Annotated in this window: 49 protein-coding genes (2 of these 49 running past the window's edge); 18 read left to right on the forward strand and 31 right to left on the reverse strand. The window is 71.2% G+C overall.

Going from position 1 to position 57671, the window contains the following annotated elements; all coding sequences use genetic code 11:
* From ACFY3C_RS30495 to ACFY3C_RS30510, 4 genes are all read left to right on the forward strand, one after another.
* On the forward strand, positions 1–199 hold the final stretch of the coding sequence (locus tag ACFY3C_RS30495) for a TauD/TfdA family dioxygenase (protein WP_390773039.1). The gene continues 806 nt to the left of window position 1, outside the view; the window shows 199 of its 1005 coding nt (coding positions 807–1005); the start codon falls outside the window, past its left edge; the stop codon is at positions 197–199.
* Positions 196–1266 carry a 2,3-diaminopropionate biosynthesis protein SbnB gene (gene sbnB, locus ACFY3C_RS30500; RefSeq protein WP_390773040.1) on the forward strand — a complete coding sequence of 357 codons (1071 nt, stop codon included), beginning with the start codon at positions 196–198 and terminating at the stop codon, positions 1264–1266. Before ACFY3C_RS30495 ends, sbnB begins: the two co-directional genes overlap by 4 nt.
* 36 nt (positions 1267–1302) lie before the next feature.
* On the forward strand, positions 1303–2328 hold the full coding sequence (gene sbnA, locus ACFY3C_RS30505; protein ID WP_386575411.1) for a 2,3-diaminopropionate biosynthesis protein SbnA: 1026 nt from the start codon (positions 1303–1305) through the stop codon (positions 2326–2328).
* A 148-nt stretch (positions 2329–2476) separates the two neighbouring features.
* Positions 2477–4423, forward strand: a complete 1947-nt coding sequence (locus tag ACFY3C_RS30510; RefSeq protein ID WP_390773041.1) for a protein-arginine deiminase domain-containing protein — start codon at positions 2477–2479, stop codon at positions 4421–4423.
* Positions 4424–4520: 97 nt separating this feature from the next.
* Here ACFY3C_RS30510 and ACFY3C_RS30515 read toward each other — a convergent pair whose 3' ends face one another.
* Positions 4521–5486, reverse strand: coding sequence for a pirin family protein (locus ACFY3C_RS30515; RefSeq protein WP_390773130.1), 966 nt, complete (start codon positions 5484–5486; stop codon positions 4521–4523).
* 41 nt (positions 5487–5527) lie between these two features.
* Here ACFY3C_RS30515 and ACFY3C_RS30520 point away from each other — a divergent pair, with 41 nt between their 5' ends.
* On the forward strand, positions 5528–8917 hold the full coding sequence (locus tag ACFY3C_RS30520) for a hypothetical protein (protein ID WP_390773042.1): 3390 nt from the start codon (positions 5528–5530) through the stop codon (positions 8915–8917).
* A 25-nt stretch (positions 8918–8942) separates the two neighbouring features.
* On the opposite strand, the gene ACFY3C_RS30525 is transcribed toward ACFY3C_RS30520, so the two are convergent.
* The 4 genes from ACFY3C_RS30525 to ACFY3C_RS30540 form a co-directional block, all read right to left on the reverse strand.
* Positions 8943–10109 (reverse strand): substrate-binding domain-containing protein, encoded by a 1167-nt coding sequence (locus tag ACFY3C_RS30525; RefSeq protein WP_390773043.1) that lies wholly within the window; start codon positions 10107–10109, stop codon positions 8943–8945.
* A gap of 26 nt (positions 10110–10135) precedes the next feature.
* Positions 10136–11182: an ABC transporter permease gene (locus tag ACFY3C_RS30530; protein WP_390773044.1), complete on the reverse strand. Its 1047-nt coding sequence runs from the start codon at positions 11180–11182 to the stop codon at positions 10136–10138.
* Positions 11179–12693: a sugar ABC transporter ATP-binding protein gene (locus ACFY3C_RS30535; protein WP_390773045.1), complete on the reverse strand. Its 1515-nt coding sequence runs from the start codon at positions 12691–12693 to the stop codon at positions 11179–11181. Before ACFY3C_RS30535 ends, ACFY3C_RS30530 begins: the two co-directional genes overlap by 4 nt.
* Before the next feature lie 86 nt (positions 12694–12779).
* On the reverse strand, positions 12780–15704 hold the full coding sequence (locus ACFY3C_RS30540; protein ID WP_390773046.1) for a SpoIIE family protein phosphatase: 2925 nt from the start codon (positions 15702–15704) through the stop codon (positions 12780–12782).
* A gap of 170 nt (positions 15705–15874) precedes the next feature.
* Between ACFY3C_RS30540 and ligD the strand changes: the two genes are divergently transcribed.
* Both ligD and ACFY3C_RS30550 read left to right on the forward strand, forming a co-directional pair.
* Positions 15875–16813 carry a non-homologous end-joining DNA ligase gene (gene ligD, locus ACFY3C_RS30545; protein WP_390773047.1) on the forward strand — a complete coding sequence of 313 codons (939 nt, stop codon included), beginning with the start codon at positions 15875–15877 and terminating at the stop codon, positions 16811–16813.
* A gap of 620 nt (positions 16814–17433) precedes the next feature.
* Positions 17434–17958 carry a hypothetical protein gene (locus ACFY3C_RS30550; RefSeq protein ID WP_390773048.1) on the forward strand — a complete coding sequence of 175 codons (525 nt, stop codon included), beginning with the start codon at positions 17434–17436 and terminating at the stop codon, positions 17956–17958.
* Positions 17959–18160: 202 nt separating this feature from the next.
* Here the strand turns inward: ACFY3C_RS30550 and ACFY3C_RS30555 are convergent, their stop codons facing one another.
* Together ACFY3C_RS30555 and ACFY3C_RS30560 are read right to left on the reverse strand one after the other, a co-directional pair.
* Positions 18161–18493, reverse strand: coding sequence for a DUF6343 family protein (locus tag ACFY3C_RS30555; RefSeq protein WP_390773049.1), 333 nt, complete (start codon positions 18491–18493; stop codon positions 18161–18163).
* A gap of 276 nt (positions 18494–18769) precedes the next feature.
* A complete protein-coding gene (locus ACFY3C_RS30560) occupies positions 18770–19498 on the reverse strand; it encodes an endonuclease (protein WP_390773050.1) in 729 nt (242 codons plus the stop codon).
* Positions 19499–19653: 155 nt separating this feature from the next.
* Between ACFY3C_RS30560 and ACFY3C_RS30565 the strand changes: the two genes are divergently transcribed.
* The 3 genes from ACFY3C_RS30565 to ACFY3C_RS30575 all read left to right on the forward strand — a co-directional run bounded on the left by ACFY3C_RS30565 (position 19654) and on the right by ACFY3C_RS30575 (position 22137).
* Entirely contained in the window at positions 19654–19935 is a 282-nt protein-coding gene (locus ACFY3C_RS30565; RefSeq protein ID WP_386575398.1) for a hypothetical protein, read from the forward strand.
* Between the two features lie 164 nt (positions 19936–20099).
* Positions 20100–20999: a DUF6424 family protein gene (locus ACFY3C_RS30570; protein ID WP_390773051.1), complete on the forward strand. Its 900-nt coding sequence runs from the start codon at positions 20100–20102 to the stop codon at positions 20997–20999.
* A 13-nt stretch (positions 21000–21012) separates the two neighbouring features.
* Positions 21013–22137 (forward strand): DUF2235 domain-containing protein, encoded by a 1125-nt coding sequence (locus ACFY3C_RS30575; protein WP_390773052.1) that lies wholly within the window; start codon positions 21013–21015, stop codon positions 22135–22137.
* Positions 22138–22250: 113 nt separating this feature from the next.
* Here ACFY3C_RS30575 and ACFY3C_RS30580 read toward each other — a convergent pair whose 3' ends face one another.
* The gene (locus ACFY3C_RS30580; protein ID WP_390773053.1) at positions 22251–23036 is read right to left on the reverse strand and encodes a TetR/AcrR family transcriptional regulator; all 786 of its coding nucleotides are present in this window, start codon (positions 23034–23036) and stop codon (positions 22251–22253) included.
* Positions 23037–23276: 240 nt separating this feature from the next.
* Here ACFY3C_RS30580 and ACFY3C_RS30585 point away from each other — a divergent pair, with 240 nt between their 5' ends.
* The 3 genes from ACFY3C_RS30585 (at position 23277) to ACFY3C_RS30595 (ending at position 27750) form a co-directional block, all read left to right on the forward strand.
* On the forward strand, positions 23277–24989 hold the full coding sequence (locus tag ACFY3C_RS30585; RefSeq protein WP_390773054.1) for an MFS transporter: 1713 nt from the start codon (positions 23277–23279) through the stop codon (positions 24987–24989).
* 185 nt (positions 24990–25174) lie between these two features.
* A complete protein-coding gene (locus ACFY3C_RS30590) occupies positions 25175–26506 on the forward strand; it encodes a cytochrome P450 (RefSeq protein ID WP_390773055.1) in 1332 nt (443 codons plus the stop codon).
* A gap of 131 nt (positions 26507–26637) precedes the next feature.
* Positions 26638–27750 carry an aminotransferase class V-fold PLP-dependent enzyme gene (locus ACFY3C_RS30595; RefSeq protein WP_390773056.1) on the forward strand — a complete coding sequence of 371 codons (1113 nt, stop codon included), beginning with the start codon at positions 26638–26640 and terminating at the stop codon, positions 27748–27750.
* Positions 27751–27813: 63 nt separating this feature from the next.
* On the opposite strand, the gene ACFY3C_RS30600 is transcribed toward ACFY3C_RS30595, so the two are convergent.
* The 5 genes from ACFY3C_RS30600 to ACFY3C_RS30620 form a co-directional block, all read right to left on the reverse strand.
* Positions 27814–28341: a CoA transferase gene (locus ACFY3C_RS30600; RefSeq protein WP_390773057.1), complete on the reverse strand. Its 528-nt coding sequence runs from the start codon at positions 28339–28341 to the stop codon at positions 27814–27816.
* Positions 28227–28646, reverse strand: a complete 420-nt coding sequence (locus ACFY3C_RS30605) for a roadblock/LC7 domain-containing protein (protein ID WP_386575390.1) — start codon at positions 28644–28646, stop codon at positions 28227–28229. Before ACFY3C_RS30605 ends, ACFY3C_RS30600 begins: the two co-directional genes overlap by 115 nt.
* Entirely contained in the window at positions 28643–30616 is a 1974-nt protein-coding gene (locus ACFY3C_RS30610) for a nitrate- and nitrite sensing domain-containing protein (protein ID WP_390773058.1), read from the reverse strand. The genes ACFY3C_RS30605 and ACFY3C_RS30610 overlap by 4 nt, the downstream gene beginning before the upstream one ends.
* 298 nt (positions 30617–30914) lie before the next feature.
* Positions 30915–31634: an LmeA family phospholipid-binding protein gene (locus ACFY3C_RS30615; RefSeq protein ID WP_386575387.1), complete on the reverse strand. Its 720-nt coding sequence runs from the start codon at positions 31632–31634 to the stop codon at positions 30915–30917.
* Positions 31635–31680: 46 nt separating this feature from the next.
* Entirely contained in the window at positions 31681–33825 is a 2145-nt protein-coding gene (locus ACFY3C_RS30620) for an MMPL family transporter (protein ID WP_390773059.1), read from the reverse strand.
* A gap of 221 nt (positions 33826–34046) precedes the next feature.
* Here ACFY3C_RS30620 and ACFY3C_RS30625 point away from each other — a divergent pair, with 221 nt between their 5' ends.
* On the forward strand, positions 34047–34670 hold the full coding sequence (locus tag ACFY3C_RS30625) for a TetR/AcrR family transcriptional regulator (RefSeq protein ID WP_390773060.1): 624 nt from the start codon (positions 34047–34049) through the stop codon (positions 34668–34670).
* Positions 34671–34752: 82 nt separating this feature from the next.
* Here ACFY3C_RS30625 and ACFY3C_RS30630 read toward each other — a convergent pair whose 3' ends face one another.
* On the reverse strand, positions 34753–35511 hold the full coding sequence (locus tag ACFY3C_RS30630) for a hypothetical protein (RefSeq protein ID WP_390773061.1): 759 nt from the start codon (positions 35509–35511) through the stop codon (positions 34753–34755).
* Positions 35512–35858: 347 nt separating this feature from the next.
* On the opposite strand from ACFY3C_RS30630, the gene ACFY3C_RS30635 reads away from it, so the two are divergent.
* Complete coding sequence (locus ACFY3C_RS30635; RefSeq protein ID WP_386575382.1) at positions 35859–36683, forward strand: BTAD domain-containing putative transcriptional regulator; 825 nt, start codon at positions 35859–35861, stop codon at positions 36681–36683.
* Between the two features lie 86 nt (positions 36684–36769).
* Here ACFY3C_RS30635 and ACFY3C_RS30640 read toward each other — a convergent pair whose 3' ends face one another.
* The 14 genes from ACFY3C_RS30640 to ACFY3C_RS30705 form a co-directional block, all read right to left on the reverse strand.
* On the reverse strand, positions 36770–38515 hold the full coding sequence (locus ACFY3C_RS30640; protein WP_390773062.1) for an acetyl/propionyl/methylcrotonyl-CoA carboxylase subunit alpha: 1746 nt from the start codon (positions 38513–38515) through the stop codon (positions 36770–36772).
* Positions 38508–38741 carry an acyl-CoA carboxylase subunit epsilon gene (locus ACFY3C_RS30645; protein WP_390773063.1) on the reverse strand — a complete coding sequence of 78 codons (234 nt, stop codon included), beginning with the start codon at positions 38739–38741 and terminating at the stop codon, positions 38508–38510. Before ACFY3C_RS30645 ends, ACFY3C_RS30640 begins: the two co-directional genes overlap by 8 nt.
* Positions 38738–40306 (reverse strand): acyl-CoA carboxylase subunit beta, encoded by a 1569-nt coding sequence (locus ACFY3C_RS30650; protein WP_390773064.1) that lies wholly within the window; start codon positions 40304–40306, stop codon positions 38738–38740. The genes ACFY3C_RS30645 and ACFY3C_RS30650 overlap by 4 nt, the downstream gene beginning before the upstream one ends.
* Complete coding sequence (locus ACFY3C_RS30655; RefSeq protein ID WP_390773065.1) at positions 40293–40988, reverse strand: 4'-phosphopantetheinyl transferase family protein; 696 nt, start codon at positions 40986–40988, stop codon at positions 40293–40295. The genes ACFY3C_RS30650 and ACFY3C_RS30655 overlap by 14 nt, the downstream gene beginning before the upstream one ends.
* Before the next feature lie 9 nt (positions 40989–40997).
* On the reverse strand, positions 40998–41957 hold the full coding sequence (locus tag ACFY3C_RS30660) for an aromatase/cyclase (protein ID WP_390773066.1): 960 nt from the start codon (positions 41955–41957) through the stop codon (positions 40998–41000).
* Between the two features lie 46 nt (positions 41958–42003).
* Positions 42004–42789, reverse strand: a complete 786-nt coding sequence (locus ACFY3C_RS30665) for an SDR family NAD(P)-dependent oxidoreductase (protein ID WP_390773067.1) — start codon at positions 42787–42789, stop codon at positions 42004–42006.
* 94 nt (positions 42790–42883) lie between these two features.
* A complete protein-coding gene (locus ACFY3C_RS30670; RefSeq protein ID WP_386575374.1) occupies positions 42884–43156 on the reverse strand; it encodes an acyl carrier protein in 273 nt (90 codons plus the stop codon).
* 53 nt (positions 43157–43209) lie between these two features.
* Positions 43210–44433: a ketosynthase chain-length factor gene (locus ACFY3C_RS30675; RefSeq protein WP_390773068.1), complete on the reverse strand. Its 1224-nt coding sequence runs from the start codon at positions 44431–44433 to the stop codon at positions 43210–43212.
* Entirely contained in the window at positions 44430–45764 is a 1335-nt protein-coding gene (locus tag ACFY3C_RS30680) for a beta-ketoacyl-[acyl-carrier-protein] synthase family protein (protein ID WP_390773069.1), read from the reverse strand. Before ACFY3C_RS30680 ends, ACFY3C_RS30675 begins: the two co-directional genes overlap by 4 nt.
* A 280-nt stretch (positions 45765–46044) precedes the next feature.
* Entirely contained in the window at positions 46045–46509 is a 465-nt protein-coding gene (locus ACFY3C_RS30685) for a hypothetical protein (protein WP_390773070.1), read from the reverse strand.
* The gene (locus ACFY3C_RS30690) at positions 46506–47204 is read right to left on the reverse strand and encodes a TetR/AcrR family transcriptional regulator (RefSeq protein ID WP_390773071.1); all 699 of its coding nucleotides are present in this window, start codon (positions 47202–47204) and stop codon (positions 46506–46508) included. Before ACFY3C_RS30690 ends, ACFY3C_RS30685 begins: the two co-directional genes overlap by 4 nt.
* 62 nt (positions 47205–47266) lie before the next feature.
* A complete protein-coding gene (locus ACFY3C_RS30695; RefSeq protein ID WP_390773072.1) occupies positions 47267–48193 on the reverse strand; it encodes an MBL fold metallo-hydrolase in 927 nt (308 codons plus the stop codon).
* A 1-nt stretch (position 48194) separates the two neighbouring features.
* A complete protein-coding gene (locus ACFY3C_RS30700) occupies positions 48195–48494 on the reverse strand; it encodes an antibiotic biosynthesis monooxygenase family protein (RefSeq protein ID WP_390773073.1) in 300 nt (99 codons plus the stop codon).
* Positions 48495–48611: 117 nt separating this feature from the next.
* Positions 48612–50078, reverse strand: coding sequence for an MFS transporter (locus ACFY3C_RS30705; RefSeq protein WP_386575362.1), 1467 nt, complete (start codon positions 50076–50078; stop codon positions 48612–48614).
* A 179-nt stretch (positions 50079–50257) separates the two neighbouring features.
* On the opposite strand from ACFY3C_RS30705, the gene ACFY3C_RS30710 reads away from it, so the two are divergent.
* A complete protein-coding gene (locus ACFY3C_RS30710; RefSeq protein WP_386575361.1) occupies positions 50258–50761 on the forward strand; it encodes a MarR family winged helix-turn-helix transcriptional regulator in 504 nt (167 codons plus the stop codon).
* 22 nt (positions 50762–50783) lie between these two features.
* On the opposite strand, the gene ACFY3C_RS30715 is transcribed toward ACFY3C_RS30710, so the two are convergent.
* The gene (locus tag ACFY3C_RS30715; RefSeq protein ID WP_390773074.1) at positions 50784–51674 is read right to left on the reverse strand and encodes an MBL fold metallo-hydrolase; all 891 of its coding nucleotides are present in this window, start codon (positions 51672–51674) and stop codon (positions 50784–50786) included.
* The gene (locus tag ACFY3C_RS30720; RefSeq protein ID WP_390773075.1) at positions 51661–53214 is read right to left on the reverse strand and encodes a class I adenylate-forming enzyme family protein; all 1554 of its coding nucleotides are present in this window, start codon (positions 53212–53214) and stop codon (positions 51661–51663) included. Before ACFY3C_RS30720 ends, ACFY3C_RS30715 begins: the two co-directional genes overlap by 14 nt.
* 214 nt (positions 53215–53428) lie before the next feature.
* On the opposite strand from ACFY3C_RS30720, the gene ACFY3C_RS30725 reads away from it, so the two are divergent.
* Complete coding sequence (locus ACFY3C_RS30725; RefSeq protein WP_390773076.1) at positions 53429–53881, forward strand: nuclear transport factor 2 family protein; 453 nt, start codon at positions 53429–53431, stop codon at positions 53879–53881.
* Positions 53882–54202: 321 nt separating this feature from the next.
* Here the strand turns inward: ACFY3C_RS30725 and ACFY3C_RS30730 are convergent, their stop codons facing one another.
* A complete protein-coding gene (locus ACFY3C_RS30730) occupies positions 54203–56272 on the reverse strand; it encodes a SpoIIE family protein phosphatase (protein ID WP_390773077.1) in 2070 nt (689 codons plus the stop codon).
* A 250-nt stretch (positions 56273–56522) separates the two neighbouring features.
* On the opposite strand from ACFY3C_RS30730, the gene ACFY3C_RS30735 reads away from it, so the two are divergent.
* Positions 56523–57671: the beginning of a SpoIIE family protein phosphatase gene (locus ACFY3C_RS30735; protein ID WP_390773078.1), read on the forward strand. Its footprint extends 1224 nt past the window's final position; the window shows 1149 of its 2373 coding nt (coding positions 1–1149); its start codon is at positions 56523–56525; its stop codon lies beyond the right edge, outside the window.

Here is a 57671-nt window from a genome sequence, read left to right on the forward strand (position 1 = left end):
CGTCGAGCTGCTCAACACCACCTACGAACAGCACACCCGGCGCGAGCCCTGGCAGACCGGCGACCTGATGCTGGTCGACAACCTGCGCACCGCCCACAGCAGAGAGCCCTTCACCGGAGAGCGGCAGGTGCTGGTCGGCATGGCCGAGCCGCGCCGCCTGGCCGACTGCTGGCCGACCTCGGAGGCGAGCGAGCGATGACCCAACTGTCGTCCACCGCCACCCGGCGGACCCACCCCGACGGGGTCCCGGCGCCGACGTTCGCGGTGATCTCCGGTGCGCAGGCGCAACAGGCGCTCAGCGGGCGCGAGAAGCAGATCGTGGAGCTGGTCGAGGCCACCTACCGGCTGCACGGCGCCGGGGACTCGGTCAACCCGCCCTCCTACTTCCTGCGTTTCCCCGACCGGCCCAGCGCGCGGATCATCGCGCTGCCCGCCTCCGTCGGCGGTTCGGTGCATGTGGACGGGGTGAAGTGGATCTCCAGCTTTCCGGACAACGTGCGGGCCGGACTGCCCCGGGCCTCCGCGGTCCTGATCCTCAACGACCCCGGGACGGGCTACCCGTTCGCCTGTCTGGAGAGCTCCGTCATCAGCGCGACCCGGACCGCCGCGTCCGCCGCGCTGGCCGCCGACTGGCTCAGCCGGGACCGGCCCCGCCCCACCCGGATCGGCTTCTTCGGCACCGGGCTGATCGCCCGCTACATCCACACCTTCCTGGCCGGCACCGACTGGACCTTCGACACGATCGGCGTGCACGACCTGTCCGCCGAGAGCACCGCCGGGTTCTGCGGCTACCTGCGGCAGGCCGGAACCACCGCGGAGATCGTCGTCCACGACAGCGCCGAGGACCTCATCTGCTCCAGCGACCTCGTGGTCTTCGCGACCATCGCCGGCGAACCCCACGTCACCTCCCCGGCCTGGTTCGACCACAACCCGCTGGTGCTGCACATCTCCCTGCGCGACCTCTCCCCCGAGGTCCTGCTCGCCTCCGCGAACTTCGTGGACGACGTCGAGCACTGCCTGAAGGCCGACACGTCCCCCCACCTGGTCGAGCAACGCACCGGCAACCGCGACTTCCTGAACGGCACGCTCAACGACGTGATGCTCGGACGAGCCGCCCCGCCGCACGACCGCCCAGTGATCTTCTCGCCCTTCGGACTGGGCGTGCTCGATCTCGCCGTCGGCAAATACGTCTACGACGAAGCAGCCGGGGCGGGCAACCTCCGCCTCATCGAAGACTTCTTCCACGACCTGCGCCGGTTCGGCTGAGGCGTTGTCCTCAGCCCTGGCACCAGGAGGCCCAACGTGCCCGTAGTATCCGCTCCCCATGACTTCAACGAAGGCTGTCTCTTCGTCGACCTCGAGTCGATCTTCGGATGCTCCCTCTACCTGAAGTGCGAGGGCTTCAACTTCGCCGGCTCCATCAAGTTGAAGGCCGCGAACGAGATGGTGGAGAGCGCCGAGCGGGACGGAATCCTGACGCCGGATTCCATTATCGTCGAGTCGTCCTCCGGGAACCTGGGCGTGGCGCTCAGCATGATCGCCGCGAGCAAGGGCTACCAGTTCCTGTGTGTCACGGACTCCCGCTGCAACCTGTCGACCCGGCTCCTGATGGAGGCGCTCGGCAGCCAGGTGCACGTCGTGGCCGACCTGGACGCGAACGGCGGTTTCCTGGGCACCCGGATCGAGTACGTCCGCGCGCTGTGCGCGTCCGACAACCGGTACGTGTGGCTCAGCCAGTACACCAACGCGGGCAACTGGCGGGCCCACTACCGCACGACCGCACCGGAGATCGCCACCCACTTCCCGCGCCTGGACGTACTGTTCGTCGGGGCGGGCACCGCCGGGACCCTGATGGGCTGCGCCCGCTACTTCCGGCAGTGGCACCGGCCGGTACGGATCGTCGCCGTCGACAGCGTGGGCTCGGTGGCCTTCGGCGGCAAGCCGGGCCGCCGGATGATCCCCGGCCTGGGCATGAGCATGGTTCCCCCGCTGCTCGACGAGTCCTTCGTGGACGAGGTCATCAGGGTGGAGGAGGCGGACACCATCCGCACCTGTCACCGCATGGCCAGGCGCGGCTTCCTGTTCGGCGGCTCCACGGGGACGGTGGTCAGCGGCGCGACGGAGTGGCTGTCCCGGCAGGACGCACGCGGTCTCACCGCGGTGGCCATCGCTCCCGACCTCGGTGAGCGCTACCTCGACACCATCTACCAGACCAACTGGCTACAGGACCTCTACGGCGATCACATCCTCGACGACCAAGAGGCGATCGCCCTGCCCCGCAAGGACAAGTCCACCTCCGAGACACCGGACCGCCGATCAGGACCGTAGCGGCACACACCGGACAAACCCGCGGCCCGTCACGCATCGAATGCGTGACGGGCCGCCGCCGTCCGGCCAGGTACGCGACTCACGGTGAACGCACAGCTCGTATTCCTCCTCTTGCACAGCGAAACCCCCCAATGGAGAGGAACACGCTGTGCGTTCACGTGCACGCATACGCCTGCACCCTGCCGGACCCGTCATCCTCGCCCTCGCCGCGGCCGGAACCGTACTGGCCGCACCGAGCGCCACCGCCTCCGTGCCCCAGCCCCGCGCCGATCTGCGCGCGGACGTGAACCGTGACGGGCAGGTCGACATCACCGGCAGCACCGACGAGACGGGTGAGGACTCCTGGTCCGTCGGACGCGGAGCGGTCTATCTGCCCAACCTCGACGACGACACCAAGCGGTGCCCGGTCACCGGTCCCGGCGGCAGAAAGCTGTCCGACGCCGAGCTGGCCGCGTGCAACGACGCCGCCGACAAGTTGGTCAACGGCACCGCGGACGCCGCCGACCTCGCCCGGGTCCGCTCCGTGCCCGTGCCGGACCTTCCGGCGGACGCCGAGGGCAGCCTGAAGGTCACCGCTGGAGCCAAGCACACCCACGTCTTCCTGAAGCGTTCCGGCAACTGGGTCCTGGTCACGCCGCGGACCCGGCTGACCGCGGCCGAGCTGCGCTCCGGTGTGGAGTTCGGCGTCGAGGCCACCGACGTGATCCGGGACAGCGCGCAGTGGGACGGCCGTGCGGTGATCCGCCTGACGGTGACGTCCGCCGGCGGGTCCACCTCCGACTCGGTCACCCTGCGGGTCGCACCGCTACTGACACAGCATCACCTTCAGGACGCCCAACAGGTGATGGTCACCAAGGTCCGGGGCGGGGGCGAGTACGGGCGCCTGCAGCGCAAGTTCGTCAAGGACCTGGCGAAGGAGGTCACCAAGGCCGGCATCACCAAGCCGCTGGTCACCTTCGACAAGTACGGAGACCCGTGGGCGCAGGACTTCGTGGAGCCGGCCTACGTCAGCATGACCGGTCCGGACGGCCGGCGGCACGTGATACGGGTGCTGCTGCGCTCCGCCCAGCTGGACCGGGAGTCGGGCCGGGAGCTGTTCGAGAAGGTGCGCGGCCGGAACATCGGCGTCGTCCAGGTCACCGACCGGGCCCGCCCGGACGACTGGTCGCTCAACTCCATGGGCAACCTGGAGACCATCCCGCCCTACGCGCACGGCGGGCGTTCGTTCCCTGCCGGACGCATCATCATGGGCCACCGCAAGGACAGCGGGGCGCGCCCGTCGAAGGCGATGCGCACCCTGCTCACCTCGCAGGGCCTGCAGGACCCGCTGCTGCTGGACACCTCCTGGCTGAGCGTCGGTCACGTCGACGAGTTCGTGCAGTTCCTGCCGGCCGACACCCCGCGCGGCTGGCGGATCGGCGTCGCCGACCCGAAGGCCGGGCTGCGGCTGCTGCGTGACGCCCAGCGCGACGGCCACGGCAGGACGAAGATGTTCTCCGTCCCGGGCCTGAGCGGCGTACCGGCTCCGAAGGAGACCATCGACCAGGCGCTCGCCTCCCGGCACCTGGTGGCAGACAACGAGATGGCGGCCAAGCGCATCGCGGCCAACCTGGAGGTCCTGAAGCGGGAGACCGGCATCACCGACGGTGAGATCGTCCGGGTGCCCGCCCTGTACACGCGCGACTCGGCGGCGTCGGCCGGCCGCGGACGGGCCGTCCCCGTACCCCGCCTGACGCGCATGGGCGCCGGCTCGCCCCTCGCGGGCATGCTCAAGGAACACGGCCGGCAGAAGTGGTTCGCCCGGAAGGGATCCGCTGCCCGCGCGACGGTGACGACCAGCGCGTACGTCCCCGGAGCGGTCAACGGCGTGCTCCTCGGCCGCGACCGCTACCTGGCCCCGCGCCAGTGGGGACCCGTCATCGACGGCAAGGACATCTTCACGCAGGCGGTCAACGCCACGTACCGGCAGGCCGGTCTGAAGGTGTCGTACATCGACGACTACTACACGTACCACCTCGGCATGGGCGAGGTGCACTGCGGCACCAACACCCTGCGCGACGCGTCGGCCGCGTGGTGGCAGCTCCCGGCGCAGTGACCGGCAACGGGTAGCCCGCCCCGTCCAAGGGGCCGGACCAGCCGTCGCGTACGGCTGGTCCGGCCCTCTCTCGGCAATCTCCGCGCAAGGATGGAGGTCAGCTGCGCGGCGGGTTCCCGCGCGGCGTGATGACGGCGTTCGGCAGGGCGGGTGCGGGCAGCCGGCTCCCCGGGTACCCCTCGACGGCGCCGAAGCGGTCGGACGAGGCCTCCCAGTCCGCTCGGGCACGGACGATGTCCTCATGGCTGCGCCCGATGAAGTTCCACCAGATGACGATCTCCTCCTCGAACGGAGGACCGCCGAGCAGGATCGCCCGTGCCGGGACGTCCGACTCGTTGACCAGCGTCAGGGCGTCGACGCCGGGGGGCGCATAGCCGAGTTCGGCGGGGCGCAGCACGGTGCCGGCCAGCCGGACGTCCCCGCTGTCCACGAGAAGGCCGTGCTCGAAGCCGGTGTCCACGGCGAGGGTGATCGTCGCACCCGGTTCGAGGACGATCTCGGCGCCGAGCAGAGGGGTGAAGGTCCGCACCGGAGAGGTGTCTTCGGCGAGTGAGCCCAGGAAGACCCTGATCTCCGCCCCGTCGACGCGCACGGGTTCGGGCACGTGGTGCTGGAAGTCGCGTTCGGCGTTGCGGTGCTGTTCGGGCAGCGCCACCCACAGCTGGACGCCGTGGAGCACGGTGGTGCGCGGCGTGGAGACCTCCGAGTGGCAGATGCCGAACCCGCCCGTCATGAGGTTCATCTCGCCCGGCCGTACGAGGGCGTGGGTGCCGATGCTGTCGCGATGCTCGATCTCCCCACTGAACAGCCAGCTCACGGTCTGCAGGCCGGTGTGCGGATGAGGAGGGACGTCCATGCCGCGGGTCACGGTGACGTCGACGGGGCCGTAGTGATCGGCGAAGCACCAGGCTCCGATCAGCGTCCGGGCCCGCTGAGGCAGCGTCCGACGTACGAGCAGAGCCCTCGGTCCGCCCAGGGGCACGTCCCGCGCGGACAGCACATCAATAGTTGACATATCAACCATCATGCCACCCGTCCTCGGGACACTCCTGCCGCACCGCATATTCGATCGCATGCGCGGATCCGACCAGGCACAATCTGCGCATGCAGATCACCGCGGACCATCTCCTCTCCGCGCTCGAACCACTCTCGTTCCCGGCCCGCCTCTCCCACACCGCGCGAACCGCACACGGACTGGCGGACAGGAAGCAACTCGCCCCGCTGCTCTCCGACCTGGACGCGCGCGGCTCGTACGAGCGGCGGGTCGCGGCGCTGGCCGCCTTCGCCGGACAGGACGTCGGCTTCCTCGCCGCACGGCTGGCCGACCCCGACCCGGTCGTCGCCGGATACGCCCTGCGGGCCGCCCGCGTCCTGCCCGTGCCGGACGAGGCGGTGGAGGCGGCGTACGACGACGCACCGGCCGCCCTGCGGTACCGCCTGGCACGTCTGATCTCCTGCGGTGGCCGTACCGCGCTCGCCGAGCGGCTGGTCGTACGACTGCGCGCGGAGTGGGGTGACGCCGAGGCCGCGCGCCTGCTGCCGGCCTGCTCCACCCCGTTCGTGTCGGAGCAGCTGCCCGCGCTCGCGCACGCCGTGGACGGCTGGGCGCGGCTCGCGCGTCGGCACCCCGACCCCGTGCTGGACCACGCCGAGGCGGCCCTGGCCGACCGTGCCCGCGGACAGCAGCGCGAGGAGTGGTGGCGCCTGCACGCCACCACGATCGCGGTGCTGGCGCCGCTGCGCCCCGAGCGGGTGCTGACCCTGCTGGAGCGGTACGGACCCCTCAGCCTGCCGTTGGCGCTGAACCGCGGGCTCGGCCCCCTGGTCACCGCCGACGCCGAGCGGGTGGTCCGCTGGATCACCTCCCCCGACCGCAGCGAACAGCGTTACGAACCGGTGCCGCCGCCGGGCGTGCTCCGCAGGCTGGTACGGGCCGAGCCCGCGTCGCTGCCCGCGCTCGGCCGGCACTGGCTGCGCCGCGGTGACCGCTTCGCCGCGCTGCTGAAGGCCATGGCCCCCGGCCGCCGGCCGGCGTTCCTCGACACGGTGATCGCCGACGGGGCACCCGGGGAGCCGGTTCTGGCCGTACTCGACCTGCTGCCCCGCGAACGCCGCTGGGCGGAGGTACGGCGGGTGGTGGCCGAGGCCACCGGCGACAATTGGTGGGCGGACGACCTGGACACCCTAGCCCACGGCCCGTTCGACGAGGCGCGCTCCGCGCTGCTCGCCGCGGTCCGCCGGCCCGACGCCGACGACCGGGCCGTCGCCTGGCGCCTGCTCGTGGAAGCCGCCGCCCGCGACGGCGGCCGCGGGACGCTCACCGAGGTGCTGACCGCGGCGGGGCGTCTGCGCAACGACCAGGATCCGGTGCGCGCCGCGGCGCTGCGCGCACTCGCCGCGGCGCGCCCGCGGCTGTTCGGCTCCGACCACGCCCCGCTGCTGGACCGGATCGCGGTCGACGCCCTGGAGGCCCGGGACTGTTCGGTGGACACCCTGACGGCGGTGCGCACGCTCGCCGGTCGGGTCCTGGCCGAGTACGCCACGGACGGCGAGTCGGCGCTGCGGCCCTGGGCGCTGCGCACCCTGGAGCGGATCACGGCCCGGGCCGGTGTGCCCGACTTCGGTCCGCTGCACCGGATCCTGCGCCGCGGCCAGGAGCACGAGGTGTTCGGGGCGCTGCGCCCGTGGCTCGAAGCCGCGGTCGGGCGGGCCGACTTCCGGCTGCTGCTGGGCCTGGCCGACGCCTTCGGTCCCCGTGCCCGGCTGGTCCCGGAACTGCAGGACATGCTGGCCAGGGCCCTGGAACGCGGCGACGACGACATCTTCGAGGCGGCCGCGGCCCGGTGGCTCGCCACACCGGCCACCCGAGACGAACGGGTCGCCGAGATCATCGCGCGCGAACCGTCGGCGGTCGTCCTCCCGTCCGTACGGCAGGTGGTGGCCCGGCGGCGTACGGATCTGCTGGACGCCCTGCTCGACGACACCGCGCCGTACGGCCGCTTCCTGGTGCCCGGCTCCCGGCGCCCGCTGCCGGACCTCGCAGACAGCGACCGCTGGCTGCCCCGCCAGCAGCAGGCCGCGGCACGGCTCGCCGGACAGGCAGCCGCGGACGGCTCGCTCCCGCTCGACGACCGGGCCGCGGTGATCCGCGCCGCCGCACCGATCCCGGAGCTGGGCTCTGCCCTTGCGATGCGGTACAAGGACGACGGTGAGACGGTCGTCGCCGAAGCGGCGCTCGCCGCGCTGCCCTGGACCGACCGGCCGCAACAGGCGCTGCCGGTGCTGCTGGAGCAGGCCGGCGGCGACCGGGCGCGGGTCGCGGTGTACGCGGCGGAACGTGCCGCACGCTTCACCGCCTCGTCCGAACTCGCCCTGCAGCTGGGCCCGTTGCTGACCGGTGAGCGGGCCGCGAAGGTGACCTCCCGCAAGGAGGCCGTACGGCTGGCCGCCCGCTTCCTGCCTCCGCGGCAGGCCGTGACTCTGCTGGCTCGTGCCTTTCACGCACCCGACCGCCACCCGGACGTGCGGGCGGCCGTCGCCGGCGCACTGCCGCCGCTGCTCGGTACGCCCGAGGCCTGGGACCTCCTCCGGGACGCCGCACGCGACGACGCCCCCGCCGTGCTGGCGGCGTTCCTGCACGTCGGCCCCTGGGAGCTGGCCGAGACACACCGCCGCCCGTACGCCGCCCTGGTCGACGCGGCATACGACGCGTGCCTCGCGTCGGTCGACGGCTTCGCGGGCTACGGCACCCTGCGGGCCGTGGGCGTGTGGACCCGTTTCGCCCCCGGACTGGCCGACCGGATCTCCCGTACGGTCTGCGATCTCGGCAGCCGTAAGCACTGGCAGTACGCGGCATGGATGCTGCGCGACCTGGCCATGTCCGACCTCCCGCATCCCGTGGGAGGTACGGCACCGGGCAGCGTGTTCCACGGCGCGGTGGCCACGCTGATGGCGGCCATGCACGAACCCGAGGGCGGCAGCGACGCGCTGGAGCACCGGGATGTACCCGCCCTGCAGCGGCTGCGAACGCTGCTGTCACTGGGTCCCGGCGTGTCCGAGCCACCGGAACTGCTCGCGGCGCTCGTCGGACAGCTGGCGCCGGAACCGCTGCTGACGGCCGAACGCGCGGACCTGCTGCGCCGGATGGTCGACCCCGCCTCGGAGCCGGACGTGCTCCTGGGACGTCTGCGGGACCTGGCGCACGCCTTGGAGGACGCCGGGGTGACCGTCGCGGTACAGACCGCCGGCCAGTTGCGGGGTTCCTGGGCGCGCCACACGCTGCCGCAGGACACCGGGCCCCTTCTGGCGGCGGCCGACCGGCTGGCCCGGGACGGCGGTGCCGCCTCCGGTCTCCTGGCGACCGCGCTGGTCACCGCTACGGGCGGCAGCCTCGACTGGCCGGAGAAGTGGCGGTCACTGCTGCGCCTGCTCCGCGGGCACGCGCATCCCGATGTACGCCACGAGGCGTACCGGACGGTGACGGAGTCGGAGTGACGGTCCCCGCACGAGGCGGCACCGGTCACCGGCCCCAGATCCTTCGGTAGCCGTCCCGGTAACCCGGTGGGTCCCAGGCCGTGGTGGCGTCGCTGTTGGCCGCCGTGGCCAGGTGGACGGGGGCGACATAGCCGCTGGCGGGCCGCCCCGCGTAGGCGCGGTTGAACTCGTCGATGATCTGCCAGCCCTGCAGGGACAGCGGCTCGGGGACCGTGGCCGCCTGATACTGCCGGGTCTCCACGCGCTGGAAGGCGGACGGGTCGCCGTCGCCGGCACCGATGTTGAAGGGCGGGCCGGATCCCTTCAGTCCGGCGGCCCGGAAGGCCGGGGCGGCATCGGCGAAGTACAGGTCGTTGATGGCGACGGAGTGCGTCCACCTGCTCCGGAAGCGGGAGAGGAGCGACGAGACCTCGCGCGGGGTACGGCTGCTCGCGTCCGCGATGGGGATGTTCGCGTACGCGAGCAGCCGCACGCTCGGGCAGGTGGCGAGCTCCTTGCGGATCAGCTCGGACTTGTCCTTGGCGAACGGGATCGAGGCGTCGGTGATGAGCACGACCCCGGCGTGGCCGTCGGAGTCCGCGATGACCCACTGCGCGCTGATGGCCGCCACGTCCTCGACGCGGGTCGTGACATTGGTGAACAGCGGGGGGCGGCGACTGGGGCCGGGGGCGGCGAGCGCGTGCCAGCCGACGAGCGGGATGTGTTGCGCGTCGGCCCGGGCGACCTGCTGGGAGGTCGAGTTGGGGTCGAAGCCTCCGATGACGATGCCCGAGGGTTTGAGGGTCACGGCCTGGCTCATGGCCGCCTGGATGCCGGCGGGGGTGCCTCCGCCGTCGATCACCCGGACCTTCCAGCCGATGACGCGCGCGGCTTCCCGTACGCCCTTCGCGGCGCCCGCGACTCCGGGATTGGTCATGGTCTGGGCGACGAAGACGATGTTCTTGCCGGACACCGCCCTGGGGCCGTTCGTGGGCCCGCCCCAGGGCATGTCCGTCTTCTCCGCCTGTTCCACCGCGGCCCGCGCCCTGGCGTGAACCGCGGGGCAGCCGGCCGGGCCGGTGGTGGCGCCTCCCTGCACGTCCGAGGAGCCGTGTGCGCAGCCGGCCAGGGTGGCTGCCGCCGCTGCCAGCAGGGCTGCGGCGGTGTACCGGGCCTTGACGAGGCCGCGGGTGGCCTTGCGGGTGCCGTGCACAGGAACTCCTCGCAGAAGCGGCGCGATCACGGGGGTGGGGGCGGCGCGGAGGGCAGGTCGCCGGCGGCCGCGGTGCCGGTGCGCAGGCGGCGGCGAGCGGAGTAGCCCGCCAGGCCGACGGCGAGGAGCAGGGTCCCGCCGTAGAACAGCGGGGTCGTCCAGAAGTCGCCGCCCAGCTGAGCGATGCCGGTGAGGCCGACGGCCAGCACCGCGACGGCGACGAGCGTGCCCAGGGCGTTGGGGCGGCCGGGTTTGACGGCCGTGGAGCCGAGCAGGGCGCCCGCGAAGGCGGGCAGCAGGTAGTCCAGGCCGACGCTCGGGTTGCCGACCTGCAGTTGGGCCGCGAGGAGGACCCCGGCGAAGCCGGTGATCAGCCCCGACGCGGTGAAGGCGTAGACGGTGTACTTGCGGGTCGGAATGCCGAGCAGGTCGGCGGCGCGCGGGTTGGATCCGACGACGTAGAGACTGCGGCCGAGCGGCAGCCGCTCCAGGACCAGCCAGAGGGCGGCTGCGAGGGCCAGCACGTAGAGGGCGGGTACGGGCAGGCCGAGGAACGTGGAGTCGTAGAGGTCGGTGAAGCCCGTGGGGAGTCCTCGGGGTCCGGGGACGATGCGGGCACCGCCGGTGACCCATCCGGTCACGGCGTACAGCATGCTGCCGGTTCCGAGCGTGGCGATGAAGGAGTCGATCTGCCCGAACTCGACGATGACGCCGTTGAGGACGCCCACGACGCCCGCTCCGACAAGTACCACGAGGCAGGCGAGCGGCCACGGCCAGTGTGCGTCGACGATGAGCTGCAGCACCATGACGTGCGCGAGACCGAGGACGTAGCCGATGGAGAGGTCGAACGCCCGGGTGACGATGGGGACCATGGCGGCGAGCGCCAGGATGGCCGGGATCGACTGGGTGGACAGGATCGAGTCGATGGTCTCCCGGGTGGGGAAGGTGCGGGGCAGGGCGAGGGAGAAGACCAGGAAGAGCAGGGCTGTCAGGGCCAGGAGGCCGTAGGCGGCGGCGAGGTGGCCGCCGGGTCGGTGCCGGGGCGGCCGGGGCGGGGCGGGCGAGGCGGTCACGAGGTGGTCGCGGATCCGGACTCGGGCAGGGCGGAGGCGGCTCGGGTGAGCCCGGAGACCGTCAGGCCCGCACCGCTCAGCTCGGCCGTCAGGGATCCGCGGACGAAGACCAGCGCGCGTCCGCAGACACGGGTGACCTCCTCGAAGTCGGTGGAGACGAGCAGGGCCCCGAGGCCGGCGGCGAGGGCCTGGTCGAGCAGGCGGTAGACCGTGGTGCGGGCGCCGATGTCCACGCTCGCCGTCGGCTCCTCGAGGATCAGCAGACGCAGGCCCGCGCGCAGCCACCGGCCGATCATGACCTTCTGCTGGTTGCCGCCGGACAGGACGGCGATGGGGGCCTCGCTGTCGCGCGGACGCACCGAGAAGCGGTCGATCAGGGCGGTGGCGTAGGCACGTTCCTGGCCGGGGCTGATCCAGCGCGACGTCGGCCGGCCGCCCGCGCTGGGGTTGGCCAGGAGGTTCTCCCGTACCGTCAGTTCGGCGGCGCAGCCCTCCCGTTGGCGGTCGGCACAGACGAGGCCGACGCCGAGGCGTACGGCGTCCGCGACGGTGCGGGGGTGGTAGGGCCGGCCGCCGAGGAGCACCCGCCCGGCGAGGATCGGCCTGGTGCCGGCGAGGGCCCGGCCCAGGTCCGTGTGTCCGGCGCCCGTCAGGCCGACCAGGCCCAGGACTTCGCCGGCCGCGAGTTCCAGGCTGACCGGTCCCACGCCAGGGGTGCGGACACGGTCGAGGGTCAGGACGGCCGGACCGCCGGCACGGACTGCGGCGGGGTGGAAGTCGGTCGGCTCCGCACCGACGATGTCGCGCACCAGGCGGGCGGGGCTGTGGCCGGCCACCGGGCCGTGGCTGACCAGGCGGCCGTCGCGCAGGACGGCGAAGGTGTCGGCGACCTCGTACACCTCGTCGAGGCGGTGGGTGACGTAGAGGATGCCGTGCCCTCGGTCGCGCAGGGCGTGCAGGACGCCGAAGAGCCGGGCGCAGTCCACCGCGGGGAGACGGGCGGTGGGCTCGTCGAGGACGATGAGCTTCGCCCGGGCGGCGAGGGCTCGGGCGATGGCGACCAACGAGCGTTCGGCCGGGGCCAGTTGGGCGACGGTCGCCTCGGGGTCGAGATGCGCCGCGACGATCCGCAGGGCTTCGGCGCACTGCTCCCTGGTGCGCCGCCAGGAGATCAGCCCGGCGCGGCGCGGGTATCCGGTGCTCAGCGCGATGTTCTCGGCGACCGTCATCCACTCCACCAGACCGAGGTCCTGGTGGATGAAGGACATGCTGCGGGAGGCTTCCCGGGTGCCGAGCGGGTGCCCGGCCACGGTGATCTGCCCCGCGTCGGCGTGGTGGACGCCCGCGAGCACCTTGATGAGGGTGGACTTTCCGGCGCCGTTGGGGCCGAGGAGGGCGAGGACGCTGCCGGCCCGGACGTCGAGGTCGACCCCGGCCAGCGCGAGGGTTCCGCCGAAGCGCTTGCCGAGCCCGCGGACACGGACCAGGGGTGGAGCGTCGGGCACGGACATCTCCGGAGATTCGGCCTGGCTGGTTCATCCCATACGCACAAAGGATACTAACGGGGCAAATCACGGAATTCCGGGTCAGTCGGCCGTCAGGCCGCGTCCAGCGCGCATTCGGCCCAGATGACCTTGCCCTGGGTGGTGTAGCGGGTGCCCCAGCTCTGCGACAGCTGCGCCACGAGGAACAGTCCGCGGCCGCCCTCGTCGGTACTGGCCGCCCGGCGCAGGTGCGGGGCGGTGTTGCTGGTGTCGGAGACCTCGCAGATCAGGTTGTGGGCGTGCAGCAGCCGTACCCGGATGGGCCCGGCGCCGTGCCGGACGGCGTTCGTGACCAGCTCGCTGAGGATCAGCTCCGCGGCGAACGCGGTCTCGTCGAGTCCCCAGTCGGCCAGCTGTCGTACGGCGTCCGCGCGGACCTCGCCGACGAGGGCCGGGTCGGCGGCCAGGTCCCAGGTGGCGATCCGGTTCCGGTCCACGGCGTGGGTACGGGCGACCAGCAGGGCGATGTCGTCGTAGGGGTGGTCGGGCGCCACGAGATCCAGCACGGTCTGGCAGGCCTCGTCCGGTGTGTGCTCGGAGTGCGCCAGGGCGCCGCGGAGGTGGTCGAGCACCTCGTCGACGTCGCGGTCCCGGTCCTCGATGAGTCCGTCGGTGTACAGGACCAGCTGGCTGTCCTCCGGCAGGTGGACCTCGGCCGTCTCGAAGGGCAGGCCGCCGAGGCCGAGCGGGGGCCCGGCGGGCAGGTCGGGGAACGAGACGGTGCCGTCGGGGCCGACCAGCGCGGGTGGGGGGTGGCCGGCGCGGGCCATGGCGCACTGCTGCGTGGTCGGGTCGTAGACGGCGTACAGACAGGTCGCTCCGATGATGCCGAAGTCCTCGGACTCGGGGTCCTCCCGGTCCAGGCGTCCCACGACGTTGTCGAGATGGGCGAGGACCTCGTCCGGCGGGAAGTCGAGTTCGGCGAAGCTGCGTGCGGCGGTGCGCAGGCGCCCCATGGTGGCGGCGGAGAGCATGCCGTGGCCCACGACGTCGCCGACGAAGAGGCCGACGCGCGTGCCGGAGAGGGGGATGACGTCGTACCAGTCGCCGCCCACGTCGGACTCGGCGGGCAGATAGCGGTGGGCGACGTCGACGGCGTCCAGATCGGGCAGCTCGTGCGGGAGCAGGCTGCGCTGCAGGGCCAGGACCATGGCGCGTTCGTGGGTGTACTGCCGGGCGTTGTCCATGGACAGGGCGGCGCGCGAGGCGAGCTCCTGGGCCAGCGAGCGGTCGTCGTCGCCGAAGGGGGCCGGGTCCTGCGAGCGGTAGAAGCTGGCGACGCCCAGGACGACGCCGCGGGCGACCAGGGGGACGGTGATGAGGGAGTGGACGGCGGCCAGCAGCTGTCCGGTCAGCTCGGGATCCTGGGCGAGCCAGTCGGCGGCGACCTTCAGGTCCGGTTCCAGCACCGCCTGCCCGCTGACCAGGCAGCGCAGCTGCGGCGTGGTCGGGCCGAAGTCGATCCGCTTGTCGACCGGGCTGAAGGGCAGGTCGTCGCGGATGCCGCGCACCACCGTACGCTTCAGCTCGCCGAGGGGGTCGGCGGACTCCTCGCCGCGCAGCACGGACTCGGGCAGGTCGATGGTGACGAAGTCGGCCAGCCGTGGAATGGCCGTCTCGGCGAGTTCCTCGGCCGTGCGGCGCACGTCCAGGGTCGTGCCGATGCGGGCGCTGGCCTCGGAGAGCAGCTCCAGGCGGCGGCGCGCGGCCAGGGCGTACTCCCCCACCGTCGGCTCGCCCACCAGCACGAGCCCGCTCGCCAGCGGCCGGGAGTCCGCGGGAAGGTCCGGCTCCCCGGCGGGGGCTGCGGGGTAGGCGGGGTAGGCGGGGTAGGCCCGCTCACGGTCGGCGCCGCCCTGGGCCGGCGCGGCTCCGGCACGGCGATCGGGCACCGGGCCGACGTGGAGACGGTCCGGCACGAGGAGGACAGGACGGTCTCGGGGCGGCCGGAGGAAGGACAGGGCGGCGGGCCGGGCGCTTCCGACAGCGTCGTCTGCTCGGCTCGGGACGGCGCCGGGCGGCCGGGACGCGGGGCCGGTCAGGACGGCTTCGATGGCGATGCCCTCCACCCCGGAGGCGCTCGTCGTCGGCCTGCTCACGAGCGTGACCCGCCGGCCGTCGGACAGGCGCAGCTCCACGGCGCCCCGCTGTGCGCAGGAGATCAGTTCGGTGGCCTTGTCCAGGAGAACGGCCCGGTCGGCGGGGTGCAGCTCGGGGGCCAGCTCGTCGACGCCGATGCGGGTGTGCGGCCCCGCGGCGGCATCGGCCCGGGCGTCCAGGTACGACCGCAGCAGCGCACGCTCGCGCATGGAACTCTGCCCGAGCAGCCGCCGTTCGACGGCCTCGGCCGCCTTGCGGATCACGGTGGCGAGCGCCGGGTTCTCGGCGCCGCGCGGATAGCCGAAGCAGAGGACGCCTTCGATGCGCCCGCTGAGCGGGTCGCGGACGGGAAGTGCACGGCAGGCGTTGCCCTGGGAGCGCTCTGCGAAGTGCTCGGCGCCGTAGACCCGGATGAGTTGACGCTCCGCCAGCGCGAGACCGATGCCGTTGGTTCCGGCGTACCGCTCGGCGAACACGAATCCCGGGACGCGCTGGAACGCGGGGAGGGTTCTGACCATGGACGCGTCGCCGAAGCGGCGCATGAGGACGATCCCCCGCGCGTCGGCGACGGAGATGTTCATCTGGCTGCCGGCGAATCTGGACTGCAACCGGTCGAGCACCGGAATCGCAGCACGGACGAGCCTGCTGTCCGGATCGAAATCCGTCCGGAAGGGGAGATCGGCCTGGTCCGGCGAGAGCCCCAGGGACCGGGAGCGCTGCCAGGAACCCAGGATCGGTGACCGTACGCCTCCCTCGACCGCCTCCCCCTCCAGGAACCGCTCACGGGTACGGACGGGCCCTGCCCCGCCGGTCGCACGCCCCCAGGGCGTCGGTTCCCCGCCGGACCGCACCACGCCTCGCCTCGCTCGCACTCGCATCAATCGCAATTCACCTAAACCCGGCATTGACGAGAATACGGTCATAACGGTCATGAGTCATGGCGCGCCGAGACGGTCACGCTCAGTGACACATCGGGACGGTCCGTCCACGACCGCGCTCGCGTGACATCCGTGCCGACACGGGTACCCGGTCATCGTGGATGTGGCTCATGAGTGCCCGAGCTGAGACGAAGCACACGATCCGGGTCGGCGGCCGGAGCGTGCCGTTGTCGAACTCCGACAAGGAGCTGTTCCCGGACGACGGAATCACCAAGGCCGAACTGATCGACTACTACCGGACCGTGGCGCGCCCGATGCTGACCCACCTGAGGAACCGTCCGTTGGCCATGGAACGCCATCCCGACGGATACCAGGGAACGTCCTTCTTCCACAAGGACGTTCCGGACTACTTCCCCGACTGGATCCACACCGTTCGGGTGCCCAAGGAGGGCGGCAGCCTCACCATGGCGGTCTGCGACGACACGGCCACCCTGGTCTACCTGGCCAACCAGGCGTGCATCACGCCGCACCCGTGGCTGAGTCCCGCGAACTGCCTGGACTGTCCGGACCGCCTGGTGTTCTACCTCGACCCTCCCGACGGCGACGGCGACGGCGACGCTTTCGAGACCGTACGGTGGAGTGCCCGACAGTTGGGTGACCTGCTCACCGAACTCGGGCTGCACCCCGCGCTGATGACCACCGGATCCCGCGGCCTGCATCTGCTGGTCCTGCTCGACCGGCGCACCGACTTCGACACCGCCCGGCACTTCGCCCGGCGAGTCGCCGACACGCTCGCGGAACGCCACAGCGACCGGCTGACCACCGAGCCGCGCAAGAACAAGCGCCGGGGCCGTCTGTACCTGGACACCCAGCGCAACGCCTACGCCCAGACCTCGGTCGCCCCCTACGCCGTACGCGCCCGCCCGCACGCTCCGGTCGCCACTCCGCTGGACTGGGAGGAACTCGACGAGCCGGGGCTGGGCCCGCGCCGGTGGACGCTGCGCACCCTCCCCGAGCGCCTGAACAGGTACGGCGACCCCTGGAAGGGACTGAGTCGCTGCCGACGCTCCCTCACCAGGGCAGAACGGCGCCTGGACGACCTCACATGAAGCGGCAGGAGGTGATCGCGAGCCTTGACCGACCCCTTTCGGTGTGGACGCGCAGTTCGAGAGTGCACTCGGGAGCGGAGCATGAGACTTTCCTTCCTCGAACCCCTGTACAAGCAGACGGGCCCTTTCGCATCGGTCTACCTGGACACCTCCCGCGACAGGCTCATCGAGGATCCCGACGCCGCCATAGAACTGCGCTGGCGGCGTCTGCGAGCCACCTCGACCTCCGAGGGGGCCGACCCTGACTCCCTCACCGCGGCAGCGGAGGCCGTGGGCAGCGACACCGGCATCCCCGGCACCCACGGGCAGGCGGTGTTCACCGCGCACGGCCGGCTGGCCCTGCTGGACGAACTGCCCGACCCACCCGCACGGGACACCGCGCACTTCGGAACGCTGCCGGACACCCTGCCCCTGGTCGTCCAGCACTCCCCCCAGATCCCTTACGTGGTGGTGCACGTGCACTACAGCGGCCGTCACTCCACCGACGCACCGGGCACCGTGCGGATCGAGGCCGAGATCGGCCATTGGCCCCTGACCAAGGTCACGCCAGGGCACCGCCTCGACGAAGAGATCCCGGTGGCCGACTGGCTGAACGCCGCCGAGGCGCCGAGGCAGTGGTCGTGGCGGGAGACGTGTGGGCCCGCGGCATTCTCGTCCGCCGCCTTCCCCCCGCCCTGCGCGGACGGGTCTTCACCCTGGAGGGCGCCGGCGAGTCCCGGCCAGGACGAGCACTGCTGGAGTACCGGCTCGAAATCCTCTTCAGCGGACGCATGGCCGAGCACGACCGGTCCCTGCTGGCAGCCTTCCTCGCCCAGCGCGCACACGGCGGAGCGTCGGCCGAAGGCCTTGCCCCAGCCGTGTCCGCACTGCAACGCGGCCGGGTCAAGGCCCTCTTCCTCAACAACCACCCCGAGTCGCCGCTTCGCCTGTGGGCCGGCCAGGAGCCCGGCCAACTGGCCCTCACCGAACAGGAACTACGCTCCTACGGCCTCCAGGACGTCCGCGAGGAGCGTGCCGACGCGGTGCTCACCCGCGCCCTGGTCGGCACCCGGGCCGAGCTCGTCCTCGTGCCCGAACAGCAGGTGAGGCTGCACGAGGGCGTGGGCGTACTGCTCCGCTACGCGGAACCGGCACCCCGCTTCTGACCCCTGTCGGTCAGGATGGTCCAGTTGCCCGCCGTCAACACCGCGGTGCAGGCCTGGGCCGCACGCCACCACGACGCGCTCGCCCTCACGGGACGCGCAGCGGCCGCCGGTGCCATGGCCGGCCGTGACGGTTCGCGGGGTCGCCGACCCAAATCGGCCGCGCCCACTCCTGCTGGACCGCGCCTGACGCTCGGGCCTGAACTCACTGGCGGGCGCTCCGCTCGCGTCGCAGTCGGCGAACCACGGCCAACAGGTCCAGGGCTGCCACGAGGGTGACCGCCGCGCAGAGAGAGGCGAGGGTGAGCAGAGCACCACGGTCGGGGCTGCCGTCTGTTCGGGAGTGCGCTGCCCATACGCCGAACAGGACGGCTGCCCCGGCGAACAGGGGCAGGAAGACGCCGCTCAGCAGCAGGCGCAGGTGCACCGCGCTCCGGGCGGTGACCGGCTCGGTACCGGTCCGCGGGTAGCGGCCGCCGATCATTCCGGAGCGCGCCCGCGTCTGCCGCCGAGTACGCTCGCGAGGCTCATGGCTCACGGGGTTCCTCACACCGGTCGGCTCAATCCGGCGGTTCCGTCTCGGTCCCGCCGTCTTCACCGCCGTCTCCGCTTCGTTCGTCCGGGCCGGGGGAAGGTTCCCTCACCTCATCCGGTATGTCCTCCGTGGGCGGAGGGTCCCGCGGGACGGGACCGGGCGAGTCCGGTTCCTTGCCCTGCGTCGCGTTCCGATGGCGGTGCGCATGCCCTTCGGATGCGCCGGCGAGTGCGAGGACGGGGTGACCGAGGAGCAACCGGATTCGGGGGTGGTCAAGAATCAGGAATCGGAGAGGCATCGATGTACTCCTGTGGACGGGGGTTCTGTCACGCCGGCCCCGGCGGCGGCCAGCACCTCGTCGGCCAGCGGTTTGTCGAGAGCCGCGTGGACGAGGCCGTCAGCCAGGCGGGGCATCTCGCGGCGGGCGACGAGGCCGCTCAGCTTTTCGGGCGAGGCCGGCAGCCCGAGCCGTCGGGCGCCGTCCAGGGCCTTTCGGTCGATGTACGGTGCGAACTCAGGCCACACTCCTTGGACGTCGCGCAGGAAGATGTCGGCCCCCGTGGGCCCGATCCCGGGTATGTCCAACAGGGCCTTCTTCGGGTCGGGTTCCTCACGCAGACGACGCAGATCGCCGTCGTACCGTTCGAGCAGCAGCTCGGCTCCCTTGCCGAGCATGGTGGAGGTGCGTTCGTCGTAGCGGCGGTAGCCGCCCTCGCCGAGCGCGTCGACGCGTTCTTGCCAGGATGCGTCCGCCATCGAGCGCGGGTTGCGCAGCCCCGCGTCGAACAGTGCTCTGGCTGCCGCCACCGCGATGTCGGCCCTGATACGGGCACTGAGGAGTATCGCGAGCACGAGCATCTGGTACAGCGGCGCCGGGGTGTTGCGCAGCCGGATACCGGCCTGCGCCGGATATGTGCTCCGCTGTCGGTCGAGCAGTGCGCGCACCACCGCTTCGTCCGCCGCGCCGGTCGGCTTCTCGCCGGACGTCCTATCGGTCTTCGTAGTCATGGCCGGTCACCGATTCCCCTGTCGAGCTCCGACTACCCGTCCGGCCCGCAACGATGCGGCGGCTTGTCACCAGCAGTAGGACCGGGAAATGCCCCGGCGCTGTGTGAACCGCTGCATTGCAGGTACTCGAACGGGAAGGACGACTTCCTGAGGGGATGAATCTGATGCTGTTCCTCGGACTGCTCCTCCTCGTGGGCAGCGGTGCCTTCACCGCCTTGGTCATCGCCGGCAATCTGTCCGGCGGCCCGGACTACGCCGTGTCGGTACTCGGTCATCACATCGCCACCCTGAGCCCGCTCGGGATCTTCTGCTCCGGCCTCGCACTGGCCCTCGTCTTCTGTCTCGGCCTGGTCCTCATGGCCGGCGGAGCGACACACCAGCGGCGAGGAACCCACGCCCGCGCGGGACGCATGGCACGACCCCGGTCGGCCCGATGAGGGACCGGACACGAAGGCGGGCTTCTTCAAGCAGGCGGGTCTCTTGAAGAGGAAACAGCTGTCGCACGCCGTCCCGGCCGCAATCTGACGATGCCTCCGCTCGACTCGCGGCCGCCCCGTTCGAGGCGCACGATGGACTCAGGGGAATTCCGCCCCGCGAGCCGGTGACAGGCCGTGGGGCCGGCCGAGGAACAGCCATGACCCACACCGAGCTTCAGCCGGGCGGCTTCGAATCGGAGAACCATCCTTGGAAGATCCGCCTCGTCAAACATCCGAAGCGGTTTGAATCGTCGCACTTCGTCGCCGCCAAGAAGACGGCTCACGCGATCCTGCGCGCCATGGACGACCAGGACCTGCCCTACGGGCCCAGACCCGTCGATCCGGGGGCGGGACCGAACGGTGCCGAGCACTGGGAGATGCACCACGGCGGCAGCCTGTGGGTCAAAGGACGCGACCGCTGGCTGATGTACCGCGCCCGGGTCGGCATCGAGTGGAGCATGCAGTTCTGCGCCGACCCCGCGAAGGTGGACCGGCTCCGGCAGGAGGCCGCCGAGCTGGTCGACGCCTTCCCGCTCACGCTGCCCGCCCTGGCGGAACTGGGCTATGGACGCGCCGAGGAGCTGCTGCGCACGCCGATCGAGGACGCCGACGGGGTCGAGGCCTGGACCGACTCCCTGTTCAACTCCTGTGTGCCGCTGAGCCGTGCGCACCACCAGGGGATCCTGCCCAAGGTGCCGGGTGAACACCACTATCCCTGGCCCGTGAAGGGCGCGGACTTCGTCCGGTTCGACGACTTCCAACTCTGGGTGACTCTGCCGGACGGCACCCACGGTGCCGTCACCCCGGTGGACCGCCGCGGCTCCGGCGACGGACACGTCCGCCTGACCTTCGTGCCCGAGGGCAGCGAAGCCGCCGCGACGATAGCGGAGGCACAGAACCTCGGGCTGATGGCGGTCCTGCCGGCCAACAGCAACGTGGCCATGCAGGCCTTCGCCCGGCAGATCACCCCGGGCCGGCACACCGCAGCCGGTCCTCTGTGGCACGGCGGACCCACTTCCGGCTAGCAGGGAGGTCGGCATGTCTCGCGCGATCGTCGTCTGCCTCGACGGGACGGGCAACCAGGTGGGCGCGAGCCATCCCACCAACGTGGTCAGGTTGGTGGAGATGCTGGACGCGGACGATCCGGCACGGCAGCTCGTCTACTACGACCCCGGCGTCGGGACCATGTCGTCGGCCACCGCCCACGGACCGGTGACCCGCCGGCTCTCCCGCCTGTGGGGGCTCGCCTTCGGCGGCGGACTGCGGGCCAATCTGGCCGAGGCGTACACCTACCTCATGCGGCACTGGCAACCGGGCGACCAGGTCTACGTGTTCGGCTTCAGCCGCGGCGCCTACACCGCCCGGGCGCTCGTCGGGATGCTCAACAAGCCCGGCCTCATGCGTCCGGGCTCGGAGAACCTGGTGCCGTACGCCGTGGCGAAGTACTCCTTCAACCAGGACATCGACCGGAGCGAGAAGGAGGTGGCGCGGTTCTCGCACGCGTTCTGCCGACGCACGGAGAACGAGCCGCTGTGGCCGGAGGTGAAGAAGAACAATCCGCGGCAGGTCTCCCACCATGCCCTGCCCGTGGCCTACCTCGGCGTCTGGGACACCGTGAAGGCGGCCGGCCTGCTGCGGCTGGGCAATCTGCAGTGGCCGTACACGCACCAGTTGCCGAACGCGGCCCGCATCCGGCATGCCGTGTCGCTCGACGAGACCCGCCGCCCCTACCGCGAGTTCCTGGTGACGCCCCGCCCTGCGCCGCGTCAGGACACCGCCGAAGAGGTGTGGTTCACGGGGGTGCACTCCGATGTCGGCGGCACCTTCGCGCATGCCGAGGACGACCCCCTGCTCTCCACGATCCCGCTCAAGTGGATCACCGACGGCGTCACCCAGGACCTGGTGTTCCGGCCCCAGGCCTACGGCACGACCTGCGCGGTCACCGACGACTTCGCCGGCGCCCCGGTGCACGACAACGGCCTGCTGTGGATCCTCGCGGGCCGGCGCTCCCGTCCCCTGCCCGACGGTGCCCTGCTGCACGCCAGCGTCAGGCTGCGCCGGGAGCGGGATCCCGGGTACCGCCCGGACCTGCCCGGCCCGCAGGAGCCGGGCCGCTGGGCCGACCTCGACTGGACCAAGCCGGAACCACCGCCCGGCGGCTGAGAGCCGCCCGCACTGGGGCATGGAGTTCGCCTACTTCTCGCTGCGGCTGTGGCGCGGGCACCGGCTGCGCGGCCTCGCCCCGGGCCAGGGTGGCGGCGCCCGGTCGGCAGGCGTCAGTCGCCCGGCCGGCCCACCTCCCTGTCCGGCAGGTAGCTGGCCAGGCCGCGCAGGATGATCTCGACGCCGATGTCGAACCGCTCGTCGGAGGAGTCCGTCACCATCAGCCCGGACAGGGCCCGCAGATGGGGGAAGTCCGCTTCGGGCAGGGACGCGAAGTAGTTCTGCATCTCCTCGGCCATCTCGCGCCAGTCGGGGCGGGCCAGGGACGAGCCGTCGCCGCCGTGCTGGTCGGCCCGGTCCTCCCACATGCCCTCCTCCAGGACGAATCCGTCGATGTAGGTGGAGATGAGGTCACCGGCCTCCGCCGCGATGCGGTCGGGCAGCCCGGCGGTGCGGAAGACGGCGAGCAACGCCTCGACGTGCGGCAGCAGTTCGGCGGTGAAGGGGACGTGGGCCATGGAGATCCTGGCCATGTCCCGGTGGGACCGCAGGCGCTGCCGTCCGGAGCGGGCGTAGTCCCGCACCTGCTCCTGCCACCGCTCCGGGTCGGCTTCGGGCATTTCGAAGCCGTCGAAGAGCCGGGTGTACATCAGCTCCAGGAGGTCGTCCTTGGAGCTGACGTGGGCGTAGAGGGCGGAGACCGTGACCCCCAGCTCGGCCGCGACCTGACGCATCGACAGCCCGTCGAGTCCCTGGCGGTCCAGCACGGTGAAGGCGGCCTCGACGACCCGCTCGCGCGACAGTGGTGCGCGCGCGGGGGCGACGCGGGCGCGCGCGGGGCGCTCGCGCTCCCAGGGGGACGGCGGAGGGGTTGCGGGGGTGTCGGCCGCGTCGGTCATGAGGACAGTCTAGGCGCAGAGAGAACAGTGTTCACCTTCTACTAGCTGCAGCGCGCCGTTCGAACACGATATATCTTGTCCGGCGGTCAGCTTTGCGCTATATCTTAATGAACACCGTTCTCCAGGTGAGCACTGTTCTGTTAAGGTGAACAGTGTTCTTCCGTCAGGACAGTCACATCCATCCGTCCCACCGCGCCCGCGGGTCCTCACCGCGGCGCGGTCCATGTGCGAGGAGTTCCGATGTCCACCACCGGTGTCGCGTCCGTCGAGACGCCCACCGACTCGCCAGCGCCCTACCGGTGGCGCTGGGCTGCGCTCTTCGTGATCCTCGCGGCCGAGGTGATGGATCTCCTCGACGCAGTCGTCACGAACATCGCCGGCCCCTCCATGCGGGCCGACCTCGGCGGCGGCGCCTCCACCCTGCAGTGGCTCGCCGCCGCGTACACGCTCTCGATGGCCGTCGGCCTCGTCACCGGAGGGCGGCTCGGGGACATTCACGGGCGCCGCCGGATGTTCCTGGTCGGGGCCGCCGGCTTCACCCTGGGCTCGCTGCTGTGCGCGATATCCGTGTCACCCGAGATGCTGATCGGCGCACGTGTCGTCCAGGGCCTGTTCGGCGCGGTGATGCTGCCGCAGGGCCTCGGCATGATCAAGGAGATGTTCCCGCCGAAGGAGTCGCAGAAGGCGTTCGGCATGTTCGGCCCGGTCATGGGGCTGTCCGCGGTGTGCGGGCCGATCCTGGCGGGCTGGCTGGTGGACGCCGACTACTTCGGCACCGGCTGGCGGATGATCTTCCTGATCAACCTCCCGCTGGGTGCCGCGGCCTTCCTCGGCGCCCTGCGCTACCTGCCGAGGGGCCGCTCCGAGACCAAGCCGCGCCTCGACATCCCCGGCATGCTCCTGGTCTCGCTGGCCGCGCTGTTCATCATCTTCCCGCTGGTCCAGGGCCGCGAGTACGACTGGCCCGCGTGGACGTTCGTGATGATGGCCGCCTCGGTGGTCGTGTTCGTCGCCTTCGCCGCGTACGAATCGCGCCGCAGCAAGGACGGCCGGGACCCGCTGGTCGTCCCCAGCCTGTTCCGCAAGCGCGGGTTCAGCGGCGGCATGACCCTCGGGCTGGTCTTCTTCTCGACCATGCAGGGCTTCATGCTGGTCTTCAACCTCTACACCCAGATCGGCCTGGGCTATTCGCCGCTCAAGGCCGGCCTGGTGATGGTGCCCTGGTCGGGCGGCATGATCGTCGGCTTCGGGATCGCCCAGGGTGTCGCCCGGTTCGGGCGGGCCGTACTGCAGGCGGGCACGCTGGTCATGGCGCTCGGCGTGTTCGGCGTGTGGCTGACCCTCGACATGGTCGGCAGCGGCGTCGGCCCCTGGCAGCTCCTGCCCTCCCTGCTCGTCACCGGCATCGGCATGGGCCTGCTCATGGCGCCGTTCTTCGACATCGTGCTCGCCAGTGTCGAGCAGCACGAGACGGGTTCGGCGTCCGGCACGATGACCGCGATGCAGCAGCTCGGCGGCGCCTTCGGCGTGGCCATCCTCGGCACCGTGTTCTTCGGCCTGCTGGGCGGCGGGATCGCCACCGCCGTGGACCACCGCTCGGACGGTCTGCGGGGCCAGTTGGCCGCCGCGCACGTCGCGCCCGCCGCTCGGGACCGCATCGTGACGGACCTGCGTGCGTGCGCCTCGGACCGCGCCGTCGCCAAGGATCCCGCCGCGACCCCGGCATCCTGCACGCGCCTGGAGAAGGACACCCGGTCCGCCGTGACCTCGCCTCAGGCCGGGGCCCGGATACCCGCAGCGCTCAAGTCCACCGCGTCGTCGGCCTTCCAGAGCGGTTTCGGCTCCGTCATGAAGACGGTGCTGTGGATCGTGGACGGCATGCTCGCCCTGACCTTCCTGCTCGCGTTCCTTCTGCCGCGCCACGCGCGCCCCGAGGAGTCCGCCGGGCACTGAGTCGCGGCCGCGTCGGCACCGCGAAGTACGGCCGCCGGCCCCCTCCTCAGGGGTGCCCGGCGGCCGTCCCGTTTCCGAGGTGGCCGCGCCGAGACGGCCTGTCACCGGATGCGCCCGCTCCCGTACAGTCCGTGGTGCCGACGCTCCATCACGCCCACGCCCGTCGGTTGACCAGGAGAGGAACCATGGACACCGAAGCCAGTCCCGACTCCCTTGCCCGCCTTCCCGGAACGGGGCGGCCGGTTCCCGAAGCCGACCCCGGGCTCGTGGAGCGGTGGCGTTCGGCGGGAGGCGAACTGGTCGACCTGCTGGCCCAGGTGCGGGAGCAGCTCGGCGGGGTCGCCGCATTCCGCCTCGGGCCGGCGCCCACCGTTCTCGTCACCGATCCGGAGGCCGTCCAGCACGTCCTCGCCCGGCACCCGGACCGGTACGTCAAGCGCTCCCACCGCGCCCGGCTGCTGATCGGCGGCGGTGTCCTCGCCGCCACCGGCACGGCGTGGAAGCAGCAACGCCGCCTGTTGCAGTCCCAGTTCACCGGCATCGGGATGCGCCGCTACGAACAGCGGATCATCGGGGCCGCCCGGACCACCGCCGAGCGCTGGAGCGGGTATGCACGTACCGGGCAGACTCTCGATGTCGCAGGGGAGATGCGCCGCTTCGCCCTCGACGCCATCTGGCGCTCGCTCACCGGGCACCCTCTGGACGACGGAACCGAGCACGAACTGGCCGCCGTGGCAGCCGTGGCGGCCGCCCTTCCGACGCTGCCCGCCGATGCCACCGGCGCCGAGGGTGCCGTCGCCGCCGATCTCGCCAGGATCGACGCGGTCGCCCGGCACGCGATCGAGGCCGCCCGCGGCGGGTCGGTCGGCCCAGACGGCCCGGGCCTGCTGCAGGTGCTGGTCGAGGCCTCCACCGAGCGCCCCGAGTACACCGACCGGCTGATCCGCGACGAACTGGTCACGCTGCTCGTGGCCGGGCACGAGACCACCGCCAGCACCCTGACGTGGCTCTATCTGCTCCTCGACCGACACCCCGCCGCCCGCGGACAGGCTCTCGCCGCCGGCGCCGAAGGCTCGGCCGAGCGCCGCCAGGCCATCCAGGCCCTGGTGCACGAGACGCTCCGGCTCTACCCCTCCGCCTGGATCCTGCCCCGCCACGCCACCGAGGACGACACCCTCGCCGGCTACGCCGTCGAGGCGGGCACCGACATCCTGACCTGCCCGTATCTCACGCACCGCGATCCCGAACTGTGGCCGGATCCCGAGCGCTTCGACCCCCGGCGCTTCCTCACTCCGGACGGCCGCCCCACCCACCCGGGCGCCTACTTCCCCTTCGGTATCGGCGCCCGCGCCTGCCTCGGTCTGCAGTTCGCGCTCCGCGAGTCGACCATCCTGCTCGAACACCTGCTCCCGGCCCACACCCTGACGTTCTCCTCCACCCCCACGAAGGCGGCGTACGGCATCACCGTCCGCCCCGACGGCCCCACCCCGGCGACGCTGGAAGCTCCACGCGGCTGACGTTTCCTGGAGACCTGGACGATTCAGGATCAGGTCGGCCCGCGTTCACCCGGTGGATCCGGACGACTTACGCTACGACTTCGCCGATGCCCTCACGGCAGGACCCGCACCGTCCCGAAAGGACGAGCCCCGTGCTCACGTCGTACGCAGCCCACTTCGACACGCCCGCCGGGTATCTCGACTTCGCACGGTTCGGTCCGCCGTCGCGGGACGCCGTAGCCGCCACTGCGCGAGCCATGGAGGAGTCCGCCGGCGCCGACCACACCACCGTGGACGGTCTGATGGGCGCCGAGGGGGTCGCGCGGGACACGGCCGCCCGGCTCGCGGGCACGGACGCCCGGCACACCGTGCTGCTCCCCAACGCGTCCACCGGTCTGTTCCACGCCGCTCTCGGCATCCGGGAAGGTGTGGTCCTCGCGCCGCGCACCGACTTCCCGGCCAACCACTATCCGTGGCGCCGCACGGCGGACCTGGGCCGGGCCACGCCGCGCTGGCTCGACCCGGCGCCCGGCGGCGGGGTCACCCCCGACCTGGTCCGCGCCGCGCTGACCGACGACGTCGTCGCCCTGTCCGTCAGCGCCGTGGACTTCCGCACCGGCTTCCGTGCCGACCTGGCGGCGCTGCGCGAGGCGATCGGACCGGACCGGCTGCTGATCGTGGACGCCATCCAGGCGTTCGGCGTGGCCGGGATGCCCTGGGACGCGGCCGACGTGCTGGTCGCGGGCGGTCAGAAATGGCTGCGCGCGGGATGGGCCACCGGCTTCGCGACGCTGTCCGATCGCGCGCTGGAATCCCTGGAGCCGGTCCTCACCGGCTGGACGGGCGTCGAGGACGTCGGCCTCTTCGACGGAGCGGAGCACCCGCCCGCCCCGGACGCGCGCCGATGGTCGATCACCAATCTCAGCCCGGTGACGGCCGCCTCGTTCGCGGCCGCACTGGACCTCGTCGAGCGGCACACCGTCGCGGCGATCGAGGCCGCGATCGCCACGCGGATCGCCGAACTCATCGACGTCGTCCAGGAGTACGGCGGCCGGATCCTCTCCCCCACCGACCCGGCGCGGCGCGCGGGCATCCTCTCCTTCACGATGCCGGACCACGATCCGTCCCTGGTCGCGAAGTCCTTGCACGCCGAGGGTGTCACTCCGACGGTGCGCACCGACTCGCTCAGGCTCTCCCCGCACGCCTCGACCCCGCCGGAGGCGTCCGACCGGGTCGCTGCCGCGCTGTCGTCGCTACGGAACTGACCCCGGCCGGCGGGACGATCTCCCTCTTTCCCCCGTCTCCCCTCTCCTGTTCGGGCTGCGACCTCACTCGAACGCTTCCGCCTTGCGCAGTTCTGCCACCCTGGCATCGTCGTAGCCGAGGTCCCGAAGCACGGACTCGGTGTGTTCGACCAGGTCAGGTGCCATGCGCGCCGGAACCTTCCGCTCGTGGTCGAGCCGCACAGGGCTGTCGATCGTCAGGTGCGGCTCGGCGCTGCCGTCCTCGATCGGAACGAGGATCCGGTTGGCCACGAGCTGGGGATCGTGGGCGAACTCGTCGAGCGTCTGGACGACTCCGTAGGTGAGACCCGCGGAGTCGAGCAGCTCACGCCACTCGGCCGGCGAGCGGGTCGCGAACGTCTTGTCCAGCACGCCGGCGAGCGGTGCTGCCGACCGGAACGAGGGGCTGGGCCCGGTCAAATGGCCGTCCGCGCACAGCCATTCACGCCCCGCCCCGGCTACCGCGCGGCCATGGGCGCGGAGTGGAGTTCGCGTACCAGTTGCGGGGTGAGCAGTTCGCCGGCGCGGTCCGCGAGGACGGCCATTTCGTAGCCGACCAGACCGACGTCGCATCCCTCCGCCGCCAGGACGCCGAGGCAGCTTCCGTCGCGGATGCGGCCGACCATGAGGAAGCCGCCGAGCATCTCGATCATGACGAGTTTCATGCCGTGGAAGCCGTGCGCCGTCGCCGCGTTCTGGGCGAGGCTGGTGATGCCGGAGACGACGGCGGCGAGGTGGTCGGCGCGGTCTCGGCCGAGGCTGTCCGAGGCGGCCATGAGCAGGCCGTCGGAGGAGACGGCGACGGCGTCGGTGACGCCGTCGGCGGTGCGGACGAACTCCGAGATGAGCCAGCCGAAGCTCTGGACGGCGGTGGTCATGATGACGCTCCTTGAGTGGTGCGGGCCTCGCCACGGGCGACACCTGCTCTGAAGCCGTTGAGCAGGGAGGAGACGGCGGGCCGGGCGGGCTGAGGTGAGGCGGCGGGATCCTGCTCGGGGGCGAGCAGGATCCCGGGGAGGGCGAGGAGTGCGGACAGGCCGCCGCCGGTGGTGTCGAAGAGGTGGACCTGGGTGCCTTCACCGAGGCGGTGGGCGAGTCGGCCGACGACGAGGTGGCCGAGGAACCGGGTGGGCGCCGCGAGGAGGGCCTCCTCCCCGGATCCGGAGAAGCGGGCTTGGGCGCGTTCCTTGTCGGCTTCGGACATGCCGACGCCGTGGTCGACGACGGCGAAGCAGTATGTGTCGTCCTCGGTGTCGTACCAGCCGTGCACCTCGACGGGTTCGGTCGGCGGCGAGAAGGTCAGCCCGTTCTCGATGAGTTCGGCAAGGAGATGAACGACATCGGCGACGGCGTGTCCGCGCACCCGCACCGGCTCCACGGGCGCGATCAGCACCCTCCGGTACTGCTCCACCTCGGCGACGGCGGACTGGACGACTTCCAGGCCGTCGGCCGGTGCCGCGGTGGGCCGCGGCGGATTCTGCCCGGCGAGGACCAGCAGATTCTCGGCGTTGCGCCGCATACGGGTGGCAAGGTGGTCGAGCTCGAAGAGCTCGGCGAGGGCGTCCGGGTCGAGTTCCTGCCGTTCCAGACGGGTGATGAGAGCGAGTTGACGACGCACGAGGTTCTGGTTGCGGCGACCGAGATTGGCGAGCGACTCGGTGGTGTTGCGGCGCAGGCCGGCCTGCTGGGCCGCGAGGTGGAGGGCGGTGTGCTCCACCTGGTGCAGGGAGGCTGCGACCTCGACGATCTCCGTCACGCCGCCCAGCAGCCGCGCATCGCGCTGGTCAGGGGCGTCCGCCACCAGGAGCAGCTCCATGTGGTCCTGCGGGGCCTGTTGGATACGGGCGACGGTGGCGGGCAGCCGGTGCCGTGCCACGTCGTGGGCGGTCTCGGTGAGCGCACCGAGCGGGCGCGTGAGGGAGCGGGAGGCGAAGGCCGCGAGGCCCGCGAGAAGGGCGGCCACGAGCGTCCCCGCGACGAGGTAGGCGGCAAGGCCCGTCTCGGCGTCGTGGCTGAGCCGGTCGGCCCGGTCCCGTACGTCGTGACCGACCGACAGCTGGACGGCGTACAGGTCGTCGACGAGCACGGTCATCGCGTTCCACCAGGTGCCGGGGTCGGCACGCAGTGCGGAGCCGTCGGGGGCGTCGTCCGCCCGGTCCTCGTAGGCGATGGCGCGTCGGGCGTCCGCGGTTGCGAAGGCCCGTTCCAGGGCCGCGCGCTGAGGTGCGGTGGCGACGTGCCGGAAGCGGGCCAGGGCGGCGACGCGCGTGGCGCGCACCTCGGTGAAGGTGAGGTACTCGCGGCCGTGGAAGGCGCCTTCGGCGAACACGCCGTTGAGGAGCCCGCGTTCGAGAGCGACGGACTCCTTGGCCGCGGCCAGCTCCCGCAGTGCCGCGAGCCCGTCGCCCAGTCGGCGGTCGGCGCGGGTCGCGGTCTCCGCGACCGGGTCGACGGCGTCGAGGGCGTTGACGGCGTCGGTGTAGAAGGTGAGGGTCGCCGTCCTGTCGGCGGTGCCCCGGTCGGCAGCGGCACGGATGTCGGCGAGACGCCCCAGGTTCCGTCGGACGACGCCCTCGACGGCGCTGTCACCCCGCATGGCGCGCAGCGTCGTGTCCACGCGTGTGCGGGTGGCGTCCAGCGTGGGACGGAAGGCCTTCTCGCCTCCCAACAGACCGTTGGTCAGGCCGCGTTCGCGTTGCAGCTGGTGCACCAGGGCCTGGATCCGCAGGCTGAGACCGACCTCGGTACGGGTCGTGCGGGCATCGCCGAGGTCCTCGACGCGGTCGTGGACCGCGAGACCCGCCACCGCCAGCAGCAGGCAGATCGGGACCGTGATGACCACCGCCACCCTGCCCCTGATGCTGCGCCAGCCCGGCATCGGCCGCCTGCCCGGAGCAGTTCGGCCGTGGTGGCGGCTCCCTGAACTGCTCTTGTCCAACCTGCGCTTGTCCAACCCGCCCTTGCGGATTGCGCCAAGCCTGCCGAGCAGCGGCCGTAACGGCTCCCACACCCTCATACGTCACGAAGCTAGCCCGACCGCCGCCCCGGGCGGTTTCCGACCCGTAAGGCCACATGGGAAGTTCGGTTGCGCCACCCTCACACCGTGGTCGAGGAGACTGTGACCGAGGCCGACACCGCTCGGACCGTCAGGCGGCTCCCCCGCGGGTGCCCGGTGTCGGGCCCGCCGCGATCGAGAAGGCGAGCGCGAGGCCGTCGTCGGTGGCGTGCGCCGAGGTCAGCGCGACGCCATGGGGCAGTCCGGTGACGGGCACGGTCCGGGGTTCGAGCTTGTCCCGCAACCCGGAGGCGGCCGGCAGGGCATCGAGGTCGTCGACCGCCATACTGCGGCCGAGAACGGTCACCGTCGTGGGCGTGACGGTGAAGGCGTCCGGGGTCGTGGACACCTTGGCCCGTACGGTGACCGGCAACCCGAGGCGGCCGACGCTCCCGCCGAGGATCAGATCGCCGTCCTGGCCACTGGCTGTCAGGCCGTCACCCAGCGCGCCCATGCGGCGGGTCACCTGGTCGTATCCGACGGTCGCGGTCCCGGTGCCGCCGGCGCTGTCTCCGTCCGTCGTGACGTCCTTCAAGCGGACGGTCACGTCCATCACCGCATGCTGACGGCGCACGCCCTTGGCGCTCAGCTCGACGTCGCCGATCTCCCCGCCGAGGGTACGCAGCCCGGCGAGCGGCGTGGTGAGTTCGGCGTGCACCGGGCCTTGCGGCTTCAGCCGGCGCGACGCCTGGAGGTCGATCCGCTCCTCGGTCCTGTGCTCGACCAGGAGATCGGTCGTGCAGACCAGGGCGGCCAGTGCCGCGCTGATCGCGACGAGGATGCGGGGCTTGTTCCGAAGGTTGAGGGCCACGTGCTCACTTGCTCCGAATCGGTCGGTGGGCGGACGGATGAGGTGATCAGGCGTGCAGGCGTGGGAGGACCCGGTCGAGTCGGCGGGGCAGCCACCAGTTCGCCCTGCCCATGAGGAACATGGCGGACGGCACGAGGACCAGGCGGACCACCGTGGCGTCGACGATCACGCTGATCGCCAGCCCCAGGGCGAGCATCTTCACGACCACGGTCGGCGAGGAGGTGAAGGACAGGAACACCGCGGTCATGATGAAGGCCGCGGCGGAGATCACGCGGGCCGTCGCGGACAGTCCCTCCCCTACGGCGAGCCGGTTGTCACCGGTTCGATGCCAGGCTTCGGCGATCCGGGACAGCAGGAAGATCTCGTAGTCCATGGACAGCCCGAAGACGATCGCGAACATCATCATCGGGACGTACGACTCGATGGGCACGGGTTCGGACAGTCCCAACAGCGAGTCGCCCCAGCCCCATTGGAAGACGGCGACGAGCACGCCGTAGGACGCGGCCGTCGTGAAGAGATTGAGGACGACGGCCTTGAGGGGGATCACCACGCTGCGGAAGACGGTCATGAGCAACAGGAAGGCGAGGACCAGGACGATGCCGATGACGATCGGCAGCCGTTCGCCGATCGTGTCACGGAAGTCGGCCTGGCCGGCCACGCTGCCGGTGAGATAGGCCGCGGCGCCCGTGCCGTCGAGGGCCTTCGGCAGGGTGCGCCCGGAGAGGGTGTCGAGCAGGGCGCCGGTCGCGGCGTCCTGCGGGCCCGTGGTCGGGGTGATGGTGGTGACGAGGATCTTTCCGTCGGCGCTCGGATTGACGGGGGTGAAGGACGCCACGCCGTGGGTGTCCTTCAGCGCCGCGGTCACGTCGTTCGAGATCCGGTCGACGGGCGTGCGCGCGTGGCTCACGTCGACCACGGTGACGACCGGGCCGTTCGCCCCCGCTCCGAAGCCCTGGCCGTCGGCGTGCGCGATCCAGTCGTACGCGGTGCGGGTGCTGCTGCCGGGTCGGTCCGCACCGGCGTCGACGTGGCCGAGGCGCATGGACAGCAGGGGTACGGAGCACACGCCGAGGATGGCGAGGCCGACGGCCAGGAAGGTCCACGGGCGCCGGGAGACGAGTTCCGCATAGCGGTGCCGGCCGTCGCGGGCTCCACCGCTCTCGGCGACGGGGCGGCGGCGCAGGCGGAGCCGGTCGATGTGTCCGCCGACCAGGCCCAGGGCTGCCGGGACCAGGGTGAGGGCGGCAGCGGCGGTCACGATCACGGCGAGGGTGGCGGCCAGCCCTATCTTGCCGATGAAGCTCAGTCCGCACGCGTACAGGCTCAGCATGGCGACGGTCACGGTCAGGGCGGCGATGAGAACGGCGCGTCCGCTGGTGTGCGCCGTGCGGGCCGCGGCCTCGACCGGATCACGTCCGTCCATGAGGTCCTGGCGGAAGCGCGTCGTCAGGAACAGGGCGTAGTCGATGCCGACGCCCAGGCCGATCATGCCGGCGAGGGTCGTGGCGGAGGTCGCGAACGACAGCGTGCCGGCGACGATGCCCACGACACCGAGGCCGACTCCGACGCTGATCAGGGCGGTGGCCAGCGGCAGCAATGCGGCGAGGACACTGCCGAAGGCCAGCAGCAGGATGACCAGGGCGGTGACGACGCCCACGCTCTCGCTCAGCTTGTCGTCGGCCGGTTCCCGGACCACCTGTTCGAGGTCGCCGCCGTAGGCGACGCCCAGCCCTGCCGCCCGGGCGGGCTCCGTCGCCGTGTCGAGTCGCCCGGTGTAGTCGTGGCCGAGGTTCTTCAGCTGCTCGTCGAAGGAGACGGTGGTGTAAGCGGTGCGTCCGTCGTCGCTGGTCACGGGGGCGGAAGCAGCGGTGACATGGGGCAGGTCGCGCAGGTCGGCCAGGGTTCGGTCGAGGGCGGACCGCTGGTCGGCCACGGTGCCGGAGCCGGCGTGGAAGACGACCTTGCCGCTGGGCCGGCCCGCTTGGGGCAGGGAGGTGGCGAGGAGGTCGGTGCCGGCGTGGGAGGCAGTGCCGGGCAGGCTGACCTGGTCGCTGAAGGTGGGCGCGGCGAGGTGCCGCCCGACCAGGGCGGCCACGAGGACCAGCAGCCAGGCGGCGATGACCGTGGCCGGATGCCGGGCGCAGAAGGCGCCGAGGCGGCCGAGTCCGCCCGGTACCGGGGCGGGGTTCACCGGCGGACGCGTTTCGGTGCGGGCGTCGGCCGGCGCCGGGGGGTGCTGTGAGGGTCGGGGCACCGTGGTCTCCCAAGGAAAGTGTCACGAGTGACACGAACTCTAGAGAAGAAGTGGCACGGATGACAATTGGCATCCATGACACTTTGCGTCTGCGACAGCTCTCGCGTGACACGCGTGCCAATTGACAGCCGCGACACCAATGGCGGAGGCTTCGACCCATGCCGAGTGAGATCACCCCTGCTGGACTGCGTGAACGCAAGAAGGAGGAGACGCGGCGCCTGCTGCTCGAAGGGGCCGCGCGCCTGTTCAGGGAACGCGGCTTCGAGGCCACGACGGTTGCGGACATCGCCGCATACGCGAACGTCTCCGCACGCACGTTCTTCCGCTACTTCGACAGCAAGGAAGCACTGCTGCTGCCGGACGGCGTCGAGATCTTCGCCTACGTCGAGAACGCCCTGGCAGAGCGTCCGGCGGACGAGGAGCCCCTGGACGCGGTGTGCAACGCCCTGCTGGAGGCGGCCAAGCCGTTCGCGACCTCCACCCTGACCGCCCTCAGCCACCCGCTCGAAGACATCCAGGTCGTCGTCACGGCCCGCCTCGTACAGGCCTTCTCCGACTTCGAGGAGCGGCTCACCGTCCTGGTCCGTCGCAGGCTCCCGCCGGACACCCCGGACGCCGACCTCAAGGCGGCCGTGATCGCCTGCGCCGCCCTCTCCGCGGTGCGCGCCGTACTTCGGACCCGCCGGGCGCGCCGCGCGTCCGGCATCACGGACACGGGCCAGGCGCCCCTCCAGCGGGCCTTCGAGATGCTGCGCGAGATCGGCTCGCCCGAACGTCCGTGACGACGCGTGGAATGCCGGAGGAGATAGCGGCCGCCGCCACGACCCGCGGCGCAGGGCGCGCCTCATCCCCCCCGGCTGGACTTCACCGGTCCCCGTAGTCCTCCATCAGATTGCCGATGAGCGAGAGCAGGGCGTCGGCGCGGTGCCGGTCCTCGCGCTGGGCGCGCAGGGACCGGTGGATCTCCCGGAGCCGGGCCAGGGCGGCCGGTTCGCGGTCCTGTACTTTCTCCAGCAGCGGGTCGGTTATCAGGTCCAGGCAGGCACTGAGCAGCCGGCGAGTGGCCGGGGACGGCGGGGCGGGGTCCGGGGCGGCGTAAGGGGTCGTCAGATAGCGCGCGGGATCGGTGAGGCTCCAGCCGACGACGGTGCCGTGCTGGACCAGGAGCGCCACGTCCGGGGCGATGCCGATGCGGGCCTCCAGCGGTTCGTCGAGGACGTCGAGGTCGCGCAGTGAGGTCAGTACGGCGTCCCCGGGCGCACGGCACAGCACCGAGGCCACCTCCAGGCGGCAGTTCCGCTCCTCGTCCGCGCGGAGCCCGCCAGGGAGGACGGGGGGCACGGAGGGGATACGAGTGCAGTCCTCGGCGGAGGCGGACTCGTAGGGCAGCCGGAACTCGGCGCCGACCAGCTCCCGGCTCGCCCGGTCGAACCCGAGCGTGTCCGGGGTGTCCCACAGCCACTCCTGGCTGCCGAAGGTGTCCAGGAGGAAGCGCTCGCGTTCCTCCCGGCCGGCGTACGACGCGAGGCGCACACCGGGGCTCGAGAAGTCGAAGCCCGGGGTGACGCGCAGGGGTTCGCCCGTCACTGTCGCGGTCCAGCCGTCGTCGAGCGTGATCTTCATACCGCGTCGCCTCATCCCATCCGCTCCGCCGGAGCCATGCAGCCGTTCCTGCCCCGAATCCTGCCCTCCACGTGAGGACATGATCGACTCGACGCCCAGTTCCACCCACAGCAGATGAACAAAGGAATTCTTTTAGTAAAAGAAACGCAATGTCCAGCGCGCCGCCGAGGGCAGAGAAACGGAGCGCTAGCAGTTCGATTCTCCTTGACAGGTGACAGGTTAACTATCGTATCGTTCAAGCCATACGCTTGAGGGGGGAGAGCGTCAGCGTTGCCGACTCTCCGGATCTTCGATGTCGACGTGTCGCGCCTTCGGCGCGCAGTCAAGGCGTGCAGCCGAGGGGGAAAATGGACATCGGAATACTCGGACCACTCACGGTCGGATCGGAAGGGCGCGAAGCGGCGCCGAGCGCACCGAAGCCTCGCCAACTACTTGCCCTGCTTGCCGCCCGCACCGGCCACGTCGTACCGATGGAGGTACTCGTGGACGAATTGTGGGAGCACGATCCGCCGGCCAGTGCAGTGACCGTCATCCAGACCTACATCGTGCTCCTGAGGCGTTCGCTCGCCGCAACTCTGCAGATCAGCACCGACCAGGTGGCCCAGGACGTACTGCCTTACACGGGCTGGGGCTATCAGCTGTCAGCGCAGACCGAGGGGGCTCATGACGCCGATTCCTTCGCTCGGCACACCGAGCAGGGACGCCGAGAGCTCGGGAACGGCGACTACCAGCGAGCGGCGATGTCCTTCCAGCGCGCCCTGCAGACATGGCGCGGCCCCGCCCTGGCGGACGTCCGCATCGGGCCGCAACTGCTGGCCCACCGCACCTCGCTGGAGGAATCCCGCACGGTCGCCATTGAGCAGCGGATCGAAGCCGATCTGCACCTGGGCCGTCATCACCAGTTGATTGGTGAACTATCGGGACTGGTAATTCAGAATCCGCTGCACGAGCGCACCCATTCGCTTCTCATGGTCTGCCAGTACCGCGCAGGGCGACCGGCGCAAGCGCTCGAAACATTCCGGAAACTCCACAAAAACCTGCGCGAAGAACTGGGAATAGATCCTTCACCGCACGTCACCAAAATCCACCAGCGAATTCTCTCCGGAGACGTCTCTCTGTTGCTTCCGACCGAGGGCCTGAGCACGGATCCGTATCGTCAGTCCGCGGCGTAGCCGTCCTGGGTGGTCGGGGGGCCGCCCAAGCCGGTCGAGGTGGCGCACCCCGCGTGATCCACGCGCGGTGCGCCACCTTGACCGGCTCAGTTCTTTATCTCGCAGATGAGTGCGCCTGAGGAGAGAGAGGCGCCGACTTCGGCCGTGAGGCTCTTCACCGTGCCGGAGCGATGAGCGTTGAGGGGCTGTTCCATCTTCATCGCCTCCATGACGACGATGAGGTCGCCCTCGGCGACCGGTTGCCCCTCTTCGACGGCGACCTTGACGACAGTGCCCTGCATCGGTGAGGTCAGCGAGTCACCCGACGCAGCGGCGCGATCCGTCTTCGCCGTCCGCCGCCTGGGCTTGACGGCACCGGCGGTGGACGGCACGGCCCCGCCCAGGGAGGCAGGAAGCGATACCTCCACCCTCCGCCCGGCGACTTCAACGACGACGGTTTCGCGGGTGGGTTCTCCTTCGGCGTCCACCGCGGCGTCGGCGAACGCCGGGATCCCGCCCGCGAACTCCGTCTCGATCCACCGCGTGTGCACCCTGAAGGGACTGCTGGTGAAGGCCTCATCGGCCACCACCGCCCGATGGAACGGAATCGCCGTGGCCATCCCTTCCACCCGCAACTCCCCCAGGGCCCGGGCCGCCCGCTGCAGGGCCTGCTCACGGTCGGCCCCTGTCACGATCAACTTCGCCAGCAGCGAGTCCCACGCCGGACCGATCACGCTCCCGGACTCCACCCCCGCGTCCAGCCGTACCCCCGGGCCCGACGGGGCGACGAACCGGGTCACGGTCCCCGGCGCCGGCAGGAAACCCCGGCCCGGGTCCTCGCCGTTGATCCGGAACTCCAAGGCGTGTCCGCGCACCGCCGGATCGTCGTACCCGAGCGGCTCCCCGTCGGCGATACGGAACATCTCCCGGACCAGATCGATCCCGGTGACCTCCTCGGTCACCGGATGCTCCACCTGCAGCCTGGTGTTGACCTCCAGGAAGGAGATCGTCCCGTCCGCCCCGACCAGGAACTCCACGGTGCCCGCCCCCACATACCCGGCCTCGCGCAGGATGGCCTTCGAGGCGGCGTACAGCTGGTCGTTCTGCGCATCCGTCAGGAACGGTGCGGGGGCCTCCTCCACCAGCTTCTGGTGACGGCGCTGCAGCGAACAGTCCCGGGTGGAGACGACCACCACAGTGCCGTACGCATCGGCCAGGCACTGCGTCTCCACATGACGCGGTCTGTCCAGATAACGCTCCACGAAGCACTCGCCCCGCCCGAAGGCGGCCACCGCCTCACGCACCGCCGACTCATACAGCTCGGGCACTTCCTCCAGTGTGCGGGCCACCTTCAGGCCCCGGCCGCCCCCGCCGAAGGCGGCCTTGATGGCGATCGGCAGCCCGTGCTCCTTCGCGAAGGCCACCACCTCGTCCGGCCCGGACACCGGATCCGCCGTGCCCGCCACCAGCGGCGCGCCGGCCCGCTGCGCGATGTGCCGGGCGGCGACCTTGTCCCCCAGGGCCCGGATCGCCTGCGGCGGCGGGCCGATCCACGTCACCCCCGCATCCAGCACGGCCTGCGCGAAGTCCGCGTTCTCCGACAGGAAGCCGTAGCCCGGGTGGACCGCGTCGGCCCCCGACTCCGCGACGGCCGCCAAGACCTTGGCCATGTCCAGATAACTCGCCGCCGGGGTGTCTCCCCCCAACGCGTATGCCTCGTCGGCCATACGGACGTGCAACGCGTCCCGGTCCGGATCCGCGTACACCGCCGCACTGGCGATTCCGGCATCCCGGCACGCACGGGCGACGCGCACAGCGATCTCGCCGCGATTGGCGATGAGCACCTTACGCATGACGGTTCCCCCTCCCCCATCCTTGTGATGCGGCTCTCCACGAGCCCGCTGACCGGCACGGACTCGGCTGTGTGTCGTCCCAGCCGGCCCTCGGGGCGCCGGGATGGTCCGGTGCCGCGGCCAGGCGCCCCGTCACCGCACGCAACACGACCGCGAGCACGGCGAGATCCTCGGTGCTCGGATTCCCGCGGAGCACCCGGACGCGGTCCGGGCCGCCCGGCGTCACAGCGGAGGGTTGCCGTGCTTGCGCGACGGCAGGTCGGCGTGCTTGCTGCGCAGCATCGCGAGGGAGCGGATCAGGGACGACCGGGTGTCGCCCGGGTGGATGACGTCGTCCACCAGCCCTCGTTCCGCCGCGTAATAGGGGTGCATCAGCTCCGTCCGGTACTCCTTGATCTTCTGCTGCCGCACCGCCTCCGGGTCGGAGGCCGTCGCGATCTCCCGACGGAAGATCACGTTCGCCGCGCCCTCCGCGCCCATCACCGCGATCTCGTTCGACGGCCATGCCAACGAGATGTCGGCCCCGATGGACCGGGAGTCCATGACGATGTACGCGCCGCCGTACGCCTTGCGCAGGATCAGCTGGACGCGCGGGACCGTGGCGTTGCAGTACGCGTACAGCAGCTTCGCGCCGTGCCGGATGACGCCACCGTGCTCCTGGCCCACACCGGGCAGGAACCCGGGCACGTCGACCAGCGAGACCAGGGGGATGTTGAACGCGTCGCACAGCTGGATGAAGCGGGCGCCCTTCTCCGATGCTCCGATGTCCAGTACGCCGGCGAGCGACGACGGCTGATTGGCGACGATGCCGACCACCTGGCCGTCGAGCCGGGCAAGCACACAGAGGAGGTTGGTGGACCACGCGGAGTGCACCTCGAAGAACTCGCCGTCGTCGACGATCTCCTCGATCACCGCACGCATGTCGTAGGCACGGTTCGGGTCCTGCGGCACCAGGTCCAGCAGGGCGTCGGTGCGCCGGTCGGCCGGATCCGCGCATGCCTCGGCAGGCGGGAGTTCGCGGTTGTTGGCGGGCAGGAGCGACAGCAGGAAGCGCACATCCTCCAGGCAGGACTCCTCGTCGTCGTACGCGGCGTGCGCCACGCCGGAGGTGGCCGCGTGCACATCGGCGCCGCCCAGTCCGTTCTGGCTGATCTCCTCGCCCGTGACCGCGCGGACCACGTCGGGTCCGGTGATGAACATCTGGGACGTGTCGCGGACCATGAAGACGAAGTCGGTCAGCGCCGGGCTGTAGGCGGCGCCGCCCGCGCACGGGCCGAGCATCACCGAGATCTGCGGGATCACGCCCGACGCCCTGGTGTTGCGCTGGAAGATGCCACCGTAGCCGGCGAGGGCGCTGACGCCTTCCTGGATACGGGCGCCCGCCCCGTCGTTCAGGGAGACCAGCGGCGCACCAGCCGCGATGGCCATGTCCATGATCTTGTGGATCTTCGTGGCGTGGGCCTCGCCCAGGGCGCCGCCGAAGATCCGGAAGTCGTGTGCGTAGACGAAGACCGTGCGGCCGTGCACCGTGCCCCAGCCGGTCACCACCCCGTCCGTGTGGGGGCGCCGCTGTTCCAGGCCGAACCCGGTGGCGCGATGCCGGCGGAGCGCCTCGATCTCGGTGAACGAGCCCTTGTCCAGCAGGAGTTCGATACGCTCGTAAGCAGTGAGTTTGCCCTTGGCGTGCTGGCGTTCCGTGGCGGCCGGATCCGGGCCCTCCCGGACCGCCTCCTTGACCTCGCGCAGCTCGGCAAGCCGTTGGTGGCAGAGAGTCTCGTCAGCAGTTCGCATCGTTTTCGCCCTTTCTGCGCAGCGCGCGTTGACGGTGGGGATCGGGGGCGGATCGTGTCTGCCCCGCTCGCGTGACATCGGCGGTCGCGGTCCTGGCGTCGGGGCCACGGGCGGCGCAGGACAGCACATAGCCGGGCGGGCCCGGCAGGACGGTGCCCGCGAGTTCGCCGGCACCCGGCAACGGGGTCAACCGCCGGGACGTACGGGGGAACGTACCCGGTGGCGGACTTCCCACCGGCCTGCGCAGCCCACCACCCGCGAGTCCACGACCGACCGCCTTCCCCGCCGACTCCTTGCGCGTCCACAGGTGCAGCAGACCGACCGTGCGCAGTGCGGACGGCAGGGCCCGGACCCACGACGCTTCGCCGGGGGTGAACCAGCGCTCGGCGAGCGTGACCGCGTCGAGCGGGCGTATCGCCTCCACGTCCACTCCGACGCCGGACAGCTCCGCGTACGGCCTGCTGATCGCGACCGCGACGACTCCCCGGGTGTGGCTCACGCTGGCACACAGTCCGGTGGCGGCCCCGGACAGCTCCGGCCGGCCGGTCGCCGCCCGGCCGATCACGACATCGGCCGACCGGGCGGCGCAGACCTCCGCGGCGACGCTCCTCAGCAGATCTCTGGCCCGGGAGCGTGGGTCCGCCCCCGCATGCGCCCATCGGACGGCGACGGCGGGCTCCATGCGGTTCGTTCAGCCTCCCAGGGCGAGGGCCGGGTCGCCCAGGGCATACGCCCGGGCGTGCTCCAGGGTGATCCGGCTGTTGCCGGTGAGCGCCGTACGAGCGAACTCCAGGGCGTCGGCCACCGTCGCGGTGTCGCCGAGGACGCCCGCCACCGCGTCAGCGTTGATCACCACCGTGTGCTGCGACGTGATGGTGATGCCGCCGTCGACGGACACCACCCGCCACTCACCGGTGTGGGCGGACAGCAGCGGCGGCACCACCGTCTGCTTGTAGGCGATGCGTTCGCCGGCGAAGCAGACCCGTACGGACTTGGTCGTGTGCCGGTCGCCGGCCGCCGTCACGGTGTCCATCTCCATGACCTGGACACCCGGTTCGTCCTCCACGAGGTCCATCCGGGACACATGGGGCAGCCGGTCCGGCCACCGTGCCGCCTCGTAGAGGAAGGCGTACGCGTCGTCCGCCCGGCCGCCCTCGACCATGATGGTGTCCTCGAAGGTCAGTTGGCGCTCCACCTGCGTGACGGCCCCCTCGGCGAGCGCCTTCAGGTTCGCCAGTTCGGCACGGCTGTTGCGGTCCGTCACCTCGGCGATCCAGGCCAGGGCGGCCGGATCGTCCTCGACCGCCCGGTAGCTGTGGTCGAGCATGATCTCGGTGCCGCCGTCCGGGAGCGCCCTGAGCGTCCACACGCCGGACATCGAGCCGACCGGCGGCTGGGAGACCTCCTGCCGGAAGCTGATGCGCAGCCCCTCGGGATCCAGGTCACGCCGGGAGGTCCAGGTCTTGACCGTGTCGCCCGCGAGTGCCCAGATGCGGATGCGCTCGGTCCCGCTGTTCCCTTCCGGCCGCTCCAGCTGTTCCACGTGGAGGGTCGGAGAGAAGTACACGGGCCACAGCGTGGCATCGGCGAGAAGGGTGTAGACGGTCTGCGGTGCGGCGGCGGTCGTGATGGTGTGCCGTACGTCGGTCATCGCACAGTGCTCCCTGTCGTCCGGTGTGAGTACGCGTCGGTTCGCATCAGTAGTTGCCGAGCCCGCCGCACACGTTGAGGGCCTGGGCCGTGATCGAGGCCGCGAGATCCGAGAGCAGATAGCCGACCAGGCCGGCCACCTCCTGCGGGGTGGAGTACCGGCCCAGCGGGATCTTGGTCTCGAACCGCTCCAGGACCGCCTGCTCCTCGGTGTCCCAGATACGCGCGTAGTTGGCCCGCACCTGCTGTGCCATGGGTGTCTCGACATAGCCGGGGCAGACCGCGTTCACCGTGATCCCGGACTTGGCGAGTTCGAGGCCCAGCGCCTTGGTGAATCCGATGACGCCGTGCTTGGACGCCGAGTACGGCGCTCCGAGGACGACACCCTGCTTGCCGCCGGTCGAGGCGATGTTGACGATGCGCCCACGCTCCTTGTCGCGCATGCCGCCCGTGGTGAGCACCTCGCGCGTCATGAGGAAGACGCTGTTGAGATTGGTGTCCATGACGTCGTACCAGGTGTCGTCGTCGAGGTCGGCGGTGACGCCACCGCCGCTGCGGCCCGCGTTGTTGACGAGGGCGTCGATGGTGCCGTAGCGCTGCACCGCCGCCTCGACAAAGGTGCGCACCTCGTCCCGGGAGCGGACGTCACAGGTCCTGCCGTCCACCTCAAGGCCCCGTTCACGCAGGTCTTTTATGGTGACGCCCAGATCTTCCGCGCTGCGGGCGCAGAGGAAGACCCTGGCGCCGGCGGCGGCCAGACCCTCCGTGACCGCGAGTCCGATTCCGCTGGTGCCACCGGTGACGATGACCGCAGGGGCTGTTTCGTTGGCCATGCTGTGCTCTCTTTTCTCGCGTCGATGAGGTTCGTGGCGGGCGGGGCGGGGGATGGAGCGAGGGCCTGCCGCAGTGCCGCGGCAGGCCCTGGGCTCATGCGGCCCGAGCGGGCGACTCGACCGCGTCGTTGGCGGCGGCGAGCAGCAGACGCGGGGTCTCCGCCTCGCTCACCGCGTCGTCGGAGAGCTTGACGCCGAACTCGCGCTCGATCCTGCTGGAGGCCTCCAGCAGGGCCAGGGAGTCGTAGCCGAGGTCCGCGAACAGGATGTCCAGGATGTCCCCGTCGAGATCGACGCCCTCGTCCTCGCCGGCGCTCTCGCGCAGGATGCGGGTGAGGTCGTCGATGGTCAGTTCACGTGCGGTCATGGGTGGTGTCCTCGTTTCGCAGGTTCGATGGGTCAGGTCAGGGAATCGGTGTGTCAGTCGGCTTCGGGGGCGCGCAGCACCATGGCCGCGTTGAATCCGCCGTGGCCACGGGCGACCACCAGCGCGTGGTTCACCGTCATCTCGCGTGCCGCGTCCCGGACCAGGTCGATCGCGCAGTCCGCCGCCTGGTCGGTGACGCGCAGGGTCGGCGGGACGACGCCGTCACGCATGGCGAGCAGGGCCGTCGCCGTGTCCAGCGACGCCGCGCCCGAGTAGAGGCGGCCGGTCATCGTCTTCGGGGCGGTGACCGGGACCGTGTTCGGGCCGAAGACCGCGCTCAGCGCCGCCGCCTCCGCCCGGTCCAGATCGCGTACCCCGGCCGCGTCCGCGAAGACGACATCGATGTCCGCCGGGGCCACCCGGGCGTCGGCGAGGGCCGTCTCGATGGCACGGCGCAGTCCCGGTTCACGGCCGGAGCCGGGCCCCGGGTCGAACGTCGCGCCGTAGCCGGCGATGGTGCCATAGACACGGGCGCCCCGCTCCCGCGCGCCGGACTCGCGCTCGAGGACCAGGATCGCGCCGCCCTCGCCGGGCAGATACCCGTCCGCGGAGGCGTCGAACGGCGCGTAGGCGCGCTCGGGGTCGGCGGTGGGGCTCAGCCGTCCGGTGGTCAGCTGGGAGACCAGACCCCACGGCGACAGCGAGGCGTCCACCCCGCCGGAGATCACCACGCCGGTTCCCTTGCGGATGTGCCGCCGTGCGTGGCCGAGCGCGTCCAGGCCACCGGCCTGGTCGGTGACCAGCACGCCACTGGGACCGCGCATCCCGTGGCGGATGGAGATCTGGCCCGTGTTGACGGCGTAGAACCACGCGAACGACTGATACGCGCTGACGTACTCGGGGCCCTTGCTCCACAGCTTCTGCAGCTCGTTCTGGGCGAACTCGAAGCCGCCGGAGGCACTGGCGGTCACCACGCCCATGTCGAACTCCGGCACCGACGCGGGGTCCAGGTCCGCGTCGGCCAGCGCCCAGTCCGAGGCCACGAGGGCCATCTGTGTCATCCGGTCGGTCTGCGGCAGCAGCCGGCTCGCCAGATGCTCCCCGGCCTCGAAGTCCGTGACCTCGCCGGCCAGCCGGGTCGGATAGGAGCTGGGGTCGTAGCGGCTGATCCGGTCGATGCCGGTGATGCCCTTCTGCGTCGCGTTCCAGAACGCCTCGGTGCCCAGGCCGTTCGGCGCGACCACACCGATGCCTGTCACCACTGCGGACTCGGTCATGCCGTCTTCCTCTCCGTGGGGCGGGTCAGCACCATGGCGCTCTGGAATCCGCCGAATCCGCTGCCGACGGTGAGTGCCGTGTCCACCCGCTGTTCGCGGGCGGTGTGGGGTACGTAGTCGAGGTCGCACTCCGGGTCCGGGGTGTTCAGGTTCGCGGTGGGCGGGACCACCCCGTGCTCGATCGTCAGCGCGCAGGCGGCGATCTCGATGGAGCCGATCGCCCCGAGGGAGTGGCCGATCATCGACTTGATGGAGCTGACCGGCACGTCGTACGCGTGCCGGCCCAGGCTGCGCTTGAACGCGGCTGTCTCGTGACGGTCGTTCTGCTTGGTCCCGGAGCCGTGCGCGTTGATGTACTGCACGTCCTGCGGGTTCATCCGGGCCTCGGCCAGCGCGGTCTCGATGGCTACCGCCATCTCCCGGCCGTCCGGGCGCAGTCCGGTCATGTGGAAGGCGTTGCAGCGGGACGCGAAGCCCGCGATCTCGGCGTAGATGTGTGCGCCGCGCCGCCGGGCGTGCTCGTACTCCTCCAGGACGAACACCGCCGCGCCCTCGCCCAGGACGAAGCCGTTGCGGCTCTTGTCGAACGGCCGTGAGGCGTGCTCCGCGTCGTCGTTGCGGGGCGAGGTCGCCTTGATGGCGTCGAAGCAGGCGACCGCGATCGGCGAGATCGGGGCGTCGGTGGCACCGGCGACCATGATGTCCGCACTGCCCTCGGCGATCAGCTCGCGGGCGTATCCGACCGAGTCGAGGCCGGACGTGCAGCCGGCCGAGACGACGGCCGCCGGACCCTCGGCACCCACGGACCACGCGACCTCGGAGGCGATACTGCTGGGCACGAAGTGCCCGTACAGGTGCGGCACCCCGTACTCGGGGTCGACGAGCCACTTGCGCCCGCTGTCGCTGAGGACGACGTACTCCTCCTCCAAGCCCATGGTCGCGCCGACCGCGCTGCCGATGGTGACCCCGATGCGGGCCGGATCGGGGGCCTGGAAGTCGAGGCCGCTGTCGCGCACGGCCTCGCCGGCGCCGACGACCGCGAACTGGGTCGCCCGGTCCATGCGCCGGATCTCACGGGGAGTCAGCCCGTGGAGGGCAGGGTCGAAGTCGCACTCGGCCGCGATCTGCGAGCGGTACGGCGAGGGGTCGAAGAAGGAGATGCGTCCGGTGGCGGTGCGCCCCGACGTGATGAGGTCCCAGAACGCCTTGGTGCCCGTGCCGCCGGGTGCCACCACGCCGATGCCGGTGATGACCACCCGGCGAGGAGCTGTGGGGGCGCGTCCCGGCTCCACTGCGCGGGGCTGGGCCGCGGCAGGGTCCGTCGCTGACATATCAGCTGCCTTTCCGTAAAAGTCCGTCCCCTCGCATCGCGGCCGGACTGCCGGCCGCCGGAGCGCACAGGGACACAGATCGTGGAGCTGCCGTCGGCGGGAAGGCCGCACCGGCTGAGGCCACGCTCTCGACGCAGCCTCAAAGTCCACTCAAAAACGAGCCAAGAACCGCCTCGGCACCGCTGGCCAACGCTCACAGAAATCCCCGCACACAAGCCTGTGGCCTGCGACGGAATGATCCGCGTCGCAGGCCACAGGGGTCTGGGTGGTTCGATTTCGGTCAGCGAATGAGTCGCCACACCAGCCAGGCGTCCAGGCCGCTCCACGCGCTGAAGGCCGCTGTACGCACCCAGCTCACGCGGAGCAGATGCGCATGGACGGACGCCGAGAAGTGCTGTGCGAGAGCGACCCGGTCGGGCGTGGCCACGGCGCCCGAGAGCACCATGATCAGGACCAGCAGCGCCACGCACAGCAGCGCCGCCCAGAGCGGGACCGCCGGGCCCCTGGCCACCACGAGCAGCACCGACGTCACGCCGGCCACCAGCAGGCCAGGAGCGAGGACCCGCCAGAACATCTGGTTGTGGGCAGCCATGTACGACTCCGATGCGCCTTCCCGGAGCCTGGCCACCATGGGGTAGTCCATCAGCTGCAGCGTCCAGACGAAGCCGGTCGTGTACAGCACGGCCAGCGTCTGCGCCAGCACCAGAGCGGCGGTGGCTCCGCGCGTGGCAGTGAGACAGGTCATCCCTCGTCACTCTCCTCGTCCGGGAGTGCCTGCCCGGCCGGCTGCTTGTCCCACAGCCGATGCAGTTCCTGCCAGTCGGGGCTCGGCTGCGGCAGTGCCGCCCGTTCCGTGGCGGATCCGCACCGCATCCCCTCCAAGGTCATGTGGAGGTAACGCAGCCGCAGTTGACCGATGCGCTCGGGCAGTCCGGGGATCCGCGTCCTGAGGTGCACCAGAAGCAGTACGAGATCGGCCGCGCCGACATCCTGCCGCAGCACTCCTTCGGACCGGGGGCGTTCCAGGAGCGCGTCGATCGCGGTGTGCAGCCGCTCCGACGCCTCGTCGACCGCCGGGGTTCCGGGCAGGACGCCACCGATCAGTGGCAACAGGCTGCTGGCCGGTGCGGTGACGGCCTCGCACATGAAACGGACCAGCGCCTGCCAGCCGTCCCGCTCTTCGGCCGCCGCACGGGCGGCCTCGGTGAGCTGCTCCATGCAGACGACCCGGACATGCTGGGCCAGTTGCACCTTCCCCGGGTACCGGCGGTAGAAGCTGCCCATGCCGATTCCGGCCCGTCTGGCGATCTCCGTCACGGAGACGGTCCAGCCGACCTCGGACAGGGCTTCGTGCGCGGCGACGAGCAGACGTCGGTCGTTGCGTTCGGCCTCCCGGCGGCGGCCACGTGGTGCCGGGGTGGATGCTGGACTTGCGGGCACAAGGCGGCTCCTTGGGCTTCGTCGTCGGTGCCGGGAACGGTCGTGCGGCGGGCCGGCAGCGGTCACGCGGCACAGTGCGGATGGGCCCCGCAGTAGTCGACCATCTCCCCGAACACGGCCGGGACATCGAGCGGTGCGGCCGGCTCGGCGCCGTGCTCCTCCGCGTACGCCCGGTACAGGTTGCCCACCAGGCGTTCACTGTCGGCCAGTCGGGCGTACGGCCCCAGGTCCGTGGCCCGGGCGAGCGCCAGGGGCTCCAGCCCCTCCGCGATGCCCTGGCGCGCCACGTCGCGCACCCACCGCAGGTACTCGGCGTCCGCGTCCAGCAGTTCGGGGCCGCCGACCGGTCCGTGCCCCGGCACCACCACCTGCGGCTCCAGGGCCCGCAGCCGGTCGAGCACCCGCAGGGATCCCGCCACGGATCCCATGAGCGTGAACGGTGTGGCGCCCGAGAAGACCAGGTCGCCGGTGAACAGCACGCGTGGGCCGGGAAGCCAGACGACCGCGTCGCCCGCCGTGTGTCCCGGTCCGAAGTGCATCAGCTCGATCCGGACTCCGGACGTCGGCAGGGTCATACGCGCGTCGAAGACGACGTCGGGAGCGCCTGCCTCCACACGTCCCCACCGCACGTCGGGCCACAAGGTCGTCAGGGCCAGTCCGTGTTCGGCCATCTCGGCAGCGGCTCTCCGGTGCGCGACCACGGTGGCCTGCTCGAAGAGGTGGTTGCCGAAGGTGTGGTCGCCGTGGCTGTGGGTGTTCACGAGCAGGTCCACCGGGGCCGAGCCGAGGTCGTCGACCACGTCTCGCAGTTGACGGGCCCGCGCCTCGGTGGCCGCGGTGTCCACGAGGACCGGCCCTGCGCCGGCCAGCACGATGCCGGCGTTGTTCAGGCACCAGCCACCGTCCGGCTGGAGGTAGGCGTAGACGCCCTCCTCGATCTCCCTCACCTCATGCGCCGGGGCCACCGGACCGGTGTGGACGACTGACATCTCATACTCCCAGGGACGAACGATCGAGCACGGGGCGGCAGACCGTCGGCCTGGCGGTCGCGAACGCCGCCAGGGGACGCAGGCGTTCGATGACCTCGGGGCGGGCCAGGGCGTCGCGCAGCGACTGCTCGTCCTGCCACTCCGCGACGTTCACATAGGAGGTGTCGGCGTCCTGCGCACGGAGCAGCCTGTGGTGCAGGAATCCGGGCTGGGTGCTCATGCATTCGGAGACGTTCGCGAATTCACGCTCGAACTCGGCGGGAGAACCGTGCACGTGAAATACGTTCACGAGGACTATCACGTGAATACTCCTTTCCTGGAGCTTGGGGATGCTGTGCGCGGGCTCGGCCCGAAGAAGGGCCCGGGCCCGACGGCGGGGGAAGTCGTCGGACCCGGGCCGGCACAGCGGGCGGGTGCGCTACTCGCCGACGGCGACCGCGGACCGCGCCTCGTGCGGGGCGGTGACCGGCTCGGACTCCACTACGGTCGCACGGCCCTGACGGGGCATCAGCAGGGCGGTGACAGTGCCCAGGGCGACGAACGTGAAGCCGACCCACAGGGCCACATGCATGCCGTGCACGTAGTGCTCCCGGCTGTCGTAGCCGCCGTGGCCGGCGAACACCGCCGCGAGCACGGCCACCCCGAACACGCCGCCCAGCTCGCGGATCGCGTTGTTGGCACCGGAGGCGATGCCCTCCTCCTCGCGGCGCACCGAGCCCATGACGACGTTGCCGGCCGGCCCGAAGTACAGGCCCATGCCGAAGCCGTTGCAGAGGAAGGCGGGCACCAGGGACAGGAACGAGCTGCCGGTCGTGATGGACAGGGCGAGCCAGAGCAGGCCCACGCTCTGCAGGGCCAGGCCGGCCACGATGATCGGCTTGCCGCCGATCTTGTCGGACAGGCCGCCGCCCAGCGGGGCCGCGATGAGCACCACACCGGTCCACGCGAGGAAGCGCAGCCCCGCGGCGAACGGCGAGTAGCCGAGCGCCGTCTGCAGGTACTGGGTGATCAGGAAGATCGAGCCGAACATCCCGAAGAACATGAACAGGGACAGCAGGTTCACCGTGGTGAAGGCACGCCCGGAGAAGAGCCGCATCGGCAGCATCGGCTGCGGCGTCCGCAGTTCCCACGCGACGAACGCCGCCATCACCACGAGGCCGCCGATGCCCGCGCCCAGGGTCTGCGCGCTGGTCCAGCCCTCGGCGTCACCCCGGATGATCGACACCACGACACCGAGCAGACCGAGGCAGGCCAGCACGGTACCCACCAGGTCGAGCTTGGCCGCCGGTCCGAAGCTCTCCGTCAGCCAGGTCGCGGAGAGGGCGAGAAGCACCACGCCGATCGGCACGTTCAGCCAGAAGATCCACTGCCACGAGGCGCTCTCGGTGATGAAGCCGCCGACCACCGGGCCCAGGGCGACGCCCAGTCCGCCCACTCCGCCCCACACGCCGAGAGCGGCTCCTCGCTTGCTCGGCGGGACCGCGGCGGAGAGCAGGGTCAGGGTGAGCGGCAGCACGATGGCCGAGCCGAGGCCCTGGATCGCGCGGGCCGCGATGAGCACGCCGATCCCCGGTGCGAGTGCGGCCATCGCCGACGCCCCGGTGAACAGGGTGAGGCCCGCGACGAAGAGCCGGCGTCGTCCGAAGCGCTCGGCCAGGGCGGAGGCGGTGAGCAGGAAGACGGCGAAGGTGAGGGTGTAGGCGTTGACCGTCCACTCAAGCCCTTCGAGGCCGGTGTGCAGATGCTCTCGGATCTTCGTCAGCGCGGTGGTGACGACGAGCTGGTCGAGGGACACCATGAAGGTGGCGATGGCGGTCACGGTCATGGTGCGGCCGAAATGGCCGGTGGTGGCCTCGGACGCATCCGGAGAGATGGTGCTGTCCATCTCCGACTCCTTTGGATTTCGAATGGACTGCGGATTGGTGTGCGGTGTGTGAAAGTGCCGTTCTCGCGGCATGCGCACTCTCGAAATGGGCGCCGCACCGGGCGTGACAAATGCGGTTGGACATGAAACAGTTAACCTGGAAACCGCGACACCCTCAGGGTAGGCAGGAGAGAGTTAGCATGTCAACTGAAGCGGGTGTCACGCCCGATACGACCCCCGCCGAGACCGGGATCGACGGGCCGGAGTTCCGGGCATGGATCTCCCTGGCGCACACCTACGGCCATGTCTCCAAGGCCCTGGACCGCTCGCTGGCCCAGGAACACGGCATCTCCCTCGCCTGGTTCGAGGTGCTGGGGCGGCTCAGCAACGCGGAGGGCGAACGGATGCGTCTGCTCCAGCTCAGCCGCGACCTGGTCGTCTCCAAGGCGAGCGTGACCAAACTCGTCGACCGCATGGAACTCGCCGGGCTCGTCACCCGGGAGACACCCATGGACGACAAACGAGCGGTCTACGCGGCACTCACGCCGCACGGCAGGGCCGTCCTGGCCAAGGCACTGCCGCTGCAACTGCACAACATCCGGCAGGCCCTCGCCAGTCTGAGCCGGGACGAGCTGGAGAACCTTCAGGGGATGCTCGACGACGTCATTCGCGGGTTCAACCCTCAGTGGCGGGCGAAGGACTGAGCCCGGCCGGGCTCCGGGCCGCTCACCACTCGACCGCGCCGATGTCGAGCGGCTGTGGCGGCCTTTCCCGCATGCGCGCGACCAGACGAACCAGCCGTTCGTGCAGCTCCTCGGCCGGCCGATGGCATCGGTCGCCGTGGCCGGGCAGCACCCAGGTGAAGCGTGCCTCCTCGGCCAGGCGCAGCAGCGAGCCCATCAGCTCCGGACGCGAGTACCAGACCACCGTCTCAAACACCTCCAGGTCCTGCGCGGTCCGCGACCAGTAGAGGGTGTCGCCGGTGAAGCAGTACCGCTCGTCCACCACGTACACCACGCTTCCTCGGGTGTGGCCGGGCACGGGTCGCGCGGTCACCCCCGGGAGCACGTCGACCGGCTCCCTGCCCCGCAGCACCCTGTCGGCGTGCGGCGCGGCGTCCTGATCGGCCTCGTGGATCCACACCCGGGCGCCGAAGTGCTTCGCGAACCGCTGTGCGTGGGCGGTGTGGTCGCGGTGTGTGAGCAGGATGTGTGCGATGCCGCCCAGCTCCTCGTACGAGGCGGCGACCGCCGACGTCCAACGCGGCGTGTCCACCAGCAGATTGCCCTCCGGGCGGCGCACCAGGTAGGCGTTGGCCCCGAACGTCCGGGCCGAGTTGTGTCCGCAGAGGTACACCTCGCGGTCGAGGCGCATCGGGAAGGGAGCTGGCGGGACATGCCCCGGGCCGCGCCGGATCGCCCGCACCGGGCATGCGACCGCCGCCCTCGCCAGGGCCAGCTCTTCCGCCGCGTCGGCCGGCTGGCGGGCCAGTACGGAACGGGCGTCGGCCTCGACCACCGTTTCCGGCGCCAACTGGCGGGCCACGTCGCAGTTGATGCAGTTCCCGCGGATCTCCCAGGCCCGCCCCGCCGGCCCCCGCGACTCAGGCGCCGGCAAGACGTCCCCTGAGTTCGTCCCGGGCCACCTTGCCGGTGGCGAGCCGCGGAATGGCCACGACGACCTCGGCCCGGCGAATGCGCTGGCCTTCCGTCAGTTCCGCGTTGACGGCCGCCAGGACCGTGTCGATGCCGGCCTCGGCACCGTCGTGGAACACGACGAAGGCCACAGCGGACGTACCGAGCGCCGGATCGGGCCCTGCGACGACCGCGCAGTCCCGGACCGCCGGGTGGGCGTCCAGCCTGCGTTCCACCGCGGTAGGCGACACCAGCTCGCCGCCGCACCGGAAGGCATCCTTGACCCGGTCGAACATGAAGAGGTAGCCGTCCTCGTCCAGATGCCCCATGTCTCCGGTGGAGAGCCAGCCGTCCTCGTCCACCGGAGAGGGACCGGAGTGGCCCAGATATCCCTGCATCACGTGCGGACCATGGATCTGGATCTCTCCGATGTCGTGAGCCGACAGGACCTTCCCGGACTCGGGGTCGACGATCCGTATCCGGCTGCCGTTGAGCGCCAGTCCCACGGAACCGGCCCGGGGCGCGTCCGGATCGTCCGAGGACGCCAGTGACGAGGTCTCGCACATGCCGTATCCCTGGAGCAGCGGGAGACCGAAGGTGTCCGCCAGGGCGCGCACCACGCGCGGGGGAACGGCTGTGCCGCCGGATGCCATCAGCGTGACCGTGTCCAGGTGCAGATCCGGCAGCCCGGGGTCGGCCGCGAGCTCCAACAGGCGCACCGGGAAGGTGTAGTAGTGCGTCGCGCCGGTGCGGTTGGCCAGCTCGATCGCGTCGGCCGGGCGCTGACTCGTGCACAGGACCTGCGTCGCCGCCACGGAGACCGCGGTGTTCATGTGCATCGGGTGGTAGATCGGGAGGTGGAGCAGGACCGTCGACGAGGAGTCGACACGGTGCGCCGCGGCCATCTGAGCGGCATTCACCTTGATGTTGCGATGGCTCAGCCGGACTGCCTTGGGCACACCCGTGGATCCACTGGTGAACAGGATCACGGCCCGGTCCTCCTCGGCCGTGGCTGCCGGGTGCCGGTCGCCGTCACCACCGCCGTCCGCCGGGTCCTCGCCGAGGACCAGCACACGCCGCAGGTCCGGAAGAGTGTCCAGCAACGGCAGCAGCCGGTCCCGTACCTCGGGCGGAACGACCGCCAGACGGGCCTTCGACAGCCTCAGTACGTGCGCCAGGACAGGCGCCGGAAGCCACGGATTGACGACGGCGGCCGTACCGCCCGCCCGCAGGATCCCGTAGTACACGGCGGGGAACGCCGGATCGAGGGCCTGGGCGACCGCCACCGTCCCCGGCGGCTCGTCGAACATCCCGTGCAGCGTCCGGGCCCAGCCCGTCGCGGCCGCGTCCAGCTCGGCGTAGGAGATCTCCGCAGCACCGCTGCGGATCGCCACCCGCTCCGGGTGGGCACGTGCCGCGTCCGCGAGCAGCGCGTCGACCGGGCCGTCCGCCCACCGCAGCGGGAGGGCGGGGGGCTCCGGCGAAGTCTCGGTGGTCAGGGGTGCCGTCTCGGTTCGGGTCATCTCGTCCTCGTTTCCGGCAGTGGTTTACCCGGCGGCCCGCGCAGGCGGTGCCGTACGGCCGTCGACCTTCTTGAGACGGGCTCAAGGGCCGCTGTAGATCGGGTCAAGACCGCACCGTCGCCTCCTTGACCGGGTCTACAGCGGCCCTTGAGTCAAGATGCCCAACCTGCCGGTGCTCGCAGCAGTTCACGATCGATCCCCGAGGAGGCGTCTCATGGTCCAGGCGGCGGCAGTGGTACCCGTACCGGTCAGCGCGGAGGTGTATCAGGACCTCCAGCACTTCTACGCCCGCCAGATGCAGTCGACGGACGACCTCGACGTGTCGGCCTGGGCGGGCAGCTTCACGGAGGACGGTGTCTTCGCCACCAACGCCTTCCCCGAGCCCCTCACGGGCCGGACCGCCATCGCCGAGCACTGCGACCGGGCCTTCGCCGCGCAGGCCGAGGCCGGGATCGTCCGCCGGCATGTCATGACGACACTGGCCGCAGACCACGCACCGGACAGAGACGGCGAACGGGTCCACACCCGCTCGTACGTCATGGTGCTGGAGACCCGGCGTGGCCAGAAGCCGACCATCTACTGCAGCACTCTGTGCGAGGACGTCCTCACCCGGGTGGACGGCGGCTGGCAGGTGGTCCGGCGCCAGGTCAGCCGCGACGACCTGTAACCGGTCGAGAGCGTCCGGTGCTTCGAAACACGTCATGGCGAGGGAGGAGCGACCGCATGGCACCGAAAGGGCGATGTCCCGAAGAGCCCGACGACGGAGGCCGGAGTCGGCCCGCCATGGCCGAGCAGCCGAGCAGGTTCGAGACGTGGTCCCTCTGTGTTCCCGTCAGGCTGGCCGGATACGAGGAGGATCCCGAGGACGCGCACATCGTGCGCGGAATCGACTGATTCGGCTCGGCGTCCTTCCGCACCGTGTGGGCTCCCTCCCCGGCCGCGGCGAAGCGCCGCGGCCGGGGAGCCGTCGCGCCGATGCTCTCCTTGCTCAGGGCTGGGCTCGGGCGACGAGCAGCGCGACGTCGTCCTCGCCGCCGGGCGAGCGCAGAATCTCCAGGATGCGGTCGCAGGTGTCCTCCAGGTCCTGGCCGCGTGTCGCGGTGAGTGCGTCGAGGAGGGTGTTCAGGCGGGCGTCGATGGGTTCGCTTCGGGTCTCGACCAGGCCGTCGGTGTAGAGGGCCAGTTCGTCGCCGGGGCGGAAGGCGATGGTGGTGGCCTCGAAGGGCACTCCGCCGACGCCCAGCGGTGCGCCGGTGGGAAGGTCCAGCAGCTGTGCCGCGTGGCCGAGCCGCATCAGGGCCGGGGGCAGGTGACCGGCGAGGCAGATCTCGCACTGGCCCCGGTGCGGGTCGTAGACGCAGTAGATGCAGGTGGTGATGGTCTGCTCGACACCTTCGGTCAGGTGATCGAGGTGACGGAGGGCCTCGGCGGGGGCGAGGGCGACCTCGGCGAAGGCGCGGGCGGCACTGCGGAGTTGACCCATGGTGGCGGCGGCGTTGATGCCGCTGCCCATGACGTCCCCGACGACCAGGGCGGTTCTGTCGCCCTGGCAGGGTATGGCGTCGTACCAGTCGCCGCCGACCTCGCTCATGGCGCCGCCGGGCTGGTAGCGGCAGGCGACCTCCAGGCCGGGCAGGTGCGTCGGAGGCTCGGGAAGCAGGCTGCGCTGGAGGGTGAGGGCCGCATGGCGCTGGGCCTGGTATCCGCGCGCGTTGTCGATGCAGACCGCGGCTCGGGCGGCCAGCTCCCGGGCGAGGAACGCGTCGTCGTCGTCGAAGGGTGCGGGGTTCCGGGTGCGCTTGAGGTCGAGAGCGCCGAGTACTTCGCCCCGGGCCAGAAGCGGTACCGCCAGGTAGGAGTGCACGCCGGCCTCCGCGAGGAGGGCGGCGGCCTCGCCGTCTCGGGCGATGCGCGCCAGATCCTGCCGGGTGGTGTGGGGCACCAGAACCGGTTGACGGGTGCGCACGCACTGGGTGATCAGGCGGTCGCCGGCGTAGGAGGCGAGTTCTCCCGGAGGGTCGGCCGCCGGGACCGCCTCGGTGGAGTGGGCCGCCCTGACGGCCAGGGCGCGGAAGAGGGCCGGACCCTCGTGTGGCGCGGTTCGGCCGTCCAGGGCACTGTCGAGTACGTCCACGGCTGCCACATCGGCCAGGACCGGTACGACGACGTCGGCAAGCTCGCGCGCTGTCGTGTCCAGATCGAGGGTGGTACCCACGGAGGCGGAAGCCGTGGCGATCAGTGCCAGCCGCTGCCGGGCCTGTGCCGCCTCGATAGCGGCCTGGTAACGCTCGGTGACGTCGATGACGGAGTAGGCCAGGCCCAGCACCCGTCCACCGGAGTCCTCCAGCCGGTAGTACGAGACGGACCAGGCATGCTCGTGGTCGGGGTCGCCTGGGGGACGACAGACGATGTCCCGGTCCACGACCGACTCGCCCGTCTCCAGGACCCGGCGCAGCCGTGCCTCGGGGTCCGTGTCCAGGAAGGCCAGGACCTCGCCGGCCCGCCGGCCGAGACGCTCGGAGGCGGACTGGCCGGTGATGCGTTCGAGAGCGGGATTCACGGCCAGGTAGCGCAGGTCCGGGTCCAGAATGGCCAGCCCGACCGGGGACTGGGACACCAGACGCACGGCCAGTGCGGCATCGCGCTCGACCCGCTCGACGGTCGCCTGGTCCGCGGCGAGGCCCAGGGCGTAGACGTCACCGAGGTCGTCCAGCAGCCGCATGTTGCGGAACTCCACCAGGCGGGTGCTGCCGTCCTTGTGCCGGATCGGGAAGGCCCCGGCCCAGTCGGTGCCGGACTCCATGACCTCGGCGAACAGCTTGATCACCTCGTCCTGGTGCTCCTCGTGGACCGTCAGCCCGGCCGCGTTGCGGCCCAGCGCCTCCGCCGCGGTGTAGCCGAACAGCTCCTCGGCCTTCGGGCTCCAGAAGACCACCTGGCCCTTCGCGTTCAGCACCACGGCCGCGACGCTGAGCAGATCGAGCAGGCCACTGGGCGGCGCGGCGCGGTCGGCCGCTGACCAGCCGTCGCCTGCTCTGGAAGAGTCCGTCGTGCCCATGCCTCATGTTCCTCCCGGCTCGGCGCCTTGGCTCGTGCCGTACCGGCGGGCGTTCTGCCTTCGTCCATGGTCGACCCAGACCGAGGCAGCGCACACCTCGTGGCTGCTGTTGGTGCGGATACCCAGGATCGTCGCTGCTGGTCACGCACCTGGTGGGGATGTCGGTGGACCGTGGCGGTGGCGATGGCGCGTGCGGTTGTCGTCCGTCGTGCGGCACGGGATGCTAGGGAGCACGAAGGGAAGCGGTGTCATGGATCGTTTTCCGAATGCCGCCAACGTCGATTTCCACAGTCCACTGGACCTCTCCAAAGCCGCCGTCGCGGTACTGGACGCCGAAGGCAACATCTCCGGGTGGGGAGCCTCGGCCCAGCGCCTCCTCGGACATTCGCCCGAGGACGTGCTCGGAAAACCGGCCGGCCGGCTGCTGGCAGCGGCCCCCGGGCAGCGGCTGTCCGCCCTCTGCGGGACGCGCAAGCCCCGCAGCACCGTCCTGGACCTCTCCTGCCGGAACGGACGGACCCTGCGCGCGGCCGTCACCCTCAGCCCGCTCGAACACCTGGGCGTCGCCGCGACCGTCGTGGTCGCGGCCGAGCTGGAGGCGCTGCGCGGCTGGGAGGCGCAGCTGGCGCTGCTGCAGGGAATGGCGACCGAGTCGACCGTGGGCCTGACGATCTTCGACACCGACATGCGCGTCGTCTGGGGGAACGTCTCCACCGATCTGGAGCTCGCGGGGATCGCCCAGTACATCGGCCGGCCGGCCGCGGATCTCTTTCCCGAGGGCGAATTCATCTCGCGGCACCACCCCCCGGACGAGGACCAGATCATGGAGCACGTCATGACGACGGGCGAACCGATCATGGGCATGCACTATCGCGGCCGCGCCCCCGCCGACCCGGTGCGCGAGCACGTCTGGTCCTGCTCGTACCACCGGATGGTGGATGCCCGGGGCGAGCTGCTGGGGCTGTTCGAGGAGTCCCTGGACATCACCGACCGCTATCGCGCCCAGGAACGACTGTCCCTGCTGGTGCGGGCGGGAAAGCGCATCGGTGCCTCGCTGGACGTGCGGCGTACGGCCGCGGAGCTGGCCGACGTGGCGGTACCGCAGCTGGCCGACGAAGTGCTGGTGGACCTGCCGCCGGCGGTCATCGAGGGACGGCAGCCGCCGACGGGCTCGGCGCCGGGGCACAGTCTGCTGCGGATGCACGGCAGGACCCCGGAGGAGTTCCGGACGAGTCCCGTCTCCTATCCACCGTCGTCGCCGCAGGCGCAGAGTCTGGGCTCCGGCCGCCTCGTCGTCGACGCCTCCCCGCCCGAGGCACCGGGCGAGGAGGGATCGGCCCCCTCGCACTCCTGCCTCTTCGTGCCGCTGCTCACCCGCAATACGGTCCTGGGCCTCGCC

It is taken from the genome of Streptomyces sp. NPDC001410, assembly GCF_042895235.1.
In the GTDB taxonomy this organism is placed as follows: domain Bacteria; phylum Actinomycetota; class Actinomycetes; order Streptomycetales; family Streptomycetaceae; genus Streptomyces.

Bases quoted from the DNA above. Each gene is read 5' to 3' on its own strand.
- sbnB (WP_390773040.1), top strand. From the start codon at position 196: ATGACCCAACTGTCGTCCACCGCCACCCGGCGGACCCACCCCGACGGG.
- ACFY3C_RS30515 (WP_390773130.1), bottom strand. From the start codon at position 5,486: ATGCGGTGCGGCAGGAGTGTCCCGAGGACGGGTGGCATGATGGTTGAT.
- ACFY3C_RS30520 (WP_390773042.1), top strand. From the start codon at position 5,528: ATGCAGATCACCGCGGACCATCTCCTCTCCGCGCTCGAACCACTCTCG.
- ACFY3C_RS30535 (WP_390773045.1), bottom strand. From the start codon at position 12,693: ATGTCCGTGCCCGACGCTCCACCCCTGGTCCGTGTCCGCGGGCTCGGC.
- ACFY3C_RS30540 (WP_390773046.1), bottom strand. From the start codon at position 15,704: ATGCGAGTGCGAGCGAGGCGAGGCGTGGTGCGGTCCGGCGGGGAACCG.
- ligD (WP_390773047.1), top strand. From the start codon at position 15,875: ATGAGTGCCCGAGCTGAGACGAAGCACACGATCCGGGTCGGCGGCCGG.
- ACFY3C_RS30560 (WP_390773050.1), bottom strand. From the start codon at position 19,498: ATGACTACGAAGACCGATAGGACGTCCGGCGAGAAGCCGACCGGCGCG.
- ACFY3C_RS30565 (WP_386575398.1), top strand. From the start codon at position 19,654: ATGAATCTGATGCTGTTCCTCGGACTGCTCCTCCTCGTGGGCAGCGGT.
- ACFY3C_RS30575 (WP_390773052.1), top strand. From the start codon at position 21,013: ATGTCTCGCGCGATCGTCGTCTGCCTCGACGGGACGGGCAACCAGGTG.
- ACFY3C_RS30580 (WP_390773053.1), bottom strand. From the start codon at position 23,036: ATGACCGACGCGGCCGACACCCCCGCAACCCCTCCGCCGTCCCCCTGG.
- ACFY3C_RS30585 (WP_390773054.1), top strand. From the start codon at position 23,277: ATGTCCACCACCGGTGTCGCGTCCGTCGAGACGCCCACCGACTCGCCA.
- ACFY3C_RS30590 (WP_390773055.1), top strand. From the start codon at position 25,175: ATGGACACCGAAGCCAGTCCCGACTCCCTTGCCCGCCTTCCCGGAACG.
- ACFY3C_RS30600 (WP_390773057.1), bottom strand. From the start codon at position 28,341: ATGCGACGTCGGTCTGGTCGGCTACGAAATGGCCGTCCTCGCGGACCG.
- ACFY3C_RS30605 (WP_386575390.1), bottom strand. From the start codon at position 28,646: ATGACCACCGCCGTCCAGAGCTTCGGCTGGCTCATCTCGGAGTTCGTC.
- ACFY3C_RS30625 (WP_390773060.1), top strand. From the start codon at position 34,047: ATGCCGAGTGAGATCACCCCTGCTGGACTGCGTGAACGCAAGAAGGAG.
- ACFY3C_RS30630 (WP_390773061.1), bottom strand. From the start codon at position 35,511: ATGAAGATCACGCTCGACGACGGCTGGACCGCGACAGTGACGGGCGAA.
- ACFY3C_RS30635 (WP_386575382.1), top strand. From the start codon at position 35,859: ATGGACATCGGAATACTCGGACCACTCACGGTCGGATCGGAAGGGCGC.
- ACFY3C_RS30640 (WP_390773062.1), bottom strand. From the start codon at position 38,515: ATGCGTAAGGTGCTCATCGCCAATCGCGGCGAGATCGCTGTGCGCGTC.
- ACFY3C_RS30650 (WP_390773064.1), bottom strand. From the start codon at position 40,306: ATGCGAACTGCTGACGAGACTCTCTGCCACCAACGGCTTGCCGAGCTG.
- ACFY3C_RS30655 (WP_390773065.1), bottom strand. From the start codon at position 40,988: ATGGAGCCCGCCGTCGCCGTCCGATGGGCGCATGCGGGGGCGGACCCA.
- ACFY3C_RS30660 (WP_390773066.1), bottom strand. From the start codon at position 41,957: ATGACCGACGTACGGCACACCATCACGACCGCCGCCGCACCGCAGACC.
- ACFY3C_RS30665 (WP_390773067.1), bottom strand. From the start codon at position 42,789: ATGGCCAACGAAACAGCCCCTGCGGTCATCGTCACCGGTGGCACCAGC.
- ACFY3C_RS30670 (WP_386575374.1), bottom strand. From the start codon at position 43,156: ATGACCGCACGTGAACTGACCATCGACGACCTCACCCGCATCCTGCGC.
- ACFY3C_RS30675 (WP_390773068.1), bottom strand. From the start codon at position 44,433: ATGACCGAGTCCGCAGTGGTGACAGGCATCGGTGTGGTCGCGCCGAAC.
- ACFY3C_RS30680 (WP_390773069.1), bottom strand. From the start codon at position 45,764: ATGTCAGCGACGGACCCTGCCGCGGCCCAGCCCCGCGCAGTGGAGCCG.
- ACFY3C_RS30685 (WP_390773070.1), bottom strand. From the start codon at position 46,509: ATGACCTGTCTCACTGCCACGCGCGGAGCCACCGCCGCTCTGGTGCTG.
- ACFY3C_RS30695 (WP_390773072.1), bottom strand. From the start codon at position 48,193: ATGTCAGTCGTCCACACCGGTCCGGTGGCCCCGGCGCATGAGGTGAGG.
- ACFY3C_RS30705 (WP_386575362.1), bottom strand. From the start codon at position 50,078: ATGGACAGCACCATCTCTCCGGATGCGTCCGAGGCCACCACCGGCCAT.
- ACFY3C_RS30710 (WP_386575361.1), top strand. From the start codon at position 50,258: ATGTCAACTGAAGCGGGTGTCACGCCCGATACGACCCCCGCCGAGACC.
- ACFY3C_RS30720 (WP_390773075.1), bottom strand. From the start codon at position 53,214: ATGACCCGAACCGAGACGGCACCCCTGACCACCGAGACTTCGCCGGAG.
- ACFY3C_RS30725 (WP_390773076.1), top strand. From the start codon at position 53,429: ATGGTCCAGGCGGCGGCAGTGGTACCCGTACCGGTCAGCGCGGAGGTG.
- ACFY3C_RS30730 (WP_390773077.1), bottom strand. From the start codon at position 56,272: ATGGGCACGACGGACTCTTCCAGAGCAGGCGACGGCTGGTCAGCGGCC.